Raw genomic sequence first — 57671 nt, forward strand, 5'->3', positions numbered from 1 at the left:
CGAGCTCGTGCGCCAGCAGCGTCGCGAGCGTGCCCGCCCCCTCCGCCGGACTGGCGGCCGCAGCGGCGAGGTCGAGCGCGCCGGCCTCGGCGGCGAGCCGGAGGGCGGCCGCTTCCGCCGCGGGGACCGGAGGTGTCACTGGGCTGGGCATCGACGTTTGCTCCCGCAGGTGAACCAGAGCAGATTATACGTAATAAACGGCCAAATATCAACGCATCATGCGTACATCACTTCAACGAGAATCCTTATCCTGGGTCTGTCCAAGGACGTCGCTCCCTGCTTTTGTCGGAGCACCGCCGGAACAGATCTCTCGCCGATCTGCGTCTTGTCGATCTGGCCTTGGGCTCAACAACAAGCGCGTTGCACTCCGGCAGCCAGAAAATTTTGCCGCTTCTTCATCTCCCCTTACTACCGCGATTCAACTCACTAGCGGACAGACCGTGCTGGCAGACGCTAGTACATGACTTGACCCGAAGTGGACTTTGAGCATGGCAACCTCTCGGCCCTTTTGAACGGCCGAGTGTGTCGGTAGCGGCTGTCCGCAGCGCAATGGATGCAGCGCCGGCCTTCACTGAAGCTCATAGCAAGTATTCTATTAGGCCAACACCGCTCTATTCACGAAACTCTAGAAAATACTATTGATTGCCGCCGCACTCTTACTTTGGTAAGCAGAAATCATAGGGACAAGAAGGGCGGGATGGGGATGTGCAAAATCAACACATGGTGCAGCGCTACCGACGAAAAGGTTAAAACTCATCAGCTCCGCATACTCGAAGGCGATCCCGCGAAAATCACCATCGGTGTTGAGGCAATCGCGAAGGTGGTACCTAATCATTATGCCTCGAAGGAGCGCGTCGCGCAGCTGATGCGAAAGCTCGGGAAGAAGAAGACGGCGAAATTCATCGAGCAGAAGCTTCCGACCAGCAAGAGTATCCGATCCGGCGATCTCGGAGAGATTTTGGGCGCCAGCTATGTCGCCGAGTTCACCGGCTATACGACCGGCATCAACCGTTTGCGGTGGAAGGACCATCGCGAGATGGCGATGCGCGGAGACGACATCATCGCCCTTCGGCCTGACCCTTCGGACAAAGTCAAGTTCCTCAAGGGCGAGGTGAAGAGCAACATGTCGCTATCGGGATCGACGGTGGCGAAGGCACACAAGGCGCTGCAGAGCAACAATGGCCGCCCTTCCGGCCATGCCCTCTCGTTTCTGGCCGACCGTCTGCACGAAAAGGGGGAACATGCTCTCGCCGACTTGATCGATGCCGCCCAACTTAGGGACGGCATCAAGCCGAGCCAGATTTCCCACCTCATGTTCACGTTCTCGGCCAACGATCCGCGGAAGCTACTGCGCAACAATCTCAATACCTACAAAGGAAAGATCCTGCAGCATGCCGTCGGCCTCCGGATCACCGGGCATCAAGCGTTCATTAAGGCCGTCTACGAAGAGGTGATCGCCAATGGCGGCAACTATTGAGGCGATTGAAGCAAGCATTCGTGACGCGGTAGCGCTGAACTTTCGCGGCAAGCTCCTCGCGAAGGGACAAGCGCGCTCGATGATCTGGCGAGATGGAGTTCTGCCTGAGGACGCCCCCCCCTTCTCGAACTTACTCAGTTATAACCTGATTTCATACGGATACGGCCTCCTCAGCCACGGCCTTCGTCTGCTCGAAGGCAATGGCGATCGGGAGGTCGCCCGAATCGCGTTTGAGCATGCCGCCGGCGCGATTGAGGCGGTGATCGCAAAGGGACGAAAAGATGAAGCGCGGGACTTCCACCGCCTTGTGGCGGCGGCGGCCTATCATCTCGGACGATACTCGGCCCGTGCCTACTCTCTGCTCCAAGCCGGTTTCGCCGATGCCAATCTATCGCCACCCGAACAATGCCTCGGGCGCCTCATGTTACGCGATCTCGACGGGCTAGACGCCCAGATTAAGACTTGGCGGCTCCATGGACGCGGGGCGGACGATACCCTGGTCGAACTCCTCGGCCAGTTCTTCCCGAAAGAGGACGAGAAGGCTTCTCCCCCCGCGGAGGATTTGATGAGTCCGATCGATCTCGCTCTCGCCGACAATTTCATGGGCGCGATGGGCACGACCATGCTTGCTTTCGAGCGAGGAGAGAGGGAGTTGCTCGAAACTGCGATGGACAGGCTAAGGCTCGGCCTCGAAGGTAGTGGCGAGTTCAATCTGGTGCCGCAATGGTGGTGTCATCGCCTGACGATCCATCTGCTCGACGATCTGTGGGATTCTAGCTTCCATAGGCGTCTTCCGTCCTCTCCGTCGGGATCGGAGCCGTCCGATTGGGCGGGGCTACGCAACCTATTTATCGCGTCGCTGTATCAGCGTTCGCGTGCCGAGATCGAGCTTTGGCCGTCACAACTTGATGCAGTCACGAGAGCGCTAAACCTCGCCGACAATATGGTCGTATCTCTGCCGACCAGTGCGGGGAAAACCCGTATTGCGGAACTATGCATCCTGGCCTGCCTCGCCGCCGGCAGGCGGGCCGTGTTCGTAACCCCGTTGCGCGCCTTGTCAGCCCAGACCGAGGTCGGTTTGCGGCGCACTTTCAAGCCGCTAGGTAAGACGGTTTCAAGCCTCTACGGCAGCATCGGCGTTAGCGACGTCGACGAGAACATCTTGCGTGACTGCGACATCGTCGTGGCCACGCCCGAGAAGCTCGATTTTGCCCTGCGCAATGAGCCGGACCTCCTCAATGACGTCGGTCTCGTCGTACTCGACGAGGGCCACATGATTGGCCTGGGCGACCGCGAGATTCGCTACGAGGTTCAGATCCAGCGGCTGCTTAAGCGGGCAGACGCTAGCAGCCGACGTATCGTCTGCCTTTCGGCCATCCTGCCGGATGGAACCGAACTCGAAGATTTCGTGGCGTGGCTCACTGGTGACAAGCCCGGTGGCCTCCTGCAGAAAAACTGGAGGCCGACCCGGCTGCGCTTCGGCGAGGTCGAATGGCGGGGGTCACACGCACGCCTGAACATTCAGGTCGGCGATGAGAAGCCATATGTGCGGAAATTCCTGACCGCGCACATCCCGCCGGTTGGCAGACGACCCACGCCGTTTCCGAGAAATCAGCGCGAGCTTTGCCTGGCAACGGCTTGGCGGCTCGTGGAGGATGGCCAATCGGTTCTGATTTTCTGCCCCTTGCGAAAATCAGTCGAGCCCTTCGCCAAGGCAATTATCGACTTGCATAAGCGCGGAGCACTCAGTTCGGTGCTCGAACATGACGAAGCTGTGCTCGCCACAGCGCTGGCGATCGGCGCCGAATGGTTCGGTCCGGGCCATGCACTGTTAAAATGCTTGAAGCTGGGTGTCGCCATTCACCACGGCGCCTTGCCGACACCGTATCGCAAGGAAGTTGAGCGGCTCCTGCGCGACGGCGTGCTGAAGATCACCATTTCGTCGCCAACCTTGGCGCAAGGGCTCAACCTATCGGCCACTACTCTCATTGTGCACGGGCTCGTCCGGAAAGGAAAAGTGATCGAAAGTTCCGAGTTCAGGAATGTCGCCGGCCGCGCCGGCCGAGCCTATGTTGATCTCGAAGGGCTCGTGCTCTATCCGATGTTCGACGACCACAGGAAGCGACGCGAGCATTGGAATCAGCTCGTTGCGAATGATGTCGGCCGCGAGATGGAGAGTGGCCTGCTGCGTCTGCTCGCCACGCTACTGCTACGGATGCAGAAAAAGCTCAGGACGAAAACGGCCGACAAGCTTGTCGACTATGTCGTTAACAATGCGAACGCCTGGACCTTTCCGAAGCTACCCACCGAGGGCACCAAGGAGGCGGCGGCCGAGAAAAGGAGTTGGGAACAATATCTCACGAACCTCGACACCGCGATCCTTAGCATGCTCGGAGAGCAAGAGGTCGCCGACGACGAGATTGAAGGGAAGATTGACGCCATCCTAGAATCCTCGCTGTTCGTGCGACGACTCGCCCGCCATAAGGAGATTAAGCGCATGGTGTTGCGGCGAGCCCTTGTCGAGCGCGCGCGCTATGTCTGGGTCAGGTCGACGCCGACACAGCGGCGAGGTTATTTCTTAGCTGGGGTCGGCCTTGACAGCGGGCAGCAACTTGACACTCATGCGGCGGTGCTTGGAAACCTGCTCGTCCAGGCGGATAGCGCAGTCCAGAATAACGAGTACCCGGAAGCGGTAGAAGCGATTACGGCCTTTGCCGAGATCATATTCCAGATCCCGCCGTTCCTGCCAGATGATCTCCCTCATAACTGGAAGGCGATCCTCGCCGCTTGGTTGAACGGCGAGGCCATCGTCTCGCTCACAGCGGGCAACCAGGACGAAGTACTCCACTTCATCGAGCAGGGGCTCGTCTATAGGCTGCCCTGGGGAATGGAAGCGGTGCGTGTTCGCGGCTTAGCTCATGACGACCCCATCGGTGAAGACTTCACGATGTCGGACTTTGAACTGGGAGCCGCCGTGGCTGCGGTGGAAACTGGTTCTCTCGACCGCTCGGCTGCACTGCTCATGAGATCAGGTTTCACTTCGCGATCTTCAGCGATCAAAGTGGTGAGGGACACTGGGGGAGCGTTTACGACGCCGCGCGAGTTGCGGCGCTGGCTGAAGTCCACAACGGTATCCGAGCTTGGTAAGGATGAGACATGGCCAACGCCTGAAAGCCGCAAGCTGTGGGAAGACTTCGTCCAGAGCTTCGATACCTCAGAGCGTACGGTATGGAGCGCGTCAAACCAGATTGCTGATGTCAGGTGGGCGGATGGCTTGACGCTGGCGCCCGGTACGGCCCTAAGGATCACCGATGGTGATGCCGGTAATTCGCTCGTCTTGACCGCAGATTATCGGCAGATCGGGATGCTAAAGGTGCCCGTCAATCCTGCTCGACGCGGATTGCTGTTGGCGACGTCGGGAGCTGGACCACAAGAAATTACGCTGGAGTATTTCGGCCCCAAAGATCTGTATCTCCACTGAACCCACACCTAAGGTCATCACCGAGCGAGAAGCCAGCCAGCGCGTTACCTTCGCCAGCATTCCCGTCCCGCCGATGACCAGAGCCGCGCCTAAACCGTTCGTCTTCATGTCGGAGACGCTAAGGCCAGGACAAACCGTCAGCCGATCCGCACCCCCTGCCGCCGCAGCTCGGCCTGGACCGCGGCGATGTCTACCGCGTCCGGATCATGGGCGGCGCCGTACCGAAAACCAAGGAGGGTTCCGATGTCATGGAAGCTCGATGAGACCGTGGAGACTTCTGCAGGCGCCGTGGCATCGGGTCGATCCGGTAGCGGCCCCGCCCTCGTGCTGGCTCACGGCTGGCCATGGTCGTCGTTCTCATGGCATCGGATCATTCCGGACCTTGCAAAGCGCTACCGTGTCCACTGGTACGATATGCCTGGATACGGGCAGTCGAACAAAAGCGCGGAGCAGCGCACCTCCCTCGATGTGCAGGGAAGGATATTCGCCGAGATGCTTGCGCATTGGAACGTCGCGCAACCTATGGTCGTCGCTCACGATTTCGGTGGAGCGACAACGCTAAGGGCGCATTTGCTGCATGGCTGCGACTTCGACCGATATGTCCTGATGAATGTCGTCGCGACGCGTCCATGGGGATCGGAATTCTTCAGTCACGTCGGTCGCCATGTCGATGCCTTTCTGGGCCTGCCGCCCCATATCCACCGAGCGGTCGTCGAGGCCTACATCAAGGGAGCGATCGTAACCGAGATCGATTCCGGAGATTTCCGGAAGCTGGTCGAGCCGTGGCTTTCCGAGGAAGGGCGCGGAAGCTTCTACCGGCAATTCGCGCAGGCCGATGAAAAATATACCGCCGAAGTCGAGCCGATGTTCGGGGACATTCGGTGTCCGGTAAAGATCATCTGGGGCGAGGACGATCCATGGATCCCGCTGGAGCGAGGCAAAGCGCTTCATGCGCTGATCCCGCAGGCATCGTTCGAAACACTGCCCGGCGTCGGCCACCTGCCTCAGCTGGAAGCCCCGGATCGCGTTCTGGAGCGGCTGAACGAATTTCTATCACGCGAAGGTGAAGGCTGACGAAGAGATCGGAGGCCGGGAAGGAAGTCCCGCGCCGCGCCTGCCGGAACTTCCATCCCTCCTTCTTTGTTTCGGTCCTCGCGCGCCATCCGTCCCTTGGCGGACCGGGCAGCATCCTGCGCATGACGCGCGGGCGCCGCGTCGGTCGATCGTGCTGCGCCACTGGCGCCGATGGGTGGCCTGAGGGCCGATCGCGACGAGCGGAATCGACTGGCAGCGAGATCCAGCGGCTATGATTCCCTCGGCTGGATGTCATCCTTGTCCTCGTCCTCGTCATCACGTCGGTGCCGCCAGCCCAGCGGGGTAAGATCGTAGCGATCCCGCCAGTGTCTCATGTCGTGAGTAAGGATAGACCAGGCGAGCAACAGGCCGACCGGCACACCGGTCGTGAGGAGAATGTCAAACAAGCGCGGGATCTCTCAGACGAACCGTCCACCATGAAAGAATAATCATCCTGCTGTCATCGCGACGGCGCAAGCAGCCTGTCCGCAACTTCATCGGGAACTTGAGGCGATGTTGAGTTTCGTTCCTCCGAGATCTACTCTCAAAGAATGTGCGGCCGTTACACCAACGCGCTGACCTGGCGGGAGATCGTCCGGCTCTATCGGATCACCGAACCCTCGGCCGCGAACGCGCCCAATCTCGAGCCCCGCTACAACCTCGCGCCGACGCAGAGCGCGCCGGTCGTGCGCCACAACCCGGAGACCGGCGGGCGCAGTCTCGACATGCTGCGCTGGGGCCTTGTCCCGCACTGGGCCAAGGACATGTCGATCGGCAACAAGCTGATCAACGCCCGCGCCGAGGGGATCGACACGAAGCCGTCCTTCCGCTCGGCCTTCGCCAAGCGGCGCTGCCTCGTGCCGGCCGGCGGCTTCTACGAGTGGAAGAAGGAAGGCACGAAGAAACAGCCCTATGCGATCGCCCTCAAGAGCGGCGAGCCCATGAGCTTCGCCGGGCTGTGGGAGAACTGGCAGGATCCGGACTCGGGCGAATGGATCCGTACGTTCACCATCGTCACGACGGAAGCCAACGAATTCCTGGCCCCACTTCATAACCGGATGCCGGTGATCCTCCATCCGACGGCGCACTCCCTCTGGCTCGGCGAGACGCCGGCCAAGCCGGACACTTTAAAGGCGTTGCTGAAACTTTATCCCGCGGACGAGATGCAGGCATGGCCGGTCTCGACGCGGGTCAACAATGTCCGCAACGAGCAGGCCGACCTGTGGGACCGGCTCGACCCGGTCAATCCGGCCTGATCCGCTTCGTCCGTCGCGAGAGGCGGGAAAAACCCTCAGCCGATCCGCACCCCCTGGCGCCGCAGCTCGGCCTGGACCGCGGCGATGTCGACCGCGTCCGGATCGCGGCCGGAGCGGAGCGCCAGGGCCGCGGCCACGCCGGCGCCCTGCCCAGCCACGGCGCAGCAGGCCATGTTGCGGGTGGCGGCGTGGGCGATGCGGTCGCCGCCGATGGCCCGGCCGGCGACCAGCAGGCCCTTCACGCGGCGCGGCAGCATCGCGCGATAGGGGATGTGCATGTAGCGCCCCGTGGTGGGGAGGATCAGGACGCCGTAGCCGTCGATGAACTCGGGATAGATGCCGATCGAGTCGTCGAACCGCGCCTCGTTGCGCACGTCCGCCTCGGTCATGTTGTAGGCGGCGTCGATCTTGCGCGTGTCGCGGATGCCGATGGTCATGCCGAAGTTGCGCAGCCGCACGCCGGCGCAGCCCGGCATGAAGCGGCGCAGGGCCTCGACGGCCAGCATCGCCTGCTTGCGTCCCTCGATCTCGCCCTGGGTCAGGCTGTCGGGATCGGTTCCGTCCACCCCGGCGAGATGGACGAGGTTCATGTAGGTGAGCTCGCCCGTGTCGTGCACCGCGCCCCAGGTGCCGGCGATGGTGCTGAGATGCGCGGGGATCAGCCCCTCCTCGATCGCCTTCTGGAACGGCTTCTTGAGGAAGGGCGAGTACATGTCGTCCTCCTTGCCCGCGGTCTCGACGGTCCATTCGCCGGTGGACCAGTCCTTGTAGGTCTGAGGGTCCGCCTTCACCGCGGCCATGAAGGCGGACTTGTCCACGCCGGCCAGGTGGAACATCACGCTGGCCGCCTGCATCTCCTCCGGCGGGGTCTTTCGGGTGGGCGCGCCGGCGCGATGGGCGACGTCGGCGTCGCCGGTGGCGTCGATCACGAGGCGGGCGAGGATCGCCTCGCGCCCGGCCTTGGATTCGGTGACGATGCCGGTGATGCGGTCGCCCTCCATGATGGGCGCGACGAACTGGCGGTGCAGCATCGGGCGGATGCCCGCCTCCTCGACCAGCCGGTCGGCGACGAGCTTGAACCCCTCGCTGTCGAGCTCATAGCTCAGCGACTGGCTTTCGGGCACCGCCGCGCCCATCGCCTTCGCGCGCTCCTCGAACTCGCGGCCGATGCCGTTCGCCTCGACCGTCGCTTCGTGCCGGTACCAGGCCAGGCCCTCGACGCCGACGGCGGTGATGTTGCCGCCGAAGCAGCCGAAGCGCTCGACCAGCGTCACCTCGGCCCCTGTCCGTGCCGCGGCCAGCGCCGCCGCCAGCCCGCCGGGGCCGGAGCCGACGACGAGGATCTCGGTGCGGCGGATCACCTCGATTTGGCGCGCGGGCTCGGTGATGTGGGACGGGGATTCGGGCATGGTTCTCTCGCAGGGTGGGCGGATCGGTCGGAGAGACTAGCGCATAGCCCTGGGGTGTAGGAACCGGCCATCGGATTCAGGTGGGCGGCCCCCGCGCCGGCATCGACAATCGGCGGCAGGCCCGACACTTTATCAGCAGGCGACAACGCAAAGAGGTTCGGAGGTTCAGATGAACGACTGGCCGGAGATCGACTATCGCCAGTGGCGCGAGACCTGCGCCGCGCTGCAGCTTTACCTGCAGATCGCGGGAAAGTACCGCCTCGCCCATACGCCCTGGCTCAATCATTCGTGGCACGCGACCTTCTATGTCGGCGCAAGAGGCTGGACGTCGTCGCTCGTGCCGGACGGCCCGGGCATCGAGATCGAATTCGACCTCATCGATCATCGGGTCGTCGGCCGCAATACGCGCGGACGCTCGGCCGCAGTCGCGCTCCGGCCGATGTCCGTCGCGGCGTTCCATGCGGAGTTCATCGCGATGATCGAGGAACTCGGCGGGACGCCCTCCTTCCACGGATCGCCGAACGAGGTTCCCGATCCGGTGCCTTTCGCCGAGGACGACCGGGAACGGCGCTATGACGCCGAGGCGGTCACGCGCTTCTTCCACGCGACGGTCGCCGTGGACCGGGTCTTCAAGCAGTTCCGCACCTCCTTCCTCGGAAAGAGCAGCCCGGTGCATCTCTTCTGGGGCAGCTTCGACCTCGCCGTGACGCGCTTTTCCGGACGCCCGGCCCCGCTCCATCCCGGCGGCATTCCGGCACTGCCGGACGCGGTGACGCAGGAGGCCTATGATCACGAGGTCGCCTCGGCCGGCTTCTGGCCGGGTGGCGGCGGGATCGACTACCCCGCCTTCTACGCCTATGCCTATCCGACGCCGCCCGGCTATGCGGCAGCCGCGATCGAGCCCGAGGCGGCATTCTGGAGCGCCGGCCTCGGCGAATTCATCCTGCCCTACGATGCGGTGCGCACGGCGGCGGATCCCGAAGCCGCCCTGCTCCGGTTCCTCACAAGCAGCTACGCCGCCGCAGCCGATCTCGGCGGCTGGGACCGGCAGGCGCTGGAATGCGAGCCGGGCGTTCCGCGCCGGCCGAGAGCCGTCCACGCCGGCAAGGCGCCCTCCCCGGCGGTCCGGCCCGATGGCGGCGCGGCGCCCGCTCCGCTGGACCGGGAGGCGGATCGCGAGGAAGGCTCCACGAAGGGGCGCTACAGGCTGAGCGTTGACGGCCATGAGGCGGTCATGACCTACAGCCTAGCCGGCGAGCATCTGATCATCATCGACCACACCGAAGTGCCGGATGCGCTGCGGGGACGCCGGATCGGCGAATCGCTCGTCCGGCAGGCGGTCGAAGATGCCCGCGCCGCGGGCAAGAAGATCCTGCCGCTCTGCCCCTTCGCCAAGGCCCAGATGGACCGCCATCCCGAGTGGAAGGACGTTCTGAGCGGCGGCGGCACCTGACCGGATCGCGAACATGGCCGCGCGCCCGCCGGCAGTCCGTGGAGAGCAAGTGGAACTCTGCGCGTTTTCCGAGTAAGAGAGGATGGGGCGCTTTGGTCGGCGCGCAGGCTCCGGGCGGCGCCGGCGCCGCGCTGGAAGGAGACGCGGGCAATGTGGCAGGAGTTCAAGGAGTTCATCAGCCGCGGGAACGTCATCGACCTGGCGGTCGGCATCATCATCGGCGCGGCCTTCACCGCCATCGTCAACAGCCTGGTGAGCGACGTAATCATGCCCCCGATCGGCTATATCATGGGCGGCCTCGATTTCTCTGATTACTTCATAAACCTGTCCGGCGGCGACTATCCGAGCCTGGCGGCGGCGAAGGAGGCCGGCGCGGCGGTGATCGCCTATGGTGCCTTCGTCAACGCCCTCATCAACTTCCTCATCGTGGCGGCGGCCGTATTCCTGATCGTCAAGGCGGTCAACCGCGTCCGCCGGCAGGAGGCCCAGAAGCCCGCCGAGCCGCCGGCGCCGACACGCGAAGAGCAGGTGCTGATGGAGATCCGCGATCTGCTCAAGCAGCGTCCGGCGTAAGGGCTGGGTGGCGGCCCTTCTCCCCGCTTGCGGAGAGAGGGAGATTGGGGAGCTGCGGGCTATGTCTCGCGAGCGTTGCCGTTATAATGCGCCCGGACCGTCGGCCTTGTGACCGGAACAAGGGAGGATCTGCTGCGTGGCGCGCCGGCCGTCCGCGCGGCCCGCGTTCGGGAGGGAATCGAACCATGGATAGAAGAAAGTTTCTGACGGCGGCGGGCACGGGGCTGGCCGCCACAACCGCCGCCTCCACCTTGGCCGCGCCGGCCATCGCCCAGTCTTCGCCCGCCATCAAATGGCGCCTCACCTCGAGCTTCCCGAAGTCGCTCGACACGATCTTCGGCGCGTCGGAGGTGTTCGCCAAGGCCGTGGGCGAGATGACGGATGGCCAGTTCCAGATCCAGCTCTTCGCCGCCGGCGAGCTGGTTCCCGGGTTGCAGGCGCTCGACGCCGCCTCGGACGCGACGGTCGAGCTGGCGCATACCTGCAGCTATTACTATGTCGGCAAGGACCCGGCCTTCGCGATCGGCACGGCGATCCCCTTCGGCCTCAATGCCCGCCAGCAGACGGCCTGGATGAACCAGGGCGGCGGCATGGACCTGCTCAACGCGTTCTACAGCCAGTACAACGTCCTCGCCTTTCCCTGCGGCAATACCGGCGCGCAGATGGGCGGCTGGTTCCGCAAGGAGATCAAGTCCGTCGAGGACTTCGAGGGCCTGAAGATGCGGATCGCCGGGATCGCCGGCCAGGTGGTGCAGGGCATCGGCGTGGTGCCGCAGCAGCTTGCCGGCGCCGACGTGTACCCTGCGCTGGAGAAGGGCACGATCGACGCGGCCGAATGGGTCGGCCCCTATGACGACGAGAAGCTCGGCTTCCAGCAGGTCGCGCAATATTACTATTACCCCGGCTGGTGGGAGGCCGGGCCGGCGCTGCATCTCTTCGCCAATCTCGACAAGTGGAACGCGCTGCCGAAATCCTATCAGGCGGTGATCCGCGCCGCGGCGGCCCAGGCCGACACCTATATGATCGCGCGCTATGACGCGGAGAACCCGGCGGCGCTGCGCCGGCTCGTCGCCAACGGGGCGCAGCTCCGCCCCTATCCGCGCGACATCATGGAGGCGGCCTATGAGGAGGCGCAGAAGCTCTATGCCGACCTCGCCGCCAGAAACGAGAACTGGCGGAAGATCTACGAGCCCTGGAACGCCTTCCGCAACGACGCCTATCTCTGGTTCCGGGTCGCGGAATATCCGAACGACAGCTTCGTCTTCAGCCAGCAGGCGAAGGCGCAGGGGCAATAGCACTGGGGGCCAGTAATTTTCCGGCACCGGGGGCGGGTTTGAAACCAAGGGGTTCTATTCGCGTGTTGCACATTTGAGCCCGTGTGAACGGCGCATCCTGGGCTTGGGCATTTCAGTCCGCCGCGGTGGCGCTGCGGCGCTTTGCCTCTGGGTCACTGCTGCTTTCGGTATGAAAGCCGAGCCGTGGCAAGCGCACTCAGCTGGTCACGCGTGACCCATAGCAGACAGTCACGCTGGCGAGGACCGGACTTTCGCTTCCGGCGCCCGGCTAGTTCTAGGCACATCCGCTTGCCCATGCCTGCAAAACACGTTAGGCCTCGCGCAGGCCCACACACTTCAGGAGAACTCATGTTTGACCACGTCAAATTCGGGGTCAGCGACTATGCAGCGAGCAAAGCGTTCTTCCTCAAGGCACTCCAACCGCTTGGCGTAGCTGTTGCCTCGGAGGGTCCGCCGACGTACGGTGTCGAGCTTAGCCCAAAGGGTAAGTCTTCATTGTGCATGTTCCAAACCGAGGAGAAGCCGGCGCATCTTCACTTGGCGTTCACGGCCGAGAATCGCCAGCAAGTCGAAGCTTTCTATCGCGCGGCTCTGGAGGCGGGTGGCAAAGACAATGGTGCGCCTGGTCTACGCCCGCACTACCACGCGAACTACTATGCAGCTTTCGTTATTGGTCCGGACGGGCACAACATCGAAGTGGTTTGCCACGAACCCGAGGCCTAACCCTTCCATCGAGCGAACGTCCACAAGCGCGCTTCGCCCACTTGCGGCGCCCCTCATCTCAAACGTTAGGCCGCATGATCTCCTTCTGCAGATTCCCGGACGTTCAATCTGCGGGCAGCGGTGATCGTTCTGAACGGGAACCAAGTCTTCTTGCGCCAGCTGGAAGGTGACGCCTTCTGGTCATTCCCTGGCGGGCGCGTCGAGTGGGGGAGAACTCGGGTCTTCGGCTGTGGTTCGCGAGACGGCAGAGGAACTCGCCGAGCCGGTCGAATGCGGTCAGTTGCTGTGGGTGGTAGAGAACTTCTTCACCTACTGGAGCGTGACTTCCGTCACATCGTGCACCGTGACGAGAATGCGGCCTAACCTTTCGCTCGGTGAACCGCCGGCGGGCGTGGATGCGACGAAGATGGACGACGGCCGAGCGACCGCTTTCCGGAGGAACCGACGAGCGCCCGCTCCTGGCACTTCTGCGACCTCACCAACGCTCCGCTCAGACGTCGTCATTCAGGCCTATTGCGGACGCTCCGCGATCATCGTGCAACACATTAATAGAACCCTTTCGGTTTGAAACCGGGCCGTTATCCTAATGTGTGGGAGCTGCGTGCGCGCAGGTTTCTAGCCCTCTCCACCTACTGCCTTTTCAGTCAATAGGTGGAGAGGGCGCCTTTAGCGAATTCATCAAGAAGAGCGCCGAGTCGGCATCAAAAAGGCCACATCCGCTCGCCGAGCTCGCCCGACCACCTCGCCCGCCAAGGCCCGGAGGCCTGCTGCTGGAGTGATAGTCGTTGCCCAGCCCCTTGCGGTTCTCCGACCGGCAGGGCTTGCGGCCGAGTGGACCCCCAGGCGATGATCATTAGCCGAATTGATGATCAGGGGGGACCGATGTCGGCCGAGCAGCGTTTCCGGCGAAACCTCGACTGGAACCTCATCAAAGTCTTCCACGAGATCGTTGAGGTCGGCGGCGTGTCCCACGCTGCGCGGAGTTTGTCGCGTCAGCAGCCGTCCGTCTCGCTGGCCCTGCAGCGCTTGGAAAGCCACCTCGGTGCGCGTCTTTGCCAAAGGGGCCCTGGCGGCTTCACGCTGACCGCCGAGGGCGAGGCCGTCGCGGAACTCTGTGACCGCGTGGCAAAGCTCGTCACTCTCCTTCCCCAGCGCGTAGCGGCGAGCGACGCTGAACTCCGGGGGCGCGTGCGCGTCCGCCTCATCAGCAGCCTCAGCACCCCGGCCCTCGATGAAGCCCTGCACCATTTCCATGCTCGTTTTCCGTGTGTGGAGATCGCGACCTCCATAGGGTCTTGGGAGGATCTCCCCGACCTCCTCCTGCGCGGCGAGCTCGACGTCGGCATCGGACCGGTACGCTTCCAGCACGCCAGCCTTTCACACGATCTCCTGTTCAAGGAAACTCAGCGGGTCTATTGCGGGCCCGATCATCCATTCTACGGCCGCACGTCGGTGAACCTTCGCGAACTCGCCACGCAAGGCTTCGCCCTCAAGGCGCCGGGCGAACCCGAAGAGGTCATGCGCTTTCGATTGCGACACGGCCTCGGCCAGGTGGTGGTGGCGACCGCAGATCATATCGACGAGATGCGCCGGCTTGTCCGCCTCGGCATCGGGCTGGGCTTCCTCCCGGTTGGAACGGTCGAAGACGATCTCGCCAACGGACGGCTGTGGTGTCTGACGCCGGATTGGCGCGATCCGTCCATTCCAATGTATGTGGTGAGCAATCCCAGCGCTCCGCCTTACCGCGCCCGCGACCTCCTGCTCTCAAGCCTGCGCGCAACCAGCGAAAAGCATTGATCGGATTAATGCGACGCATTGGGCGTTTCCGCCTTTACGCCTGCGCCTGCACCCGCAAGATCGTAGGCCATTTGGGGTGCGCGAAAACGCGCAGAGCCATCCAAGGGGAGCCGCATGTCCGTTTTTGATCTCGGCAAAGCCGCACAGAACTCAGTCGACGGGCACGGGCTTGCCCGCTTCCTTGTTCCGTCCGCAATCGGAATGCTCTTCTTCCTCGTACCGATTCCGCAAGACGACGGCATCACGCTCCTGCTCTCGATCATCGTCGGCAGCACGAAAGCCCTCCTGGATTCGGTGCTGGTGCCGATCGTTCTCGTAGTGCTGGCGATCTCAGCTGCCGCGAGTGCGGCGGGCGCGCTGAAACCGGATCTGTTTTCGGGGTTCCCGGCCAAGTTGTTCGCCGTTGGCTGGCCGGTCGTGCTCCTGCGCTTCGGCGCGGTCGTGCTGGCGGCCATGACCTACTGGCAAGTGGGCCCTGAGATGATCTGGTCGAAGTACACCGGCGGGCTGATGCTGGGTGATCTCATGACCAATCTCATCCCCTTCTTCTTCTGGGCCGGCATGCTGCTCCCCCTCCTAACGGATTACGGCTTCATGGAGCTCATCGGCACGCTGGTCCGCAAGATCATGCGACCCATCTTTCGAGTGCCGGGACGGGCTGCGGTCGACTGTACCGCTTCCTGGATCGGCAGCGGCACCATCGGCGTCGTGATCACAGACCTCCAGTACCGCCAGGGCTTCTACACGGCGCGCGAGGCGATCTCGATCGCGACCGGCTTTTCCGTCGTCTCGGTTCCCATCGTCGTGCTCTTCGCCGAATTCCTGAAGGCGCCTGAAATCCTGCCGCAGCTCTTGCTCGGGATGATCATCATCGGCGCTCTGCTGGCCATCATCATGCCGCGCATCCCGCCGATCAGCCTCAAACCCGATACCTATTGGCCCGACGCACCGCGCCAGGGCGTTCCGGAAAACTTCCCCGCCGGAATCTCGACGGGAACGGCCGCGATCCGGATCGCCGTGGCACGAGCGAGCATCCCGCGGGAAGAACATTTTCTGGTGACCGGCGCCAAAATCACGGCCGATATCTGGTTCGCCCTGATGCCGATCGTCATGACCCTCGGCGTCGCGGCCACGATCGTCGCCGAGTACACGCCCTTCTTTCAGTGGATCTCCTATCCCTTCATCCACCTGCTGAACCTGTTCGGTGTAGCCGAGGCGGCGGACGCCGCGCCGACCCTCGTGGTCGGCTTCGCCGATGTGTTCCTTCCGTTCATTCTCGGAGCCGGCATCGAGTCCATCGAAACCAAATTCGTGATCGGCACGGTGGCGCTCGTCCAGATCATCTTCATGACCGAGGTCGGCGCGCTGTTGCTCAAGTCGCCGATTCCGGTCAATTTCCTCGATCTCGTCATGATCTTTCTCATTCGAACGCTGATCGCCTTGCCGATGGCGGTTCTGCTTGCCAGGATCCTGCTGTGATGACCAGCCGCTCAAAAAAAGCGGTCGAGAGAACCGACCGCGATGTGATCGCGATCGTCCGCGATCGATGGGCGGACATTCGCCCCGAGATCGAGCGGCATTTCGGCCTGCTCTGGCAAGAGCCGGAGTTGCCGAATATGGAGATCGCCGCGGCGCGGCTGCTCTCGGACTGGCTCGCCGGACGGGGATTTTCGGTCGAGCGCAGGGCATACGGCCTGCCGACCGCCTTTTTCGCGCGCAAGGGAAATGGCCAGGGGCCACGGATCGCCCTGCTCGCCGAGTACGATGCCCTTCCCGGTACTGACAACGACGCGGTGCCCTACCGTAAGCGGCGGGGCCGCCGAGCGGGACACGCCTGCGGCCACAATCAGATCGGTCCGGCCAACGCCGGCGCCGCCATTGCCGCCGCCGCCGCGCTGGAGCAACTCGGCATCGCGGGTGAGATTATCGTGATCGGCTGCCCCTCCGAGGAGATTGTCTGGGGCAAGATCGCACTCCTGAAGCAGGGCGCCTTCGACGGCCTCGACGGAATCCTGACCTCACACGGCGACTACCAGAACGGTGCCATATCGCGGCCCTGCCAGTCGGTCGTCGGCGGCGAGATCGTCTTCTCCGGCGAGTCCGGCCATGGCGGCGGCGTCCGTCGGAAAAACGCGCTCGATGCGGCAGAACTGGCTGTGCAGTCCTTTGAGCGCCTGCGCGCTCATCACTTCCCGGACACATCGGTCGAGCATGTTCTTCGCGTCGGCGGCCACATTCCCAACGTGACCCCTGACCAGTCGCGCCTGTGGATCACGACCCGCCATGTCGACTATGCGCGGGCGCGCGAGATCTATGACTTCGTCATCGGCGTGGCTGAACAGGCGGCCCGGATGACCGACGTGGCCTTCCGTCATCAATTCATCGCCAGCACGCGCGGATACTTGCCGAACGACACCCTTGCGCAGGTGCTCTACAGCAGCCTCGAGTCCGTGGGTCCGCCGAAATGGACAGACGAAGGAAAGACATGGATGCGGCAACTGTCGGAGGCGTGCCGGCCGGGTGCGCCCTTCACCCTTGACGACAGACTTGGTCTCTATACCGAAGGCCATGACCCCTACGGACAGGACGACGGCGAGGTCAGCTGGCGCATCCCGCTCGGCCGCGTCAACTGGGCCTTTCCGGAAACGGTGCCGCTGCACAACTGGGCGCTGACGGCGCTTGCAGGGTTCGACGGTAGCTATCCGGGGCCGCTGATGGCGTCCGAAGCGCTGGCCCTTGCTGCTGTCGAGCTTGTGCGGTGCCCGGAGCATCTAGATGCGGCCAAGGCGGAACTCGCAAAGCGTACGCGCGGCCTGAAGCTCGACCCGCCGAACATCGGTGCTTGGCGCACGATGACCGAGAACCCCGAGAGCTTCTGGAATGCAAGCTGGGACGAATAGCGCCCTCCCGGATCCGGCGACACTCGACCTCAGGCGCGAGCCGGCCATTCCCGTGACGGTGCTGACCGGCTTTCTCGGCAGCGGCAAGACGACCCTCATCCGCCGCCTTATCGCCCATCCGGCGCTCGTAGACACGGCGATCATCGTTAATGAATTCGGCGAGGTCGGTCTCGACCACCGCCTGGTCGAAGCGGCCGACGAAGACACCATTCTGCTCGGTGGGGGCTGCCTTTGCTGCGCCACCCGCGGCGACCTCGCGCGCGCGCTGCGCAGCCTCCTCGATCGCCGCGAACGGCGCGAGCTCCCGCCCTACCGCCGAGTGATCGTTGAGACGAGCGGCCTTGCCGATCCGCTTCCAATCCTCCAGAGTTTCATGGCAGACCCGCTGCGCCTGTCGCGTTACCGGCTCAGCTCTCTTTGGGCGCTTGTCGACGGCATACTCGGTCCGTCGACCTTGGACCGCCATGCGCTCGCCCGGCGCCAGGTCGCGGTGGCGGACCGTGTGTTCGTGAGCAAGCTCGACCTGATGCCGCAAGAAAAACGCGCCTTGCGGCTGACCCGGATCGCCGCAGCAGCCGGTCGCCCCGCAGAATCGGCGGCGGAGCCAGGCCGCACAATCGAATTGCTCAAGACAGGGGTCGCCGGATCGCCGCTGCCTCACTCAATCTCCGCCGGAGAAGGCATCGCGGACGATCATGCGCGCGATCATGTCGCCATCAGCCGGCGCATCGACCGACCGGTGGCGCAGAACGTTCTCGGAGCTTGGATCGCGACGACGGCGGAGACACTCGGCGATCGGATCTTGCGGCTCAAGGGGCTCTTGCGCGACACGGGCGGCGGCATTCTTGTCATCGAGAGCGTTCAACATCTCTGGCAACCACCGCGCCGCTTTTTCCGACCGCCGCCACCCGAATGCGGAACGGTCGTTGCGATCGTCGGCCGCGGGGACCGCGACGCCGCCGAAGAATCGCTAGAGCAGCTGGCAAGCCTTTCATAGATATTCATCGGGTATTCGGGTCGGAAGGTCCGATGGCCAGAGAGCCAAATCTCGTCCGCCTTCAGATTCCACATTTTAAGCTAGGACGTGAACTCATAAACGGGATTCCCAAAGCAGTAGTGATCTGATTCAGGTGTGCGGCATGAGCCGCGCGGCCCTGCTTCTCGAAGACCTTCTACCGCGAGCGTAACCAGATCGAGCGCTTCTTCGGCAAGCTCAAACACTTCCGCCGCATCGCCACCCGCTACGGCAAGCTCGCCGAAAACTTCCTCGCCATGGTCAAACTCACTTCATTGCGCCTCTGGTTGCGCGCTTATGACTCGACAGCCTAATGAACCTACGGGCTAGGCCGTCCTAGTGCGCAGCCGGCCCTCGTAATCGCCCTTTCCGATCGGCACGCCTCGTGTGCGCAGGATGTTGTAGGCCGTAACGGCGTGGAAATAGAAGTTGGGAATCGAGTACGAGAGGAGGAAGGTCTCTGAGGTGAGAGCTAGGGTCCGAGCGGCCCAGGCCGAAGTGGAGGCGCTTTCCTCGTCAACCGGACGGAATACAGCAATGTCCAGATCCTTGCCGGACCAGCTATTGACCTCTTCGGGGGTGAATGCCTCCAGCGCCGTTACTGCCTCGCCGACAATGGCCCGTAGGTCAGTGAAAGGCATCGCTCCGACCAGAGGCGGTGGAGCGAACACGCCCGTTTTGACGGCCTCCAGCCCCCATACGGCATGATTCTTCAGAGCTTCGATCTGGAAATGGAAAGGCGCCATGTCGGGGTAGAGGCGGGCGCGGACGAAATCGTTCGAGTCAGCGCCGGTTTCGGCGCAATGCTTGGTCGCGCGGTCGAGGACGCCTGATACCGCGCGCATGGTTTGCAGAAACGTGAGCACACTAAGGTCGTAGAGGGATATCGTCATGACACGGTCTAGCCCGCTGGGAACTTCCCCGCCACAATTTATCTGATTATGAGTCTACAACCTAGTGGCCCAGGTTTGAAACCCGCCCCTACTGTTCTGGCGGCGGCGATCCGAAATCGGGGGGCGGCGGGGCACCGAAATCCGGCGGCGTGCCGAAATCCGGCGTTCCGAACTGGGGCGGCGCGAGGTCGCCCGGCTGCTCCATCGGGATCTCGATTCGGATGGAGGCCGGATCAACGGTCGAGGGTCCGTCCTTGTAGTGCAGCACCAGCCAGGGGAAGGCGATGACGATGCCGATCATGATCACCTGGATCACCAGATAGGGCACCGCGCCCATATAGATCTCCCAGGTCGAGACGCCCGGCATGCGCCGGCCGGTGACCTTATCGACATACTCCGCGGCGGGCGCGACGGAGCGCAGATAGAACAGCGCGAAGCCGAACGGCGGATGCATGAAGGAGGTCTGCATGTTGATCCCGAGCAGCACGCCGAACCAGATGAGGTCAATGCCGAGCGCCGCCGCGGCCGGCGCCAGCAGCGGCACGATGATGAAGGCGAGCTCGAAGAAGTCGAGGAAGAAGGCGAGCAGAAAGACGAGGATGTTGACGACGATGAGGAAGCCGACCTCGCCGCCGGGAAGGCCGGTCATCAGCTCCTCGACCCAGACATGGCCGTTGACGCCGTAGAAGGTCAGGCTGAAGACCCGCGCACCGACGAGGATGAAGATCACGAAACAGGTGAGCCGGGCCGTGCGGTCCATCGCCTGGGTCAGGACGCTCCAGCTCAGGCGCCGGTTGATGAGCGCCAGCGCCAGCGCGCCGGTGGCGCCCATGGCGCCTCCTTCAGTCGGCGTGGCGACGCCGATGAAGATCGTGCCGAGCACGAGGAAGATGAGCACGAGCGGCGGGATCAGCGCCAGGACCACGCGCCGGAGCAGCGCGAAACCGCGCAAGGTTCGCGCCTCGGGCGGCAGGGCCGGCACCATCTTCGGACGGGCGATCGATGTGATCAGGACGAAGGCGGCATAGAGCCCGGCGAGCAGCAGCGCGGGATAGAGCGCCCCCTTATACATGTCGCCGACCGAGCGGCCGAGCTGATCGGCCAGCACGATGAGGACGAGGCTCGGCGGGATGATCTGCGAGAGCGTGCCCGAGGCCGCGATGGTGCCGCTGGCGAGACGGCGGTCATAGCCGTAGCGCAGCATGATTGGCAGCGAGATCAGCCCCATCGAGATGACCGAGGCGGCGGTGACGCCCGTCGTCGCGGCGAGCAGCGCGCCGACGACGACCACGGCATAGCCGAGCCCGCCGCGGATCGGCCCGAAGAGCTGTCCGACCGTGTCGAGCAGGTCCTCGGCCATGCCGCTGCGCTCGAGGATGAGGCCCATGAAGGTGAAGAAGGGCACGGCGAGCAGCGTCTCGTTCGACATGATGCCGAAGGCGCGGTCGGGAAGCGCCTGGAACAGCTGCGGCGGCAGCAGCCCGAGCTCGATGCCGATGACGCCGAAGAGCAGGCCGTTGAAGGCGAGCGCGAAGGCGACCGGGTAGCCGATCAGGAGCAGCACCACCAGCGCCACGAACATGATCGGCGCCATGTTCTCGACGAGGAACGCCGTCACTGTCCGCGCCTCACGAGATTACGCTATCGGCGTTGGATGGTTCCCTCGGCACCGGGTCGGGCCCCCGCCCCGCGAGGAAGGCAATCCGCTTGATCAGCTCCGAGATGCCTTGGAGCGCGAGCAGCGCGAAGCCCACGGGAATGAGCAGCTTGGCCGGCCAACGGATCAAGCCGCCGGCATTGGGCGACATCTCGCCGCGCGCGAAAGACTCGGCGAACATCGGCCAGCCGAGCCAGCCGATCAGGATCGCCATCGGCAGCAGGAAGACGATCGTGCCGAAGATTTCGATCCAGACCTGCGTACGCCGCGACCAGAAGCCGTAGACGAGGTCGATCCGGATATGCTCGTTCTTCAGCAGCGTGTAGCCCGCGCCGAGCAGGAACACGGCCGCGAACAGATACCATTGCAGCTCGAGCCAGGCGTTCGAGCTCCGGTCGAGCGTGTAGCGGATCGTCGCATTGCCGGCGCTGACCAGAACGGCCGCGAGGATGAGCCAGCCGACGGTGCGGCCGATTCCCCTGTTCAGGGCGTCGATGGCGCGGGCGAGCGCGAGAAGTGCGGACATGGCGAAAACGGTACCGGAAGCAAACAAGCGGATTTGCCATCATACCAGCGGGCCGACGGATTGACTCGTTTTCCGGCACCGTAGGGGCGAATTTGACACCGGGCCATTAAGCCCTTTCCACACCGATCTGCGTCGAAGCGTTTGGACCCACACCGATCGCTCTGGCGGCCTGAGATTCTGGTCGCTACGCGCCGCAGCGTGCAACATCGGTGAAGTCCGTCGAAACCGCCTGCCCACTGTGAAAGTCAGGATACGGCCTATCAGCCGACATGGAGCGTTGACTGCCGCTACGTCGCGCTTTGACCCTTAGCGGATATGCGCCACGCCCGCTGATAGTGTCTTTATGCTCCCTAGTGATTCCTTTCGATGGCGGCTTCAATCATGCCATCACACCCTGGGGCCGACCACCTAATTGCCCGTTCGGCAAGCGGCGTGCCAGTTCGCCCGTCCAGCGGCTGCGGCAGATCGGTGCGGGCTACCGCGCAAGACCAGTACCTGCGCATCAATGCGTCGCCAAGGGCAAACGGACCCGGGGGTCAGCAACTAGTTCCCGTCAGTCCTCGAAGGTGGGCTGGACCGCACGTCGCGCAGCCGCACGATATTGGTGGTGGGAGGCTGTTTTGCCTGCGCTATCATGCGCGCAGCCGTCCGGCTCAGATCCGCAAGCTGAAAGGGCTTGCGCAAGATCGTGAACTCCGTGCCCGACTTTGCCGCGGGATGACTGTAGCCCGTCACCAATAGCACCGGGAGCTGCGGCTTGCGCTCGCGGATGGCGCGGGCAAGTGTCATCCCGTCCATGCTGCCGGGCATGACGATGTCGCTGATCACCAAGTCGAAATCTTGCCTACCAATGACGTCGAGCGCAGCGTCCGCGTCGACGACGGTATGCACGCCGTAGCCAAGCTGCTCCAGCAGGGATACGGTGGCTCCCGCCACCTCCGGATTGTCTTCCACCACCAGCACCGTCCCGTCGCCCGCGGTCTCGGCCTCCGGCTCGGCCTGCGCCTCGTCGGCGGCCTCATAGGTGCGCGGCAGGTAGAGCGTAACCGTGGTCCCCTTCCCAAGTTTGCTGTCGATGATCACCGTGCCCCCGGACTGATGGACGAAGCCGTGCACCTGCGACAGACCCAGGCCGCTGCCACTGGTCACCTGCTTTGTGGTGAAGAATGGGTCAAAGACCTTGGGCAGCACGTCGGGCGCGATTCCCACGCCTGTGTCGGCAACGTGCAGCGCGACGAACTCGCCTTCGACATTTGCATTAGTGTCTCCGCGCGACAAGGTGGCGTTCTCAGCCGTAATGGCGATGATGCCGCCGTTGGGCATGGCGTCCCGAGCGTTGAGCGCGACGTTGACAATTGCGAGTTCGAGCTCGTTTGCATCGACCTTCACCGGCCACACCTCGTGCCCGACGGTCGTCACCAGCTCCACCGATCGACCGATGGAGCCTGCCAACATGATTCGGAGGGCCTCAACGCGCTCGCCGATCTTGAGCACGGTCGGATTGAAGGTCTGACGGCGAGAGAAGGTCAGCAATTGCCTGGTGAGCGATTCGCCGCGCCGGGCGGCAAGCTCGATCGCTTCCGCGGCGCGCGCAGCCCTCGGATCGTCAGCGACTTTCGCTTTGAGGGTGTGGATATACCCGCTCACGACCATCAGGAGATTGTTGAAGTCGTGCGCCACTCCGCCGGTGAGCTGCCCCAGCGCATCCATCTTTTGCGCATGGGCGCGCTGGGTCTGTGCCTCCTGGAGCGCGATCTGAGCGTCGCGCCGTTCGGTGATGTCGCGGGTGATCTTGGCAAAGCCGACCAGTTCGCCCTGTTCATCACGGATCGCATCGATCACCACGTTAGCCCAGAACATGGACCCGTCCTTGCGGACGCGCCAGGCTTCGGCTTCGAAGCGTCCCTCCCGTAGCGCAGTGTAAAGCGCCCGCGCGGGTGCGCCGGCGGCCCGGTCGCGCTCGGTATAAAAACGCGAGAAGTGCTGGCCGACGATTTCCTCGGCCGCGTAGCCCTTGATGCGCTGCGCGCCGGCGTTCCAGTTCGTGACGATGCCGTTCGGATCGAGCATGAAGAGCGCATAGTCGGTCACGCCCGCCACCAGCAGCCGAAACTGCCGCTCGCTCTGGCGCAACGCCTCGTGGGCGGCGCGTCGCTCGGTAACGTCGCGCGTCACCTTGGCGAAGCCTTGGAGTTGGCCAGCCTTATTGCGGATTGCGTCGACGACCACCGACGCCCAGAAGCGGCTGCCGTCCTTGCGAATGCGCCAGCCTTCCGATTCATAGCGCCCTTCGCGGGCGGCGGTTTCGAGGACACGGGCCGGGAGGCCCGCCGCCCGGTCCTCTTTCGTGTAGAATTTGGAGAAATGCTGGCCCACGATCTCGTCGACGGTGTAGCCCTTGAGCCGCTCCGCCCCGGTGTTCCAGTTCGTCACCACGCCGCTTGGGTCGAGCATGTAGATGGCGTAGTCCAGCACCCCGTCCACCAGGATGCGGAAGCGACGCTCGCTTTCCAGCAATGCGGTGTGCGCGGCGACCCGCTCGGTCATGTCGCGCGTGATCTTGGCGAAGCCGATCAGAACTCCCTGCTCGTCTCGCACCGCCCGGAGGATGGCGTTCGCCCAGAAGCGGCTGCCGTCCTTGCGAACCCGCCAGCCTTCCGATTCATAGCGCCCGTCGGTGCGGGCTGCTGCCAAAATCGTCTCGGGAAGCTGGTTTACCTGGTCCTCAGGGATGAAGAAGCGCGAAAAGTGCTGTCCAATGATCTCGACCGAGTTGTAGCCCTTGATCTTTTGCGCTCCAGTATTCCAGCTCGTGATGAACCCCTCGGAATCGAGCATATAGATCGCGTAATCGGAGAGGGCCTCGATCAGAAGCTCAAACCGACGATTGTCCGAGACCTGTTGCACTCTGCCGACGTTCAATGGCATCCTCCAGGCTCGAACTACATCCCGCCATCCGCGGCGCGGCATAAGACACCCATCATGGAGCCGAGCCGTATCCGTTGCGAAGCCGGCTCATACCATACGATTACCGTCGTGGTATTTCAATCAAGGTCGATCAATGCACACAGATTCCAACGCTCTTCAATGTGGTCCCGCGACGGGTCTGGCGCAAATCTATCCCTATAGTCTGGTGTCGGGAAGCGATCCGGAGGACGAGCCGCACAAGCCGGACCCCTTCGACCGTCCAGCGGCCGGATCCGAGGATCTGCCCTACAAAGTCGAACTATGGGACGATAAGAAACAACGGGTGGAGCAGGTGCTCGCTGTGACTGCGAACGGCAGCATTGGGTATGCGGCGTTCTACGCCGCAACCCGGGAATACCCGGACCGATATGTCATGCTGCGGCACAGGAACACCACCGTCGCGAGGTGGAATGGCCCACAGCACTAGCCAGGCCTCGGACTCCTACCTTCCGTCGAGGCGCAGCAAGGAAGGCAGAGCCAAAATGTCACGGACTGGCACTCCGTCTCATCGCCGGGAAAAGCTCCCCTACTTCATCGAGCTGTGGCACGCCACTGGTTCCGCCGCCGTGGAGCGGGTGCTGGCCCGCGCCTTGAATGCGCAGCTCGCACGCGAGATCTTCAAGGCGGCGAAAGACGAACATCCGGAGCGACGGGTCACATTGCGGAAGGGCAGCCGCATCGTCGCCGATTCGTCGGACTGATCCATCACGTGGTACCGGAGGCGCACGGTTTACCCATATTTGCGCTTTGCCTTCACAAGCTCTTTCGCAAGCTTTCGCTGTCGAGAGAACTAGCCATCCAATTCGCAACATGTCCCCAATCTCGCGCGGGGTGCGATTTTCCGTGCGCAACTGTCCGGAAAGGGCGCAGTCACGTTGAGGGCTGAGCGGACGAGAGCGGCTCGGTAAGGTGGGGGCATGCAGCGTATCCCGCACGCCCGTCATCGCTCCCCACCTGAGATCATTCCTCCTCCTTAAGCAGATCCAGGATCCGACCGATCATCTGCTTTTCGGTGCCGCGGGAGGGAGCGGTATCCCCCAGCGCCGTCAAGATCGCTTCGGACACCTGTCGCTTGGTTCCAAGACGCAGGTGAAGCCGCCTTGCCGGTGAGGTCTGGCCGGTTACCGGGCCTCCCGGTGGTAAGCGGCGGCGTCCGGTTCTGGCACGAGGCGGAAGCGACGACGCGAGCGGCTTGGCGTCGGTTGTCAGCCGGAGAGAAGACATGGCGGCGCTGGTTCATGGGGAAGGCGCTGGAACGCGCGCGCATGGGCTTTGATTACCAATTGATACGGGCTCACCAACGGGCTCGGGGGAGCTATAGGCGCCGCGCTTTTCGCCACGGGATTGGTCACGCTCGCATCCAAGCGGCGTGGGCGGGGCGTCATTGTTCGGGTAGGCCGGATTGCGGCGGGAACTCGCTAACGAGGTCCGCGAGCCGGCGCGACATTCGTTGTGATGAAATCGACAAAGCCGCGCCCTTCGTCCATTGGTTAAAAACGACGGCGGGTGAAAGAGCTTAACAAGCTGTGCCCGGGTTGCCGCCGCACATTCGCTTAATGGCCCGGGCGCTTAATGGCCCGGGTTTCAAACCCGCCCCAGCAACGATGCAGCCCCATGGGCGGCCACACGGGACGTCACGCCGCCCCTTCCCGCATCACCTCCTTCACCTTGCCGGCGAGCTGCTTCAGGCTGAAGGGCTTCGGCAGGAAGTGGATGTCATCGTCTTCGTCGAGCCGCTTGCGGAAGGCATCCTCGGTGTAGCCCGAGATGAAGATCACCTTCATCTCGGGCCGACGCCCACGGACCTCGCGGATCAGGGTCGGCCCGTCCATGCGCGGCATCACCACGTCGGTGATCAGGAGGTCGATCGAATCGAGATGGACCTCGATGATCTCGAGCGCCGCCTCGCCGCTGCGCGCCTCGAGCACGGTGTAGCCCTTGTTGCGCAGCGCCCGGGCGCTGAACAGGCGCACCGCATCCTCGTCCTCGACCAGCAGCACGGTACCGATCCCGGTCAGGTCGCGCCCGCCCGCAGCCTCGCCCGCGCCTTCGCGGCGCGCCGCATCGCCGGCCTGGACGGCGCCATACCGCGGCAGGTAGATGCTGAACGCCGTGCCGTCGCCGATCTTGCTGTCGACGAAGACGAAGCCGCCCGTCTGCTTGACGATACCGTAGACCGTCGAGAGGCCGAGACCGGTGCCGGAGCCGACCTCCTTGGTCGAGAAGAACGGATCAAAGATGCGATTGATGATCTGCGGCGCGATGCCGGTGCCGGTGTCGATCACCTCGATCAGCGCGTAATCGCCGGCCGGCATAGTTTCGGGGCCGCGGCTGAACGGCGTCGCCACCGTCACGTTGCTGGTCCGGATCGTCAGCTTGCCGCCCTCCGGCATGGCGTCGCGGGCGTTGACGGCGAGATTGATGATCACCTGCTCGAGCTGGCCGTGATCGACCTTGACCGGGAAGAGGTCGCGGCCGTGGGTCATCTGCAGCTCGATGTTCTCGCCGATCAGCCGGCGCAGCAGATGCGACAGCTCGGCCAGCACGTCGGTGACGTTCAGCACGCGCGGCTGCAGCGTCTGCTGCCGCGAGAAGGCGAGCAGCTGACGTACCAGGTTCGCGGCGCGGTTCGCGTTCTGCTTGATCTGCATGATGTCGGCGAAGGACTGGTCGCCGGCGCGGTGGCGCAGCAGCAGCAGGTCGCAGAACCCGATCATCGCCGTCAGCAGGTTGTTGAAGTCGTGGGCGATGCCGCCGGCAAGCTGACCCACCGCCTGCATCTTCTGCGACTGGGTGAACTGGGCTTCCAGCTTCTTCTGCTCGGTGGTGTCGATGAAGTGTGCGATCAAGCCCGACGCCTGGCCGGTCCCGACCTCGCGGCGCGAGGCGTAGAGCGTCGCCGTCCGGCCATCGGCGCCACTGGACAGTCCTCCGGCCAACCGGACATCGATCGGCTGCCCAGGGGGCTGTCCGGCGGCGACGTCGGACAGGCGCTGCGAGACGCCGGCCCGATCCTCCTCGGCGATGAAATCGATCAGGGCGGCGCTGCGCAGCCGGGTGGAGGTCCCCTCGACCATGGCGCCGAACGCGTTGTTGCACTCTTCGATGCGGCCGTCGCCGTCGATCAGGGCGATGCCGACGGGGGCCTCCTCGAAGAACCGGCGGAAGCGCTGCTCCGAGATCTGCAGCGCCGCCTCGAGCTCGCGCTCGCGGCTCAGATCATGCACGATCGAGCGGGTGCGCAGGCCCTTTCCGGCTTCGCCCGGAACCACCTCCTGGCGGATATAGGCCTGGAAGCGCCGCCCTGAGGGGCCGCACAACACCACCTCGCCGCTCAGGACCGATTCGCCGCCGCCGAACGGGTTATAGGGCGCGGTGCCCTCGGGCACCGGCGCCGCGACGACCTCATGCAGCCGAAGCTGCCCCGCGTTCACCTGGTCATGGGCGAGGCCGAGCCAGGCGGAGAGCGTTTCATTGACGAACAGGAAGCGGCCCTCCTCGTCGACCGAGTAGAAGCCGATCGGCGCATGTTCGACCAGGTCGGCGAAGCGCTCCTGCTCCTTCTGGATGATCTGCTCGACCTGCCGGCGCGGAGTGATGTCGTCGACGCCCCAGAGTACGAAGCCGGGCCGGTTCGGCAACGGAAAGGCGATCACGTCGCGCCACTCGACGTCGCCCGTCGGGCTCTTCACCGTCAGCTCCGCATGGCCGGCAATGCCGGCGGCCGCGTGCTCCGCCAAGCGCGCCAGCCGTTCGCCGCCGTCCGAATCGCCGACGAGCTGCCGTTCAAGCGCCACCGCGGTCGGCGTCGACACCTCCCCCACCATCCGGCGAAAGGCTCCATTGGCGATCACGACCGAGCCGTCCGGCCCGACGAGCTGCCGCGCCGCCGGCACCGCGTCGAGGCTTTCGCGAAACAGCACGCGCTCGTTCCGGCAGCGCGCATGGGCGAAGAGGCAGATCAGGCCGCCGATCAGTACGCCGATCAGCCCGACACCGGTCAGCAGCGATACGGTCCCGCTGGTCATCCCGGTGAGCGCCCCGGTGATCGCCTCGGGCGCCGCCGTGACCGGCGCTGCCCAGAGGCAGACGAGGAGACCGAGAATGACCGCGCGGACGGCCCGCCAACAACCGGAAGCCCGCCAAAGTCCCCCTCTCCCACAGGGGGCGAGGCTATGTCGATCACCCGTTCGTGCCATACTTGTTTCACCCCAGGTCGCGCCGACTCGGCGATCAGGTCGCTGCCGGCAACCGCCGGCGCTTCAGCTTCATGATGTAGCCGATGATCTCGGCAACCGCCTTGTAATGTTCCGCCGGAATCTCTTCGTCAAGCTCGACGGTCGCGTAGAGGCCGCGCGCCAGCGGCGGATTCTCGACGACGGGCACCTCGTTCGCCTCGGCGACCGCGCGGATGCGCTGCGCCAGGCTGTCGGTGCCCTTGGCCGTGAGCCGGGGCGCCAGCATGTTCTCCGGGTCGTATTTCAGGGCGACGGCGAAGTGCGTCGGGTTGGTCACGACGACGTCGGCCTCCGGCACCGCCGCCATCATGCGCCGCCGCGACCGCTCCATCCGGATCTGGCGCAGGCGGGCCTTGATCAACGGATCGCCTTCCGACTGCCTGAACTCGTCCTTCAATTCCTGCCTGGACATCCGCAGCCGCTTCAAGTGCTCGAACTTCTGATAGAGAAAATCGAGGCCGGCGATAACGGTCATGACCGCGAGCACGCCGACCAGAAGGCGCACCGCCAGGGACCGCAGCAGGTCGAGCAGCTGAACCATCTCCAGCGTCGCGATATTGGCGACGTCCCGCTGCACCGGCCACAGCAGCATCGCGCATACCGCACCGACGATCGCCAGCTTCGCGATGCCTTTCACGAACTCCGCCAGCGAGCGCATCGAGAACAGGCGCTTGAACCCTTGCAGCGGCGAGATCTTCTCCAGCTTCGGCTTGATCTGCTCCGCCGAGAGCAGGAAGCCGTGCTGAAACAGGTTCGCGCCGATCGCCGCCGCGATCAGGAGGATGAGCGGAAAAAGGCAGGCGAGCGCCAATTCGCCCATCGTCCGCATCAGAGTCAGCCGCAAATGCTCGAAATCGGCCGGGACGGCATGAGGCATCTCGAGGAACGGCGTCAGGATCCGCTTGATATCCGTAAGCATCGTCGGCGCGAACAGCAGCACGATCAGCGTCCCCGCCAGGATCATGAACCAGTGGTTGACCTCGCGCGAGGTGGCGACCTGACCCTTGGCGCGCGTCTCGTCGAGGCGCTTTTGCGTCGGGTCTTCGGTTTTTTGGGAGTCGTCCTGCTCTTCGGCCATCCTTCAGTCCAAGGCTCATCCGGGTGCGAGAAAGCCGGTCAGCGTGCCCTCGAACCGCTGCAGGAACCACAGCATCGCGACGGACGTGCCGAGCATCATGACGAACATCCCGAGCAGGATCTGCAAGGGGATGGCGATGAAGAACACCTGCACCTGCGGCATCAGCCGGGCGAGGAGGCCGAGGCCGAGATAGAAGATCAGCCCGATCAGGATGAAGGGCGCCGCGATCTGCATCGACAGCACGAAACTGAGCGAGACGATGCGGGTGATCAACGCCGCCATGTCGCCGAGCTGGAGCGGCACCCCGGGAAGGAACAGGCTGTAGCTGTCGATCAGCGCCCGCAGCATCAGGTGATGGAGGTCGGTCGCGAAAATCAGGATCACGCCCAGCGCCATCAGGAAGTTGCCGATGATCGATCCCTGCTGGGCAGAGGCGGGATCGTTCGCGAGCGCGTTCGCAATACCGATCTGAAGCGCGATGATCATGCCGGCGGTCAGGAGGCCGACCAGCAGCAGCCGGGTTACCGTGCCGAGGAGGATGCCGATCACGATCTCACCGGCGAGCAGCAGGAAGAGCTGCAGCAACGCGTCGGGCAGCGGCGGCAGATCGGCGGCGGCCAGCGGCATGATGACGAAGGACAGGAGCAGCGCCAGAACCAGCCGAATGCGAGGGGAGACGTAGGCCTCGCCGAAGCCGGGTAGCAGCATCACGGCGCTGCCGATTCGGGCGAAGACGAGCAGGAACTCGAACACCCCCGCCGACAGAAGCTGATCCAGCATTAGAGTGGCTATCCGGGGTTGACGATCCGCTCCATCAGCCGTTCGGTGAAGCCGGTCAGCGTCGCCAGCATGAACGGCAGCAGCAGCAGCATCGAGACGAATATCACGATAATTTTAGGCACGAAGGCCAAAGTCATCTCTTGAATCTGGGTCAGGGCCTGCACCAGGGAAATGACGAGACCGACGATCAGCGCCATGATCATGACCGGCGCGCTGATCTTGATCATGACGATGATCGCCTCGCGCGCGACCTCGAGGACGTCAGCCTCGTTCACCGGTCCCGTCCCACTGGCCCCGTTCCCCTGGTCGGGTCGTCAGATCGGCATCCGCAGGATGTCCTGATAGGCCTGGATCACCCGGTCACGGATCGCGACCACGGTCTGCAGGGTGACCTCGGCATTGGTGACGGCGGTCACGACCTCGCTGAGTTCGGCCTTGCCGGCGACCGCCTTCAGACTCGTCTGCTCGCCGGTCTCCCCGGTCGCAATGGCAGTCTCGGTCTCGTTTTTCAGCATGGCGGCGAAGGGAGAGTTCTTCGCCTCCGACCGCGGCTCGAGGGCGGGGCCGCCGAGGGCCTTCGCGGCATCGTTGTAGGCGGCGACGGCATTTGCAAAGCTGGACTTCATTGTCTGCTCCTGCAGGGTGCGGCTACGGCGTTCAGGCTCAAGCTGGATCGGCCTAACGCAGGATGTCGATGGTTCGCTGCAACATGGTGCGCGACGACTCGATCACCTTCAGATTCGCCTCGTAGCTGCGCTGCGCCTCGCGCATGTCCGACATCTCGATCAGGCTGTTGACGTTCGGCAGTTCAACATAGCCGTCGGCGTCCGCCGCCGGATGGTTCGGGTCGAAGCGCTTCTGAAACTCGCTCTGATCATAGTTGATGCTGTCGACACCGACAGTCTCGACGCCAAGCTCCCGGTCGAGGTGATTGCGGAAGGTCACGACCTTGCGGCGATAAGGGTCGGCGCCAGGCGCCTGGGCCACGGAGTCCGCATTGGCCAGGTTCTCGGCGATGATACGCAGCCGAAAGCCCTGCACCTTCATTCCGGAGGCGGAGATATGAAGCGCGTCTACTAGATCCATGGGCCGTTTCCTTCCGTCGAACCGCGGCGATTACGCTCCGGTGCGGCCGAGCGCGGTTTTGATCATGCCGACATGCTTGCGATAGAGGTTGGTGACGAGCTGATACTGCATCTGCGTCTCGGTCACCTTGATGAGCTGCTCCTCGAGCACGACGGCGTTGCCGGCGGGCGCGGTCTCATAGCGTTCGCGCTGCGCCTCTTCGTGGAACGGCTTCGGCATCGGCCGGGTGCCGACAAGATGCACCGGATCGGTCCGCTCCGGCATCACCGGCTGGACCCGGTTCAGCGTCCGCCGGAAATCCATCGGCTCGAGGTCCTGCGGCACGAACTCCGGCGTATCGGAATTAGCGATGTTGTGCGCCAGCACCTCCTGGCGCTGATTCAGCCAAGACATCCGCCGCGTCATCATTTCGAAAAGCGGAAGTTTGTTAAGATTCATCACAATTCCGGATGGTAAACGGCCGATTCCCGGCCGAAATACGGCTGATTCTCTGCACCCAGTATCAGTTCGCCTTGTTAAAGAAGGGTAAACCCGCTAGAAATACGGGATTGGGGGGCCGCCAAGGGACATCGTGATCTTTGGCAAGGCCATAGGCGGGACCTGACGATGCTCTATCTCACACGCAAGGTTGGTGAATCTATCGTCATCAACGAATCCATCGAGGTCACGGTGGTCGAGGTTCGGGGCAAGTCGATCAAGCTGGGGTTCACCTTCCCGCCCGAAGCCAGCGTCTTGCGGCGTGAGATCTTCGATCGCATTCAGGCCGAGAATCAGGCCGCGACCGAGGCCGGCGCCCGCCTCGTCGAGGCGTTCAAGCAGGATTAACTATGGCTTGAGCCGTTCGAGGGCCACGGCGAGGCAGAGCAGGCCGAGGACGCTGCGGGCCGGACGGGAGCACAACTACACCCCTGCCCCCTTGGCACATCCCGGGCATACCCCTGGACTCCAGCCGTGACCGGAGGCGATAAAGGGCTCAGGTCAAAGCAGGGCAACAGGACTTTCTCATGCCAAGCTATCGTTCCCGCACCACCACCCATGGCCGCAACATGGCCGGTGCCCGTGGCCTTTGGCGCGCCACAGGCATGAAAGACAGCGATTTCGGCAAGCCGATCATCGCGGTCGTGAATTCTTTCACGCAGTTCGTGCCAGGCCATGTGCATTTGAAGGATCTCGGTCAGCTTGTGGCACGCGAGATCGAGGCGGCGGGCGGCGTCGCCAAGGAGTTCAACACGATCGCGGTGGATGACGGCATCGCCATGGGGCATGACGGCATGCTCTATTCCCTTCCTTCGCGCGAGCTGATCGCGGACTCGGTCGAGTACATGGTCAACGCGCACTGCGCCGACGCCATGGTCTGCATCTCCAATTGCGACAAGATCACGCCTGGAATGCTGATGGCGGCGCTCAGGCTCAACATTCCCACCGTCTTTGTGTCCGGCGGGCCGATGGAGGCCGGCAAGGTTCTGCTGAAAGGCAAGGAGGTCGCGCTCGATCTCGTCGACGCGATGGTGGCGGCCGCCGACGAGAAGGTTTCCGATCAAGAGATCAAGGCCATCGAGCGTTCGGCCTGTCCGACCTGCGGTTCCTGCTCGGGCATGTTCACGGCCAATTCGATGAACTGCCTCACCGAGGCGCTCGGCCTGTCGCTTCCCGGCAACGGCTCGATGCTGGCCACGCATGCCGACCGGCGAGGGCTCTTTATCGAGGCTGGGCATCTGATCGTCGATCTGGCCCGCCGCTACTACGAGCAGGACGACGGGAGCGTGCTGCCGCGCGCGATCGCGAGCTTTGCCGCCTTCGAGAACGCAATGACGCTGGATATCGCCATGGGCGGCTCGACCAACACGGTGTTGCACCTGCTGGCCGCCGCGCATGAAGCCGAGCTCGATTTCACCATGGCCGACATCGACCGCCTGTCGCGCCGCGTGCCGGTGCTCTGCAAGGTCGCCCCGTCGAAGTCCGACGTGCATATGGAGGACGTGCACCGCGCCGGCGGCATCATGGCCATCCTCGGCGAACTCGACCGGGCCGGGCTGATCGACACGTCGGTCGGCTCCGTGCATTCACAAACGCTCGGTCATGCGCTCGAGCAATGGGACATCATGCGCAACGAAAGCGCCGGCGTCCGCGAATTCTTCCGCGCCGCTCCCGGCGGCGTGCCCACGCAGGTGGCCTTCAGCCAGGAGCGCCGTTACGAGGCTATCGACCTGGATCGGGAAGCGGGCGTGATTCGCTCGGCCGAACACGCCTTCTCCAAGGACGGCGGGCTGGCGGTGCTCTACGGCAATCTCGCGGAAAACGGCTCGATCGTGAAGACGACGGGCGTGGACGAGTCGATTCTGGTCTTCTCGGGCCCCGCCGTCATCTTCGAAAGCCAGGACTCCGCGGTGAGCGGCATCTTGTCCGGCAAGGTCAAGGCGGGCGACGTGGTCATCATCCGCTATGAGGGGCCGCGCGGCGGACCGGGCATGCAGGAGATGCTTTATCCCACGAGCTATCTCAAGTCGAAGGGACTCGGGAAGGCCTGCGCGCTCATCACGGACGGCCGCTTTTCAGGCGGCACGTCCGGGCTTTCCATCGGCCATGCCTCGCCGGAGGCGGCAGAGGGCGGACTGATCGGTCTGGTCGAAAACGGCGATCTGGTCGAGATCGACATACCGAACCGGAAGATCCATCTGGCCGTCGAGGACACCGAGATCGCCCGCCGGCGCGCAGCCATGGAAGCGCGCGGCGGCACTGCCTGGAAGCCGGTGGAGCGACGCACCCGCAAGGTCAGCACGGCATTGCGCGCCTACGCGGCGATGGCGACGAGCGCCGCCAAAGGGGCGGTCCGTCATGTTCCCGACTAGGGCCTGATCCGATCACATCGAAGCGATGTGATCGGTGAATCAGTCTCTATCATTACAGTTGCGCCTTACTCGGCGGGGTCTTGGCAAGGGGTTTTGACCCGTGAAGTTTCGGCGACCACTGTGGATTTCGAGGCAATGTCAAAAACAAGCGTTCTTGCACGTCAGTTAGCTTGCGCGTACGCCCTGAGGGTGCAGACAAGCGGGTAGAGTTATGTTGCCTTCGCGCCCGAAGCTGCCTTTGCTTTTCGCGGCAGATTGGATCACATGGACTCTCTGGGCGGCATTGGAGTTCTCCGCACGTGCTGAAGCTTGACCATATCACCGTTATAGCCCCAACGCTGATCGAAGGGGTGTCGCATGTCCAAAATTGCCTCGACCTCGAAGCACCTTTCGGGACACGCCACGATTACATGGGCACCCACAATCACCGGCTTCAGCTCGGAAACAACGTCTATCTGGAGATTGTAGCGCTCGACCCGGACGGTACCAAGCCCAGCCGGCCACGTTGGTTCGGTCTCGACAATCAAGAAAAAGTTAGATCGGACTGGAACGAAGGTCGGCGCCTGCGAGGGTGGGTTGCCAGCACGGGTGCTATAGATTCCGTTGTTTCAACCCGCCGCGCGATCTTCGGCGATAAGGTTCCCCTTCCGGCCGCCAACCCGACTTTCGACTTTGCCATCCCCGAGGATGGCTCGCTCTCCCTCGACGGCGCGGCCCCCTCGATCATCGACCACCGAGGCGAACCCACATCGATGGCCTCAATTCCTGATCTAGGTGCGCGCCTCCGTTCGCTCACTCTCGAACATCCGAATCCTGCTGCCATCGAGACGCTGTATCGTGAACTCTCCATCGATCATCCGCCTGCGATCGCCCCGGGCCCCAACGTCTGCTACCGGGCACAAATCGAGACACCGACCGGATTGAAAGAGCTGACCTGACCCAGTCACGGGTTCCGCATTGATCCCGCTGAGCTGATCGTGGATGGTTGTCTGGCCTGCTATTGTGAGGCGGCGTTGGCTCTCGCACCGGTTGTGGGCGCGAACTGACCCGCAGACGACCGTGCCTGATGCACCGTTGACACCTACACCGGACATCCGAGCAATTTGTCAGATGTCCGGACTGTCCGCATAGCAGGCTGAAACGTCCGCTTCCGGCGCATCGCGACACGTGGCACGTGAATATAGGGCGAGGCGCGGTTCGCTGCGTGGCACAGCGCGAAATTAGTGAACCTCGAGCGGTCTGGCGATCTGCGAGATACGCTGGAACTTCTTCCTGTAAGCAGATGGTGACAATCCTACGCCACGCTTGAAGACCCTCCGAAAAGAGGCCGAGTCATCATATCCGACCGAAGAGCCGACCTCGTCGACCGACAGAGTGTCAGTCTCCAGCATTTGCTTCGCTTCTTCGATTCGCAATGCCTGCACGTACTCTATCGGCGCAAAGCCCGTGGCCGCCTTGAAACGGCGCGAAAAGGTGCGCGCATTCAGACCGGATCGCTCGACCATTCGCTCCACCGGTTTGGCCATTGCGTAGTTGTCGGCGATCCAGGCTTGGCAATCCGAGATCGGCCCGTCTTCCGACGCCATTGGACGGGTCATGACCGCATAAGGGGATTGGCCTTCGGAATGCCCGCTGATCAGGAATACTTTCGCAGTCTCGATCGCTTGCCGATATCCGCAGTATCTGGCGATCAGATAGACCGCCAGATCATGCCAGGCGCTGACCCCGCCTGCGGTCACGATGCGGTCGCCTTCCGCCTCAAGGCAAAGGACGGACTCGTTGCGAAATACGATTTTGGGATAGTTGCGCTGGAACATGTTTCGATAGGCCCAATGGGCCGTCGCCCTATGCCCATTCAAGAGGCCGGTTTCGGCGATCAGGAGAGCCCCGGAACAAACCGAGCAGACGAGCGCCCCGTCTCGATGGAGTCTCTTCAGCCAGGCCGCCTCTCGTGGGTAGCGGCCCGTGGGCACATCATAGATCGACGTATACATGTCGCAGACGATCACGGCGTCCGCCTTGTCCAAATCGTCGATGGCTGCGTGCGGCTCGACCGGGATATTGCCCAAACAGTGAAACGCCTTGCCGTCCGCCGAGGCGATCTTGACCTCCAGCAATTCCTGCCCCGGCATGCCGGCGACCATATCGGTGTATACCGCCCCGGCTGATAGCAATACGTCATAGAGGCCGTAGAGGACCGAGGCCGAGGTTTCCGGCTCCGCCAGCAACACGATCAATGGCTTTTTCGAACTGTTCACAGCGGTCTTCTGACCATTTTGGCACGGTATTGGCGCGTATGCCCTAGTCGCCTGTCCAGTATGACCCGTTCATGACCAGATCGCCACTGCCCCGACCGCTGAGGCCGCCATAGCCTCATCGCAACGCTGCAAGGGAGTTTTGAAATGGACGATCTGAGAACGGCTCTCAACCCAATCACTGAAGATTTTGGCGGAGAGATGTTTCTACCCGGCGACCCGGGGTTCGACGAGGCAAGAATGGTCTGGAACGCCATGATCGACCGGCGCCCGGCGCTTATCGCGCGCTGCAAGGGCGTGGATGACGTGATAGCGGCCGTATCGCTGGCTGTGGCGCAGGATCTGCCCATAGCAATCCGTGGCGGCGGCCACAATGTGGCGGGTCACGCAGTCTGCGACGAAGGCGTAATGATCGACTTGTCGCTTATGCGCGGCGTCACAGTGGATGCCGAGGCGCGCGTCGCTGTCGTTGAAGGTGGCGCCCTGTGGAGCGATGTCGACAAGGCCAGCCAGGCGCATGGCCTTGCGACGCCCGGCGGTCTCATCTCGGAGACTGGCGTGGCCGGGTTGACCCTGTCCGGCGGGATCGGATGGCTGCGCGCCAAGCACGGACTTTCGGTCGACAATCTGATCGCGGCAGATGTGGTCACGGCAGATGGCGTGCTTGTCCGTGCCAGTGACGATGAAAACCCCGACCTACTCTGGGCGCTCAAGGGCGGGGGCGGTAATTTTGGGGTCGTCGTTCGGTTCGAATTCGCGCTTCACCCCATCGGCCCTGAAGTGATGTTCGCGGCCCCGATATATGCCCTCGACGACGGCCCCGGCCCGATCCGCGCGTGGCGCGAATTTCTGGCCAAGCATGGTGATCGTGTCGGATCGCTCTGCGAGTTCTCCACTGCCGGCGGCGAGGATTTCCCCAAAAAGTATCGGGGAAAGCGCGTCTATACGCTGGCTTGCGTCTATAACGGCGATGCCGCGGAAGGCGAGACGTTGCTTCAGCCCTTGCGCGAACTCGGAACCATGGTCACCGATTTTTCCAGTCGGATGGACTACTGCGATGTTCAGCAGCTCTTCGACAGGTTGATGCCATCAGGCGATTTCCGTTGCTACTGGAAAGCGCGGTATCTGACCGGCCTGACCGACGAGATGATTGACCTCGCAATGCAGAATGCCAAGGCCGCACCCTCGGACAATACGCTGTCGTCTCTGTGGAATTTCGGTGGGGCGACGGCGCAGGTCCCGGCCGAGGCAACGGCCTTCGGCGACCGGACCATGGGGTGGATGTATTCTCTGGACGGTGTTTGGTCCGATCCTGGCGAAGACGCCGCGAACATTGCCTGGGCCCGCGATGGTTGGACGGCGTCGGAGCGCTTCGGCCATCACGGCCGCGTCTATCTCAACTTCCCCGGCCACGGCGAAGACGGTGCCGCGCTGACCCGTACCAGTTTTGGATCGAATTACCGGCGTCTTGTGGAAATCAAGACGAAGTACGACCCTGAAAACCGGTTCCGCTTCAACCAGAACATCGCACCGAGGGCTTGACATGCGCGCGCCGTCACCACTTCCCGTAGCCGGGTCGGGCACAGTCTTCTTGACCGAAGGCGGGTCCGAAACCGAAATCATGTATCGTCATGGGTTCGAACTGCCCGAATTCGCCATGTTCCCATTGCTTGACATCCCAAGCGCTGTCACCGCCATGCGCGACATGTTCCGCGCACAACTGGATGTGGCAGCTGAGTTGGGCCTCGGTTTCCTGCTATCCGGGCTCGACTATCGAGCGAGCCCGGACTGGGGCGCCAAACTGGGCTATTCGGCGGCGGCGCTGGCAGATGCCAACATCGCGGCCATCGCCTTTCTGCAGGAGATCGCAGACGACTATCGCGACCAGATCCCAAGCCTTTTGATCGGGGGAATCCTGGGCCCGCGTGGCGACGCCTACAGGCTGAACCGCGATATAACCGCCGAAAGCGCCGAGGAGTATCACGCGGTTCAGCTTGACACGCTGAAACGGGCGCAGGTGGATTTTGCCTGCGCGATGACCTTCAACAACATCCCGGAGGCCGTCGGCGCCGCGCGCGCCGCTGCGCGGATCGGCGTTCCGCTCTCAGTTGCGCTAACGCTCGATAGAACCCATCGCCTCAAGTCCGGCCCAACTCTTGGCGAAGCAATCACCGAGATCGATGCGCAAGCCGGGCTTGATGCGCCCGACTACTACCTGGTGAACTGTTCTCATCCGTTGGAATATGAGCCTGCGCTCGACGATGGCGCGTGGACCAGGCGGCTGCGCGGCGTCCGACCAAACGCGTCGAAGATGGAAAAAGTCGCACTGTGCAAACTGGTCCATCTCGAAGACGGAAATCCGGTCGAGCTTGCAACGCAGCTAAGCGACTTGCATGCCCGGTACCCGCATATGGACATTTTCGGAGGCTGCTGCGGCACGGGCGACGAGCATCTGCGCGAGATCGCAAAAGCTTTGAGGCCAAGTCTACTCGAGCAAATAGCCTGATGCTCGGCAGAGTCCAGAATTCCCGTTTGAGGCGAAATACCAGATGCCTCATGCCCGCTTCCAGCCGACATTGCAACTGTCGTGCTGCCTCTCTCGTGTTACGGCCGGCTTTGGGCTCGAAGCCGTCATCCGAGTCTTTCGCTCAGTTTATGGGGCCTGACCCTAATTATTTGAATAAGAGGACGATTCACCGATCAGGTAGTTTCAATCTGATCGGATCGTGCTCTAAGAGCGTCCGAGGCAGAGTTCGAGGCGCTTCGTCGCCGCTTGCCTTTTCGTGTCATTGCCGGACTTGATCCGGCAGTCCATGAGGCCACGGCACGATGGACGCCCGGATCAAGTCCGGGCATGACAATGAAAGGTTGCTCGCGAGCTCGGAGTGAGGATAGGCACTCTAAACTCAAAATTAATCATATCCTGAAAGGATCCGCGGCGACGGTTACCTGAAGCGCCGGATCCCGCTCTTGCCCGACTCGAAACGACCAAGCGCCGGGCCCTCTGCCCGGAGTCACGACCCGGCCCCCGGTAGTCCTGCGGGCTGCGGGCGGCGATCGATCGCCGTTGCGGTTCATCAAGGCGCGGACGGCGGAGCAGCCCCGCGAATCGTTGCCTCGGGCCGCGGCCCGGTTGCCGAGCAGATCCTCGGCATCGCGTTCGAGAGAGGCGTGCGGGTCCGCGCCGATGCCGATCTGGCCGAGATCCTCGCCGCGGTCGAGGTGGATTCCGAGATCCCGCTGCAGGCCCTCGCGGCCGTCGCCGAAATCCTCTCCTACGTCTATCGCGCCAACTCCCAAGGTCCAGCCGGGACAGCATCGGCGTTGGCGCCCGAGCAAGAGGCGCCGCAATGACCGAGACAGGAACCACGCCCCAGGTCACGCCAGGGGCCACAATTGCCGAGCTGAAGGACGAGATCCGCCGGCTGTCGACGCTGGTGGACGCGGTTCATCGCCTCTTTGTCGAGGGCCAGCATATCGAGCTCGGACAGCTCGAAGCCAGAATCAGCGCATGCTGCAGCGCGGCCAGCGCCCTCCCGCAGGCGAGCGGGGCCGAGCTCCAGCCGGCCCTGGTGGCACTGCTCGACGACCTTGGCCGGCTCGATCAGAAGATGCGGTCGCGGCAGTCGGAGATCGTCGAGCGGCTCGGTCAGACGAGCATGCGGCGACGTGCCGTCGCCGCCTACGGCGGCGAGCGGTAGGCCGGCGGCATCGCGATCGGACGAAGCACCGCCATGGAGTTCGACCTCTACCTTCGCTTTCTGCTCGCCCTGATCTTCGTTCTGGGACTCATCGGGCTGCTGACCTGGCTCGTCCGGCGATTCGGCCTCGCCGGACGGCTGACGCCCTCTGGCGGCCGGCAGCGACGCCTGGAAGTGGTGGAGGTGCTGGCGCTGGACGGCAAGCACCGGCTGGTGCTCCTGCGCCGCGATTCGGTCGAGCATCTGGTCTTGATCGGCGCGACCGCCGATCTCGTTATCGAGGGGGGAATCAGCCGGCCCGCGCCACCCGCGTCAATGGAATCAGCCCGGCACGAGCCCGACGGAACGCCGCCATGACCAGGACCCGCGGGCGGGGACTGCCCCGTCGCGCCCTTCCCTGGCTGCCGCTGCTGTTTATCGCGCTGATCGCACTGATCGCGCTCTTGGGGTCGGCCTCGGCGCAATCCCTGACGCTGGATTTCGACAGCGAGGGATCGGCCACGGCGCGGCTCGTCCAGATCATCGCGCTTCTCACGGTGCTGAGCCTCGCGCCAGGCATCCTGGTCATGGTGACGTCCTTCACCCGCATCATCGTCGTTCTGTCGTTTCTGCGCAGCGCGCTGGGCATTCAGCAGACGCCGCCGAATATCGTGATGGTGAGCCTCGCGCTGTTCCTCACCGGCTTCATCATGGCGCCGGTGCTCGAGCAGTCCTACCAGAACGGCATCGCGCCGCTGATCGCCGAGGAGATCGACCAGGTCGAGGCCTTCGACCGAACGGTGGCCCCGCTCCACCACTTCATGCTGACCCACGTGCGCGAGCAGGATCTCGGCCTGTTCATCGATGTCGGCAACATCGGTGAACTGGAAAGCCCGGAGGCGACGCCGCTGCGGATCCTGGTGCCCGCCTTCATGATCAGCGAACTGCGCCGCGCCTTCGAAATCGGATTTCTGCTGTTCGTTCCCTTCCTGATCATCGACATGGTGGTCGCTTCCATCCTCATGTCGATGGGCATGATGATGCTGCCGCCGGTAATGATTTCCCTCCCCTTCAAGCTGATCTTCTTCGTACTGGTCGACGGCTGGTATCTCGTTTCAGGCAGCCTGATCCGCAGCTTCGGCGGCGGCTGAAAGGCAAGGCTTCGGCCATAGCCGGTGCCGCCCTCCGAACGCAACCCATCGCTGACGCAACGCCCCACTGGGCGACTTCCCCCGATGATCGATCGCCGCCGCCTCCGAGCAGGCCTCGGCCAATGTGCAGACGGTCGCTTCCGCAGCGGAGGAGTTGTCCGGTTCGATCGTGGAGATCGGCCGCCAGATCGCCGAATCCACCCGAATTGCCGAACAGGCGGTCGAGGAAGCCGACCGCACCAATGTCGCGGTGACCGGCCTCGCCGAGGCGGCACAGAAGATCGGCGCGGTGGTGAGCCTGATCAACGACATCGCCGAGCAGATCAACCTGCTCGCGCTGAACGCGACGATCGAGTGGGCGTTCCGCCCGGTGATGACCAGTTTGCTTCCCCGCGCCATCAGGGCTTCGGCGAGCCCGCGGCCGATGACAGAGTTGCCGCCGGTGAGAAGGATCGTTGCTTTTCCGAAGTCCAAAGTCAGTCTCCAACTGAGGTGAGAAACACAATCCGGCGCGGTCTGGCCGGCTGACCGTGTCCGAGTACCTTGGGGAACGGTCGTATCTGCGCGGCTTTGAAGCGCAGGCGCCGCGCAAGCCGCCGCCTAACCGTGATCCGACAGCGGAAGGCTCCGGACCCGTTGCCGACTGGTGGCGAACAGCGCATTGGCAAGTGCGGGCGCGAGGGGCGGAATGCCGGGCTCTCCCACGCCGCCCAGTGGAGAGCCGATCTCGACGATGCTTACCGCAACCGAGGGCGCTTCCTCGATGCGCAGGAGCGGGTAGTCGTAGAAGTTGGACTGTTCGGCGCGGCCGTCGCGGATCGTGACTTTCTGTCTCAGCGCCGCCCCAAGCGCGTCAATCACGGCGCCCTGAATCTGCGTCTCCACCTGCCCGGGGTTAATGGCGTGCCCGCAGTCGATGGCCGCGTGAACCTGATCCACCTTTATGCCACCGTCTCCGACACGCGCCTCGACGACCTGGGCGACGTAGGAGCCGTAGCTCTCAACCACCGCCAGTCCACGGGCAATTCCATCGGGAGCCGGCTCGTTCCATCGCGACATCTCGGTGACCCGGTCGAGAACGGCGAGCATCCTCGTCTGGCCGGTGCAATGGCTTCTGCGGAACGCGAGCGGATCCCGACCTGCCGCGACGGCACATTCATCCATGAAGCTTTCGAAGAAGAAGCCGTTGAAGGAATGGGCGATCGAGCGCCAGGGACACAGCGGAATCGGGAGGTCGACTACGGCGTGCTCCACGACGAAGTTCGGAATGACATAGCGCATGTCCGACAAACCGCTGAGCGAGAACGGATCGAAGTTCGCGAGGTTGCCGGTCACTTGCGCAAGCCGCTCCGGATCGAAACCGTACGCGCGCCCCATCTGCGGTCCCGCGAGCCGGATCCGCATGGCGGTGATGCTGCCGGTATCGTCCAGGACCGCCCTGAAACGGCACATCATCGTCTGACGGTACTGGCCCTGTTGAACGTCGTCCTCGCGCGCCCAGAGCACCTTGACTGGCCGCCCGCCAACAGCGCGGCTTGCCAGGGCCGCCTGATGGGCAATCTCACCGTGAGTCTTCCTGCCGAAGCCACCGCCGAGATAGGTCGTGTTGATGAAGAGCCGTTCCGCCGGGACCTGCAGACCGCGCTCGAGCGTCATCCGGAGGACGTCGTGTCCCTGCGTGCCGATCCATAACTCCGTCCGTTCCTCGGTGGACTCGGCGGTACAGTTGATCGGCTCCATGCTTACATGGGTAAGAAGCGGCACCGAATACTCGGCCTCGACGATCCGTCCTTGACTTGACAGCGTCGCTGCGGCGTTGCCGCGCAAGGTCGTGATGGGAACATCGGTTCGGTCCAGCGCTTCGCGGAGCATCGAATTGATCTCGTCGGTAGAAAGCGTGTCCGCGGCGGTCTGCGTGAATGTGACGTTCAGCGCGTCGGCAGCTTGCTTGGCCTGCCACCAGGAGTTCGCGACAACCACCGCGCCTCGCGGTACGCGAACCACGGCGACCACGCCGGGCATGTCGGAAACGCTGCTCTCATCAATCGAATCCACATCAGCCGAGAAGACTGGGGCGAGCCTCACGGCGCCATACAGCATGCCGTCGCGCTGCACGTCGATCGAGTAGACGGCGCGGCCGGTAATTTTCGCCGGCGTGTCGAGGCGCGGCACCGCCCGCCCGGTCAGCGTTCGCTCGCTGTCCGGGCGAAATGTCGGATTCTCCGGCACGGGCAGCGCCATCGCGTCTTCAACCAGATCACCGAAGGGAATCCTTTGCCCAGCGCCGGCGTGGACGATGAAGCCGTTCTCGGACCGCAGCGTCGCGGAATCCACCCCCAGTCGCGCCGCCGCCGCTTGCGTCAGCATCTCTCGCGCCTGAGCGGCCGCACGGCGCAGGGGGGCATGCCAGTACCGAATGCCGAAAGAGCCCACGGAGCGCATCTGGCCGATGAATGGAATCCTGTAATCGGGAAGCGGCTGCTTCGGCATCTCCACGACGATGCTGGACCACTCAGCTCCGAGCTCCTCGGCGAGAATCTGGGTCTGACCGGTGTGGGTGCCCTGGCCCATTTCACAGGTGGGCAGCAGGAAGGTCACCCGGCCGTTCGTGTCGATACGGATGAAGGATTGCGGCATGCGCTGTGCGTCCGTCTGTTGGGCCAGCGCCTTCTCGAAGCGGAGCGGGATGACAAGAGCCGCGCCAACCACGGCTGAAGCGCCTGCCAGGAACGACCTGCGGGTAAACGCCAAATTGTGTTGCTTCATTTGTCTGCTTCCGCCTTGCGTCAATCTGATGGGATGTTGAGGGCGTCAGGTCATTTCCGAGGCGCGGTGTATGGCCGCCCTGATCCGCAGATAGGTCCCGCAGCGGCACAAATTGCCGCTCATGGCCTCGTCAATGTCCGTATCGGAGGGCTTCGGGTTTTGCGCGAGAAGGGCGGCCGCGCTCATGATCTGCCCGGATTGGCAATAGCCACATTGGGGCACGTCCAGTTCAACCCAGGCCTGCTGAACGGGATGAGAGCCGTCCTGCGACAGCCCCTCTATAGTGGTGACGGATCTGCCTTCGGCCTCAGAAAGTGGAACGACGCAGGAACGCACCGGCTCGCCGTCGATGTGCAGCGTACACGCACCGCACTGTGCGACACCGCAGCCGAACTTCGTGCCCGTCATCCCCAAGGTGTCCCGGACGACCCACAGCAATGGCGTAGACGGATCGTCGTCTATGGTGACTTCGCGGCCGTTCAGATTGAAATTCGTCATGCTAGCGCTCCCTTGTTTACCGCTACGCTGACGAAGTATTGTTGGCTTGGTATCCATTGGGAAGTAGGCACCGGATCGTTCGGTACTTACTGGCTGGAAAGTTATGGCGAACGAAGAGAACGGTCCGTTCACGGAAGATGAAATCGCCCGAGCTCAGTCCTACAAGGTGCGGGACTATCCCGAGGGCGTCGATCCGCAGATCGACGAGCTGGTAAAGGACCTCATCTCCGGCTTTGCGGACAAATGGACGATGATAATACTCGACGTGTTGTGGGAAGAAGGCACGTTGCGCTTCTCCGAGTTGGCCCGACACGTCACGGGGATCAGCCAGAAGATGCTGACACAGACGCTTCGACGCATGGAACGCGACGGCCTTGTTATTCGAACTCTTTACCCCTCGGTCCCGCCAAAGGTTGAGTATCGGCTGTCAAGCCTCGGGTTGAGCCTTGGAGCTGCCTTCTGCAATATTTGGGTTTGGGCAATCGAGAATCTCGAAAGCGTCAGGAACGCTAGGGAAGATTTCGACTCTAGAAAGTAGCCAGGGACTGATTCGCTGATCGTTTGAATTAGAGGACGATTCACCGATCAGGTTGATCCAACCTGATCGGATCGCGCTCTAGGCAGAAGCGGCGCGATCACTCCTGCCCGCTCAGGCTCGCCGTCTGCAGGCGGTCGCGATAGGCGGCCATGAAGCTTTCGAGCGCGCCGACGCCGGCGAGCTGCTCGGCAATCGGCATGGTGACGCTCGGCGCGCCGGCTTCCGCCGTCAGGATCCGGAAGGATTCGCCCAGCGGATCATCGGCCATCAGCGCTCCATAGCGAGCGGCGAGACCCTCCAGGCGCGCGCGGTCGCCGGCCAGCGACAGCGCCACGGCCCGGTTCAGGACAAGCTGGGCAACCGATCGGTCCCGCGCACCGGCCGTCCCCTGCCCCCCTTCGGCCATGTTCTCGCTTTTGGACAGAAGCTGCGCAAAGGCGTCGGCGGCCTCGGCCCATTCACGGAGGCGCCACAGCATGTCGGCCCGCAGCAGGGCGGCATCGTGACTCTCGTCGCCTTCCAGCTTGGCCAAGGCCTCGACGCCGCGGCCGGTCTCGAACAGGGCCTGCGCCTCGAGCCGTTGCCGTTCGCGAGTCAAGGACTCCGGCATCGCATTCACCGCGCTGGCGTCAAGCGCTGTCAGCGCGGCAGCCGGCTGGCGATGCAGCAGATGGATCGCGGCGAGCCGCGTGCCGGTGCGGGCCTTCTCCAGCCCTGACAGGCGAAACTTCACCTGCTCTTCGAGCAGCGCCGCCGCACGGCCGAGCAGATCGACGGCAACCAGGCGGTCCGCCAGGGCCGCGATCATCGCATCGCCCTCGGCTCCGCTCGGCGTCAGCTCGCGAAATTCCTGGAACAGCGCGACGGCCGACAAGGGCGACAGCCGGTCCGCGCCGCCGCCGAGGTAAAGCTGACGGAACGCCTCCGCCATCTCTTGCGTCACGGCGTCGACCCGCGGATGGTCGGGGAAGTTCGAGGCGGCCTGGCGCAGAATCGAAAGCCCGTCGCGCGGCTTGTCCTCGGTCAGGTAAAGCTGCCCGAGCCGACGCAGCACGGTGAACTCGAACGGGCCGCCCCGCCACATGAACCGCACCTGCTCGAGCCGGTCGATCGCCTCCGCCCGGGTGATCTCCCCGTGCTCCAGCATCATCTCCGTCAATTCCAGGACCGCGCGGGCGCGCGACGGCTGATGCGGGTTGTTGGCGAGGGCCTGCCAGACCTCGCGCGCCTCGACCGGGCGGCCCTCGACGGCGGCACGCCGGCCGTCGAGGAAGGCGATCTGGGCGAGTTGGTCGGCGTCCGGCGAATCCTCCCGCATCGCGTCGAGCGGCGCCAGGGCGCCGATCGGATCGCCGGCCTCGATCAGCGCCTCCGCGGCCAGGAGACGCAGCCGGAACCGGACTACCTTCGGGTAATCGTCGATGAGGCCCGCGGTCTTCTCGAAGGCCTGCGCAGCGGCACCCCAATTCCCGAGCGCGCCGGCCAGGGCGGCACGCCACAGCATCGCCTCCGGCTCGCCGTCGAGGGACTTGTTCGCGAGAATCCGATCGGCCTCCCGAGTGTCACCCATCAGCACGGCGCTGGCGCCGCTCAGCAGAAGCAGTTCCGGATCGCGCATGCGTCCAGGCGATTCCCGCCGGATCAGGTCCAGGACTCCGGCGGCTTCGGCGGCGAGTCCATGCGCGAAGAAGAACCGCGCCAGGTTCCGCCGCGCCAGATCCTGCCGGACGGCAGGGACCTCGATGACCGCGCGTTGCAATTCCTGCCGGGCAAGCGTGAAGGTCTCGGGTCCGTTGCGGCGCCAGGCCGGCAGATCGAACAGGCGCGGCCTGCGTAGCGCCCAGTAGTTTTGCTCCCGCGAGCGCTCAGCGACACTCTCCGGGACGCCCTCCGGGGCGCTTTCGGGGAGGCGGACCTGAAACCGCTCCGGGACCGGCCGGTGCGCCACCTCCTCCGGCCCACGGTCGGCGGCCGCATGGCGCGTCATCGCATTCGAGGCAAGAAGTCCCGTGGCACTGCCGATCGAGACACCTTCGGCGACCGACCGCACGATAAGGTCGTCGGCGCGCGGAACCACGGCAACGCCCTGAATAGTCGGCAGCAACTGAAACTCGGGCCAGTCCCGTCCCTCTGCCAGGCCGAGACCGGCGTCGGGCACAGGCACGACGGCGATCCGGTCGCCAACCTCCGGATCTTCGAGCCAGACCGCCTCGCCCGCCCCGCGAACCGGCAGCAGCAGCCGCACGCCTTCGGACGGCCGACTCTCGACCCGCTGCGCGATCAGCCGGTCGGGACCTCGGACCCGCGAACGGAAATCCACGATCCAGTGCGTCCCGTCGCGGCTCAGGCGCGGCGCCGCATCCGCACCGGTCGTGAACAGCAGCACCGCGGCAGAGCCGCTGGCCCGCTGCACGACTCGGCCAAGGAAAGGATGGTTCGCCGCCGTCACCTCGCGAAGATCGAATCGCGTCGGCTGATCGAACACCAGCCAGTACGAGCCGGCGCGGCGGAACGCGGCGGCAGACACCGGCGTCGGCCAGGCGAAGCGGAGAATCACGCCGTCCGCATCGGTCGTCACCCGGACCGAGACCTTGTCTGTGGCCTCCCCCATATCTACGGCCGCGGGTGGAGAGGTCGCGGCGCTGGTTGCCGCAGCGGGTGTCGGCCGGGGAGTCGGCTGGGGTGCCGGCTGGGGAGTCACCGGGATCAACGGCGTGGGCGCTCCGGTGGGTGTCAGCGGCGTGGATGCCGGTGATGTGGGCGTCGGTGGCGTTGGTGCCGGCGGAGTTGCCGGCGGCGGGGAGATCGTCGCCGGCGGCTCGCCGGCGGGGTCGAGAAGATCGAGGACGATCTTCATGCCGTGCCGGAAGTTGCGCAGGCGGACGCCCGGCGCAACGGTAAGCCGCACCGCGGTCACGTCGCCCTCGGGCAGGATCTCGATGGCGCGCAGACGGGTGGGCTGATCCTTATGGACCTTCCGCAGATCGAGGCTGCGCGGCCGCTGAAACCGCAGAACGGCCGTGTCGCCGCTGTGGGTCAGGTTATAGGCGACGGGCGCCGTCCAGTCGAAGACGAGCCGGCTGAATCCCGGATGCTCGCCCACTCGAACGGGAATAGCCGGGCCGGCCGCGAACGGCGGGTCGGTAGCGACAGTCCGTCCTTCGGCCGTCGTTTCTCCGGTCTTGGGGGCGATGAGACCTTCGGTCTTGGGGGCGATGAGACCTTCGGTCTTGGGGGCGATGAGATCGAGAGCGATTCTGATGCCATCGGTGAAATGGTCGAGCCCGTAGTCTCCAGCCAGCCGAAGCGTTACGCGGCGCCCGTTCTCCGCCACGTCCGCCGCGCGGATATAATCGCGAAGCTCCGCCAGCGCCGGGTCGAGCGTCAGCACGGCCGGTCGAGCGAAAACGAGGATCACCGAGTCACCCTCGAGGCGGACGGAATAGCGTATCGGCGCAGGCCATTCGAACACCAGCCGACCGATTCCGTCGTGGGACCGGCCCCACACCGTCACGGTCTCGGGCGCCGGTTCGGCAACGGCCGGATCCGCGAGAACCGTGGCCGTCCAGATCGAGGCCGCCGCAGCCGCCGTGGCGACGGCGAGGAGGAATGCCGCGGGCCAACCGGTGCGCCGCGTCATGAGCCCGCCTCCGCCGCCTCATGAATGACGATATCGACACGGCGCGCGAGCACATTCCGCCGCAATTCCTCCAGCCGCGGCGACAACAACTCGAAGCGCGACGCGCCATAGCCGCGAACGGTCATGGGCCGTGAATAGCCGGCGCGCTGCAGCGCGGCCGACACGGCTTGCGCGCGCAGCAGCGACAGTTCCCAGTTTGACGCATAGCGCCGACGGTCGGGCGGGTTCGGATCGGTATGACCTTCGATTTCGATCCGGTTCGGCAGGTTGCGGAGAATGCCGCCGAGCGCGAAGAGGGGGGCGTCGGCCTGGTCGATCGGCGTCGCGCCGTTCGGCTTGAACAGCAGGCCATCGGGCAGAGAGATGACGATGCGATCGTCATGGCGACGCAGAATCGCATCCGCGAGCCGTGGCTCCGCCGCCAGCTGGCCGGTCAGAAGCGTCGCCAGATAATCGAGATCGCGGCCATGATCGATCTCGGCCAGGGCGATGTTTCGCGCGGCCGCCGCGCGCGGCGGTCCATGCTCCGCCTCGATCCGATCCGGCGAGGGGATTCCTGCGAACTGTCGCCACTTCGCCTCGTCCAGCGTCGACATCGAGAACAGCATGACAAAGAAAGCGAGCATCAGCGCCACAAGGTCGGTGAAGGTAATCAGCCACACGCCCGAGCGCCGGCGCGGCGCCGGCGAAAAGGCAAGCCATGGGGCGGCCTCCAGCAGGCTCATGGCCCACCGACCAGCGCGTCGAAGAGGGTGGCCGCCCCGTCACGCTCGCGCAGATGAATCATGATCTCGATGCGGTCGATCTCGCCGTGCCGGCTGCCGACGGACAGGCTGCTCGCCGGCACGCCGGCCATGGTCATGGCCTCGGCAAGGGCGTCGGCACGCGCCAGGAGGAGTTCGGGCGGCAGGCCGTCGGGCTGGAGAACGTCGATCTCGTAACGATAGGCGGCCGGCCGGTGATCGAGTGCCGCGACGAGCCGCTCGAACAGCGATCTCTGCATCGGGTTCAACCGCGCCTCGCCCGCCCCGAAGAAGGCCTCCGCCGGCAGGTCGAGGCGCATCGCGCGCCCCGGCTCGGTCCGCGCGACCCGGGTCAGGGGAATCTCCGTCCGGACGAGATCGCCGACCGCCTCCTGCAGCCTCTGCAGGACAAGAAACTCAGAGCGTTCGACCGCGGTCCGCGCGGCGGGTTCGGCGAGCGGGCTGGCAAAGGCCGATTGCAGGCTGTCGATGACCAGACGGCTGCGATCGCCTTCGAAGCTGGACAGCGCGGTCAGCAGGGCGAAGAAGGCCAGCAGCAGGAGCTGCAGGCTCAGCAGTGTCGCGTGCGTGACGTTCCCGTGGCGGCGGGCGCTCTGCCCGTTGAAGTGCTGCCCGGTGAAATCATGTTTCGCAAGGTCGCCCATAGCGGCGCCCAAGGCATCAATCGAAGCTCGCAAGCAGGGCGTCGATATCCTCCTGCTTCGTCGCCTCGTCGGGAAGTTGTGGGCCGTTCAGCAGGTTGCCGTCTTTCGAAGGCTTCTCGGCGGCCTTCGCGACCTGCCTCGCCTTGCGCTGCTCCTCAAGCTCCTCGCCGAAGGCGCTCAGAAGTGCGTCGACCTTGGTTTCGATATGCTGGAGCGCCTTGACGATCTTGGTGATGCGCTGTCCGGTGATATCCTGGAAATTGCAGGCCTCATAGACGCGCGTCACGGCATCGGTGACCGGTGCTGCCACCTCCGGCGTCATGCTGCCGGTTGCGCCCTCGATCGTCTCGACGGCCTCGAGAATCGCATTGGTCGCCTGCTCCGTCGCGCCGACAATCGCCTCGAGCTCGTCGGTCGCGGTCGGCAGGTGCTCGTCGCGGATGTCGTCGGGCCGCAGCGCCGCGATCTCCTCCTTCGCATCGGCGATGTAACGCGCCAGCGATTCGAGTTCCGCATAGAGCTTGAGGTTGACTGTGGAGAGGTCTCCCTCCATCGACGCCATGACGGATTCCACGACCTCGACGATCGCGGCCATCTCCACGCTGTTGCCTTTCCGCTTCTGCAGGCTTTCCAGGCGCTTCGCCAGATCGGAACTCGTGACAGGCAGGCTCACGGTCACACCCTTAGAAGTTGCCGATGATCGAGCTGAGCTTCTGCTTCAAGGTCGCGGCATTGAACGGCTTCACGATGTAGTTGCTGACCCCCGCCTCCTTCGCCGCAATCACGTTCTCGGTCTTGCTCTCGGCCGTGATCATAATGAAGGGCAGCTCCTTGAGCCGGGTATCGGCCCGCACCTCGCGCAGCAGCTGCAGGCCGGTCATCGGCTCCATGTTCCAGTCGGAAATGACGAGCCCATAGCCCTTGTCGCGCAGCTTGTGCAGAGCGGTGCTGCCGTCGGTCGCCTCGTCGACATTATTGAATCCCAGCTGCTTCAGCAGGTTGCGAATAATGCGAAGCATCGTCTTGTAATCATCGACGATCAGGATGGGCATGTTCATGTCGACGGACATTAATTCCTTCCTCCAGGCAGAGCGCGAAACCACCGGCCAGCCGCCAGATGCCGGCCAGACTATTCGGCCAGTGGTTAAGCTGCCGTTAAGTAGCTGAAATACCGAGAAGCTTAGGGACTTATCTCGAGAACGGCTATTACAGCGCCTCAGCTAGGCTCTGTTAGCTCTTGAGTGCTCTATCCATCCGGGGCCTAAGCGGTCCGCTGTGCGCGGCACCAGCTGCGCGACTGCGCTCACCCATCCGCGACCCTGCCATCGGCAAGCGGTGAGCGGTTACTGCAGAGAGATCAGGCCGATGGCCGCGCCAGCACAGATGAGGTCCGCCACTTGTGATCGGGTGAGGCGTCCGCGGAGCACGGTCCCACCGAGCAGGACGGGAATGGCCGGGTACAGGGCGGTGAGCACGATGACGATGGAGAGCACCTGGTGGCGGATCGCCAGGGTGAACAGCACGGACCGGATACCGAGTTGTGCCACAACCGGAAATCCAAGCACCCCAGTTCAAGTCGCCGGCCAACTCCGCTAAACTTCTGTGGCGAACGGGTGTGAACACCACAACACAAACCCGCGGTTCCAGCCCGGAGGTTCGGAGTCGACACTCATTAGCTTGCAGCGCTCCGGCGAACGGGAGTTGAGTATCATGGCTTTCGGGAGGCACGGTGAAATGGCTGATCAATGGCTATTCAAGAGCGAGACCTATGATAACTGCAATTGCGCCATGAATTGTGGATGCCAGTTCAACTTACCGAGTACCCACGGCTATTGTCAGTCGGCCTTCGTCGGCAACATTGTTGAAGGCTACTTCAACGATACGCCGATCGCAGGCCTGAACTGGGCGGCGCTGTACAAGTGGCCCGGCGAAATCAAGGACGGAAACGGCCAGCGCCAGATCGTTATCGACGAGCGTGCGGATGAAGCTCAACGGATCGGGCTTAAAACGATCATCTCAGGCGGGGCATGCGAACCATTGAGCAATCTTTTCTCCGTATTCGCGTCCACATGCTCGGAATCTTGCGAGACATTGTTCTTGCCGATTCATCTTGAAGCGGACTTGGAACTCAGAACCGCAAGAGTAGAGATACCCGGCGTCATGCGGAGCAGCGGCAGGCCGATGATCAACGAGTTCAATGGTGAACCGTTCCACATTGCGCTGGCACGCCGCCGTGGCAGTTTCGAGTTTACCTACGCGGAAATCGGACTAGGTACGACCTCGGTGACGGGTGCCATTGAGATGGCATACGAAGATTCATGGGCGCATTATTGTGTTCACCACTTCAATCAGGATGGCTTGGTCCGAGAAGGATCAAGGCTCACGGCATGGCTTGGGAGCATGAGTCCGCGTTCCAGTGAATGACGGCGACGGGTCATTCGCGTCGGTTTCGTTATATCCGCTGCGTGTCCAGTTAGCGGGCGGTTCCCGAAATGCTGGTTCGTTGTTGCTGGCGTCCTCTTAGTCATGACTCAAGCTTGCAAACTGGAGCCTCGAACATGCGGTATGAACTCAGCGACCGTGAGTGGGGCGTCATCAAGCCAGTGCTCTCGAACAAGCCGCGCGGCATTCCCCCTGTGCCGACAGGCGCGTTCTCAACGGCATCTTCTGGGTACTGCGGTCAGGCGCCGTGGCGCGATCTACCAGAGAGCCGTGGACTTCCGACCACTTGCTACAATCGCTTCGTTCGATAGCGGCGGGCTGGCGTTTGGGACCGGATCATGGAGGCGCTGACCGCTGCTCATGATGCGGCAGTGCAGATGATCGATACGTCTGTCGTGCGCGTGCACCAGCACGGGGCCTGCATGGCGGGGAATAGGAAGCAACACATGGGCCGTTCGCGAGGCGGACTGACCAGCAAAGTTCACGCCATAGTTGACGCCAACGGACTACCCGTGCGCCTCGGCCTCACTCCCGGCAAGACTCATGACAATCGGCTCTGTCCGGCCAACCCAACACGATCAGCTACGCTCCATGGGAAAGCTCAGCACAAGCCGGGCTCCAGGAGCGTCGGACCACTCTGTCTCGGCATGAATTTGCCGAGCCAGCATGCCAATCAGCCGCATCCCCATGCCGTCCCCCTGCGCTCCGGAGGTCGTGTTGAGGCCTATACCGTTGTCCGCCAGTTCCAGCCGCGCGCGACCGGGCGGCTGTGCCTCCAAAACGATCCGGATGATGCCTGATCCCATTGGGAAGGCATATTTGAGGCTGTTGGTGAGGAACTCGTTCGCGATCAATCCGATCGAAATGGCGCGGTCATGGTCAACCGCCACGTCCGCCAGAGCGAACTCCAGCCCAATACCGTCGTCTGCTCCGACGTCATGCATTCGAAGGCGTGCGCGGCACAGCTCGCGCAGATAGTTCGCCAGGTCGACCCGCCCGACTTGCCCGCGCTTGAACAGCTGCTCATGAACCAGGCGCAGGGCATTCACCCGCTCGCGTGCGCGCTCCAGCCGCGCCCGAGTTTCCAAGCCTTCGCTTTGCCGCGCTTCCAGTGTCAGGAAGCCCATGATGACCTGCAGGTCGTTCTTGACCCGGTGCTGCAGTTCGCGCAGCAAGATTTCTCGCTCGTGGGCAAGCGTTTCCAAAAGAGCGCTGGCGCGCTGGCGTTCGACCGCGGCGGCGAGCAGGTTGGCGTAGGTCTGTAGGAAATTAATGTCATCAGCCGTGAAGCGCCGATCCTCCGGGCTGTCCACCTCGAGAGCGCCGAATGCTTTGCCCTCGCCAGGGATCAGAACATTGACAGAGCTCTGCATGCCCGATCGGCGCACGATCGCCGAGATCTCGAACCGCGTTTCCGTCGGAATGTGGGAGATAACCGGTTCGCCCGCCTTCAAGGCGTAACCCGCCGCGGATTTCACGTCGGCTGGAACCCTGGTCATGCCTGCGACGCCTAACTCCGGTGGCAGCCCTACAGCGGCTCGTAGGAGTAACTCCTGCCCACCGGGGAGCGCCTCGAGGACCTTGGAGATCGAGGCATCGAGTCCCCGCGCCACCAGTACGCAGGCTTGCTGCAATATCGCATCCAAGTCTGTGCTGCGTAGCGCATAGCCGCCAAACTCGGCGAGCGCTGCCTGGCGTGCCTCCCAGGCGTTGCGAACGGCACTCTCGGGATGTGTGTCCGGGCACATGAACAGAGAACGGCTGAGATGCCAGTTTGCTCCATCGACGTCCCAGAACCACTCAAGGTGCTGCGGCCGATCAGAGCTTCCCGATTGCCTTTTTCTCTGTGTGTCTGTCTGCAACGCGCCCGCTGCACGGGGCGGCAGCGACCAGCCAGCAGCGCCTGACCACGCTTCAGCTTTGGCTCTTCGGCGACCTCGCTGACGAGCTGCTCATTCGCCGGCAGTCGAGCCTACGGTGGACGCTTTGCGGCTGAAGGTTTCTGCGCCCCGCTCGGGCCGACGCAGGCTGTGGGCAAGCTTTGCCAGGCACTCTTAACGCCGATGGTTATTTCGGTATCGGAAGCTGCTGTTCCTGGGCCATTTGGAAGGTCACTTCCTTCGCCTTGCCGGGATCCATCTCGGCGAGGATCGGCGCCACCTTCCGCTCGCTCATGCGTCCGACCACCTCGAGCAGCACGTCCATCTCGAGCTGTTCGAAGATCTGGGCCGCATCCCTGGGCTTCATGTTCTCGTAGATCTTTACGAGACTCTTGAACTTCTTTTCTTCCTCGGCGTCGTGCCGTTCAACCAGGCCCTCGATCGTCGCTTGAAGAACCTTCAGCTCCTCGAGCTTCCGATCCATCCGCTGCTCCGTGGCGGCCAGCAGCGCCGCCCGCTGCTGCAGCTCCCGGTCGCGCACCTCCAACTCTTCGCGCCGCTGGGAGAGCGCTTGAAGAACCTCGATCTCCTCGTCGGTGTAGGAGAACGGGTCGAAGCGCTCGTCCACCGCGGCCGACTGGTTCGAACCGGGTTCGCCGGCCTGGACCGCGCCGGCTTCAGGGACGTTCGCCGGGGCCGACGGAGTCTGGGACGCTGTCTGGGCGGCCGTGCTGCTGCCGGCCACGACCGAGAGCTCGTACCACAGGTCGCCGACCCGAACGGTGAGAAGCAGCGCACCAACGAACAGCACCGCTGGCAGCAGGCGGGGACGAAACGGCATGATCGAGCCTCTCTCCTACATCAATGGGCAGCACGCCGCCTCAGCGAATCGAGGCGAGGGCCTCCAGCAGCTCCCGCTCCTCGTTGGACATCGGTCCGCCTTCGGCCTTCTCGGCAGGCCGCTGCGGAGCGCGCCTCGCGGAAGCCTCCGGCGGCCGATCCTTGGACAGCCTGTCCTTGGGTGAGGCAGGCGGGGCTGCCGCAGGCCGCTGGCCACCGTTGCGCGCCCGCGAGATCGACGCCTCGAGCTGATCGGCAAGGCCGGTCGCCTTGTCGACCATGAAGGCCAGATCCTCGCGCAGGCCGCGGCTGCGGTCGACCGTCGCCTGCAGCTCCTGCCCCTCCGCCGCGGCGGCGGCCTTGACGTTCGCAAGGCTCCGATCCGCCTGCTCGGTCGCCTGGGTGAAGCGGGCGATCAGCGTCTCGAACTCCTGACGGGAGTCGCGCAGCTGCCCGAGCCGCTTATGGAGACGCGCGACATAGATAAGCGTCACCAGCAACAGGACGGCGAGAAGACCGTCGACGACAAGGCTCCACTCCATACCACCCTCCCCTTCAGTGGTGGTTCCAACGCTGGGTTCCCAAGCGTTGCGATCAGACTACTAGCGCATCAGCCGGTCGGAGACGCGAACCGCGATCAAGCCGCTCTTCCGGCCCATCTGCCCCTTCAACATCTCGATGTCGCCGCAGCGGAGGGCAATCGGAGAGGTCGGCTTGCAATTCAGCTCGATGTGGGTGCCGACCTTCCAGTCCAGTACGTCCCCCAGCGACAGGTCGAACTCGTCGAGCACCGCGTCGATCTTCACTTCCGTCTGCCAGAGCTCGCCCGTCAGATGGGTCTCCCAGATCGAGTCGCGGCCGAACTTCTCGCCCATGAACATCTGCAGCAGCAGCTCGCGCACCGGTTCCAGCGTCGCATAGGGCAGCAGCAGCTCGAGCCGGCCGCCGCGGTCCTCCATATCGACCCGAAGGCGCGCGAGGACCGCCGCATTGGCGTGGCGCGCGATGGTCGCGAAGCGCGGGTTGGTCTCCAGCCGCTCGAAGTGGAAGGTCACCGGCGAGAGCGGATCGAACGTCGCCGACAGGTCGTTGAGCACGACGCTGATCATGCGCTCGACCAAGTTCCGCTCGATGGTCGTGTAGGGCCGTCCCTCGATCCGCATCGCCGCGGTGCCGCGGCGGCCGCCGAGGAGAACATCGACGATCGAGTAGGTCAGCGCGCTGTCGACCGTGAGCAGCCCGAAATTGTCCCATTCATCGGCCTTGAAGACCCCGAGCATCGCCGGCAGCGGAATCGAGTTCAGATAATCGCCGAAGCGGATCGAGGTGATGCTGTCGAGCGACACCTCGACATTGTCGGAAGTGAAGTTGCGCAGGCTCGTCGACATCATGCGGACCAAGCGGTCGAAGACCACCTCGAGCATCGGCAGGCGCTCGTAGGAAACGAGGGCGCTGTTGATGATGGCCTGGATGCCGGACCGATCGTCGTCGCCGTCCGCGCCGTCCTTGAGGCCGAGCAGGCTGTCGATCTCGTCTTGGTCGAGAATGCGCGTGGAGCCGGCGGAGGGGCCGGCGGAAAGGCCGCCGGTTTCGCCATCGGAACCCGGCCCATCGGAACCCGGCTCGTCGGCCGCCATTGCCTCCCATTCGGCGGCGGCCCGCTCCTCTTCGCTCAGATCCTGGTTGTCGGAAGACTCCGTCATTGCCGTACCGCTATTGAACGAGCATTTCCTTGAACAGCACGTCCCGGATCACGACCGGTTCCGCCGCCGCGTTGACCCGGAGCAGCAGCTCCTCCCGCAGCCGATAGAGGCCGGCGGAGCCCCGCAGGTCTTCGATGCGCAACTCGCGAAGATAGACCTGAAAGCTGTCGACGATCCGCGGCAGCACTCTCTCGATATGATGGACGGACTGGGCGTCCGTGAGCTCCAGGCTGACCCTGAGCTTCAGGTAGTTCGGCCTTTTCCCGCCCGAATTCAGATTCACCAGCAGTTCCGGGAGCTCATAAAAGACGCTCGGGCCGGACCGCACCTCCTCGCTCGACGC

At 63.8% G+C, this 57671-nt stretch carries 51 protein-coding genes and 3 pseudogenes (1 of these 54 running past the window's edge); 28 read left to right on the top strand and 26 right to left on the bottom strand.

All coding sequences use genetic code 11. The features are described 5' to 3' along the window. The first annotated feature begins 553 nt into the window (after positions 1–553). The 4 genes from DT069_RS07730 to DT069_RS07745 all read left to right on the top strand — a co-directional run bounded on the left by DT069_RS07730 (position 554) and on the right by DT069_RS07745 (position 7288). Positions 554–1477 carry a Hachiman antiphage defense system protein HamA gene (locus DT069_RS07730; protein WP_425450092.1) on the top strand — a complete coding sequence of 308 codons (924 nt, stop codon included), beginning with the start codon at positions 554–556 and terminating at the stop codon, positions 1475–1477. After that, positions 1461–4958 (top strand): DEAD/DEAH box helicase, encoded by a 3498-nt coding sequence (locus DT069_RS07735; RefSeq protein ID WP_119459736.1) that lies wholly within the window; start codon positions 1461–1463, stop codon positions 4956–4958. The genes DT069_RS07730 and DT069_RS07735 overlap by 17 nt, the downstream gene beginning before the upstream one ends. 243 nt (positions 4959–5201) lie before the next feature. Beyond that, a complete protein-coding gene (locus DT069_RS07740; protein WP_119459737.1) occupies positions 5202–6032 on the top strand; it encodes an alpha/beta fold hydrolase in 831 nt (276 codons plus the stop codon). Positions 6033–6583: 551 nt separating this feature from the next. Next, a complete protein-coding gene (locus DT069_RS07745; RefSeq protein ID WP_119459738.1) occupies positions 6584–7288 on the top strand; it encodes an SOS response-associated peptidase in 705 nt (234 codons plus the stop codon). A 35-nt stretch (positions 7289–7323) separates the two neighbouring features. Here DT069_RS07745 and DT069_RS07750 read toward each other — a convergent pair whose 3' ends face one another. Further along, positions 7324–8697 carry an FAD-dependent oxidoreductase gene (locus DT069_RS07750; protein ID WP_119459739.1) on the bottom strand — a complete coding sequence of 458 codons (1374 nt, stop codon included), beginning with the start codon at positions 8695–8697 and terminating at the stop codon, positions 7324–7326. A gap of 169 nt (positions 8698–8866) precedes the next feature. Between DT069_RS07750 and DT069_RS07755 the strand changes: the two genes are divergently transcribed. From DT069_RS07755 to DT069_RS07795, 9 genes and pseudogenes are all read left to right on the top strand, one after another. Continuing rightward, entirely contained in the window at positions 8867–10150 is a 1284-nt protein-coding gene (locus DT069_RS07755; RefSeq protein WP_119459740.1) for a DUF5996 family protein, read from the top strand. Between the two features lie 150 nt (positions 10151–10300). After that, the gene (gene mscL, locus DT069_RS07760) at positions 10301–10723 is read left to right on the top strand and encodes a large conductance mechanosensitive channel protein MscL (protein ID WP_119459741.1); all 423 of its coding nucleotides are present in this window, start codon (positions 10301–10303) and stop codon (positions 10721–10723) included. Positions 10724–10908: 185 nt separating this feature from the next. Next, positions 10909–12018, top strand: a complete 1110-nt coding sequence (locus DT069_RS07765) for a TRAP transporter substrate-binding protein (protein WP_119459742.1) — start codon at positions 10909–10911, stop codon at positions 12016–12018. 348 nt (positions 12019–12366) lie between these two features. Then, positions 12367–12741 carry a VOC family protein gene (locus tag DT069_RS07770; RefSeq protein WP_119459743.1) on the top strand — a complete coding sequence of 125 codons (375 nt, stop codon included), beginning with the start codon at positions 12367–12369 and terminating at the stop codon, positions 12739–12741. A gap of 882 nt (positions 12742–13623) precedes the next feature. Continuing rightward, the gene (locus DT069_RS07775) at positions 13624–14538 is read left to right on the top strand and encodes a LysR family transcriptional regulator (protein WP_162913048.1); all 915 of its coding nucleotides are present in this window, start codon (positions 13624–13626) and stop codon (positions 14536–14538) included. Positions 14539–14652: 114 nt separating this feature from the next. Then, positions 14653–16017, top strand: a complete 1365-nt coding sequence (locus tag DT069_RS07780) for a YjiH family protein (protein ID WP_119459745.1) — start codon at positions 14653–14655, stop codon at positions 16015–16017. Next, a complete protein-coding gene (locus tag DT069_RS07785; RefSeq protein ID WP_119459746.1) occupies positions 16017–17438 on the top strand; it encodes an amidohydrolase in 1422 nt (473 codons plus the stop codon). Before DT069_RS07780 ends, DT069_RS07785 begins: the two co-directional genes overlap by 1 nt. Then, positions 17419–18435: a CobW family GTP-binding protein gene (locus DT069_RS07790; RefSeq protein WP_119459747.1), complete on the top strand. Its 1017-nt coding sequence runs from the start codon at positions 17419–17421 to the stop codon at positions 18433–18435. The genes DT069_RS07785 and DT069_RS07790 overlap by 20 nt, the downstream gene beginning before the upstream one ends. Positions 18436–18587: 152 nt before the next feature. Next, a pseudogene (locus DT069_RS07795) lies at positions 18588–18767 on the top strand (transposase); the annotation flags it as partial. A gap of 12 nt (positions 18768–18779) precedes the next feature. On the opposite strand, the gene DT069_RS07800 reads toward DT069_RS07795, so the two are convergent. From DT069_RS07800 to DT069_RS07815, 4 genes are all read right to left on the bottom strand, one after another. Next, positions 18780–19346 carry a DUF1993 domain-containing protein gene (locus tag DT069_RS07800; protein ID WP_119459748.1) on the bottom strand — a complete coding sequence of 189 codons (567 nt, stop codon included), beginning with the start codon at positions 19344–19346 and terminating at the stop codon, positions 18780–18782. Between the two features lie 88 nt (positions 19347–19434). Next, positions 19435–20964 (bottom strand): TRAP transporter large permease, encoded by a 1530-nt coding sequence (locus DT069_RS07805; RefSeq protein WP_119459749.1) that lies wholly within the window; start codon positions 20962–20964, stop codon positions 19435–19437. A 10-nt stretch (positions 20965–20974) separates the two neighbouring features. Then, positions 20975–21529 (bottom strand): TRAP transporter small permease subunit, encoded by a 555-nt coding sequence (locus DT069_RS07810; RefSeq protein WP_119459750.1) that lies wholly within the window; start codon positions 21527–21529, stop codon positions 20975–20977. 543 nt (positions 21530–22072) lie between these two features. Continuing rightward, positions 22073–24451 (bottom strand): PAS domain S-box protein, encoded by a 2379-nt coding sequence (locus tag DT069_RS07815; RefSeq protein ID WP_162913049.1) that lies wholly within the window; start codon positions 24449–24451, stop codon positions 22073–22075. Positions 24452–24590: 139 nt separating this feature from the next. Between DT069_RS07815 and DT069_RS24920 the strand changes: the two genes are divergently transcribed. Together DT069_RS24920 and DT069_RS07825 are read left to right on the top strand one after the other, a co-directional pair. Continuing rightward, positions 24591–24923 carry a hypothetical protein gene (locus DT069_RS24920; protein WP_425450093.1) on the top strand — a complete coding sequence of 111 codons (333 nt, stop codon included), beginning with the start codon at positions 24591–24593 and terminating at the stop codon, positions 24921–24923. A gap of 55 nt (positions 24924–24978) precedes the next feature. Continuing rightward, complete coding sequence (locus tag DT069_RS07825) at positions 24979–25197, top strand: hypothetical protein (RefSeq protein WP_119459752.1); 219 nt, start codon at positions 24979–24981, stop codon at positions 25195–25197. 933 nt (positions 25198–26130) lie between these two features. Here the strand turns inward: DT069_RS07825 and DT069_RS07830 are convergent. Genes DT069_RS07830 through DT069_RS07860 form a run of 7 tightly spaced genes read right to left on the bottom strand, consistent with a single transcriptional unit; the run spans position 26131 to position 32071 of the window. Beyond that, complete coding sequence (locus tag DT069_RS07830) at positions 26131–28695, bottom strand: PAS domain S-box protein (protein WP_425450094.1); 2565 nt, start codon at positions 28693–28695, stop codon at positions 26131–26133. A gap of 34 nt (positions 28696–28729) precedes the next feature. Beyond that, positions 28730–29812 (bottom strand): flagellar biosynthesis protein FlhB, encoded by a 1083-nt coding sequence (gene flhB / locus DT069_RS07835; RefSeq protein ID WP_119459754.1) that lies wholly within the window; start codon positions 29810–29812, stop codon positions 28730–28732. A gap of 15 nt (positions 29813–29827) precedes the next feature. Beyond that, complete coding sequence (gene fliR / locus DT069_RS07840) at positions 29828–30592, bottom strand: flagellar biosynthetic protein FliR (protein ID WP_119459755.1); 765 nt, start codon at positions 30590–30592, stop codon at positions 29828–29830. Positions 30593–30600: 8 nt separating this feature from the next. Beyond that, positions 30601–30867 (bottom strand): flagellar biosynthesis protein FliQ, encoded by a 267-nt coding sequence (gene fliQ, locus DT069_RS07845; RefSeq protein WP_119459756.1) that lies wholly within the window; start codon positions 30865–30867, stop codon positions 30601–30603. Positions 30868–30906: 39 nt separating this feature from the next. Continuing rightward, positions 30907–31218, bottom strand: coding sequence for a flagellar hook-basal body complex protein FliE (gene fliE / locus DT069_RS07850; protein WP_119459757.1), 312 nt, complete (start codon positions 31216–31218; stop codon positions 30907–30909). Positions 31219–31270: 52 nt separating this feature from the next. After that, positions 31271–31678, bottom strand: coding sequence for a flagellar basal body rod protein FlgC (gene flgC, locus DT069_RS07855; RefSeq protein ID WP_119459758.1), 408 nt, complete (start codon positions 31676–31678; stop codon positions 31271–31273). A 30-nt stretch (positions 31679–31708) separates the two neighbouring features. Beyond that, complete coding sequence (locus DT069_RS07860; RefSeq protein ID WP_425450095.1) at positions 31709–32071, bottom strand: flagellar basal body rod protein FlgB; 363 nt, start codon at positions 32069–32071, stop codon at positions 31709–31711. Positions 32072–32284: 213 nt separating this feature from the next. Between DT069_RS07860 and csrA the strand changes: the two genes are divergently transcribed. The 3 genes from csrA to DT069_RS07875 all read left to right on the top strand — a co-directional run bounded on the left by csrA (position 32285) and on the right by DT069_RS07875 (position 35465). Beyond that, a complete protein-coding gene (gene csrA, locus DT069_RS07865) occupies positions 32285–32503 on the top strand; it encodes a carbon storage regulator CsrA (protein ID WP_119459760.1) in 219 nt (72 codons plus the stop codon). Between the two features lie 179 nt (positions 32504–32682). Next, positions 32683–34527, top strand: a complete 1845-nt coding sequence (ilvD, locus tag DT069_RS07870) for a dihydroxy-acid dehydratase (RefSeq protein WP_119459761.1) — start codon at positions 32683–32685, stop codon at positions 34525–34527. Positions 34528–34826: 299 nt separating this feature from the next. Next, positions 34827–35465, top strand: coding sequence for a VOC family protein (locus DT069_RS07875; RefSeq protein ID WP_119459762.1), 639 nt, complete (start codon positions 34827–34829; stop codon positions 35463–35465). A 282-nt stretch (positions 35466–35747) separates the two neighbouring features. Here DT069_RS07875 and DT069_RS07880 read toward each other — a convergent pair whose 3' ends face one another. Then, complete coding sequence (locus DT069_RS07880; protein WP_162913050.1) at positions 35748–36785, bottom strand: GlxA family transcriptional regulator; 1038 nt, start codon at positions 36783–36785, stop codon at positions 35748–35750. Positions 36786–36929: 144 nt separating this feature from the next. Between DT069_RS07880 and DT069_RS07885 the strand changes: the two genes are divergently transcribed. From DT069_RS07885 to DT069_RS07915, 7 genes and pseudogenes are all read left to right on the top strand, one after another. After that, positions 36930–38324 (top strand): FAD-binding oxidoreductase, encoded by a 1395-nt coding sequence (locus tag DT069_RS07885; protein ID WP_119459764.1) that lies wholly within the window; start codon positions 36930–36932, stop codon positions 38322–38324. 1 nt (position 38325) lies between these two features. Further along, on the top strand, positions 38326–39288 hold the full coding sequence (locus tag DT069_RS07890) for a homocysteine S-methyltransferase family protein (protein ID WP_119459765.1): 963 nt from the start codon (positions 38326–38328) through the stop codon (positions 39286–39288). A 464-nt stretch (positions 39289–39752) separates the two neighbouring features. After that, positions 39753–40136, top strand: coding sequence for an EscU/YscU/HrcU family type III secretion system export apparatus switch protein (locus tag DT069_RS07895; RefSeq protein WP_425450096.1), 384 nt, complete (start codon positions 39753–39755; stop codon positions 40134–40136). Beyond that, positions 40133–40483, top strand: coding sequence for a hypothetical protein (locus DT069_RS07900; protein ID WP_119459766.1), 351 nt, complete (start codon positions 40133–40135; stop codon positions 40481–40483). Before DT069_RS07895 ends, DT069_RS07900 begins: the two co-directional genes overlap by 4 nt. 33 nt (positions 40484–40516) lie before the next feature. Then, a complete protein-coding gene (locus tag DT069_RS07905) occupies positions 40517–40840 on the top strand; it encodes a FliO/MopB family protein (protein WP_119459767.1) in 324 nt (107 codons plus the stop codon). Next, entirely contained in the window at positions 40837–41613 is a 777-nt protein-coding gene (gene fliP, locus DT069_RS07910; protein WP_119459768.1) for a flagellar type III secretion system pore protein FliP, read from the top strand. Before DT069_RS07905 ends, fliP begins: the two co-directional genes overlap by 4 nt. A gap of 88 nt (positions 41614–41701) precedes the next feature. Then, positions 41702–41974, top strand: a pseudogene (locus DT069_RS07915) (methyl-accepting chemotaxis protein); the annotation flags it as partial. A 239-nt stretch (positions 41975–42213) separates the two neighbouring features. Here DT069_RS07915 and DT069_RS07925 read toward each other — a convergent pair. Both DT069_RS07925 and DT069_RS07930 read right to left on the bottom strand, forming a co-directional pair. Continuing rightward, positions 42214–44379 (bottom strand): xanthine dehydrogenase family protein molybdopterin-binding subunit, encoded by a 2166-nt coding sequence (locus tag DT069_RS07925; protein WP_119459769.1) that lies wholly within the window; start codon positions 44377–44379, stop codon positions 42214–42216. Between the two features lie 45 nt (positions 44380–44424). Continuing rightward, positions 44425–44877, bottom strand: coding sequence for a (2Fe-2S)-binding protein (locus tag DT069_RS07930; protein ID WP_119459770.1), 453 nt, complete (start codon positions 44875–44877; stop codon positions 44425–44427). Positions 44878–44980: 103 nt separating this feature from the next. Here DT069_RS07930 and DT069_RS07935 point away from each other — a divergent pair, with 103 nt between their 5' ends. After that, the gene (locus DT069_RS07935; protein WP_119459771.1) at positions 44981–45415 is read left to right on the top strand and encodes a winged helix-turn-helix transcriptional regulator; all 435 of its coding nucleotides are present in this window, start codon (positions 44981–44983) and stop codon (positions 45413–45415) included. Between the two features lie 97 nt (positions 45416–45512). Here the strand turns inward: DT069_RS07935 and DT069_RS07940 are convergent, their stop codons facing one another. The 6 genes from DT069_RS07940 to DT069_RS07965 all read right to left on the bottom strand — a co-directional run bounded on the left by DT069_RS07940 (position 45513) and on the right by DT069_RS07965 (position 52010). Then, a complete protein-coding gene (locus tag DT069_RS07940) occupies positions 45513–49055 on the bottom strand; it encodes a hypothetical protein (protein ID WP_119459772.1) in 3543 nt (1180 codons plus the stop codon). Beyond that, positions 49052–49780 carry an OmpA/MotB family protein gene (locus tag DT069_RS07945; protein WP_119459773.1) on the bottom strand — a complete coding sequence of 243 codons (729 nt, stop codon included), beginning with the start codon at positions 49778–49780 and terminating at the stop codon, positions 49052–49054. The genes DT069_RS07940 and DT069_RS07945 overlap by 4 nt, the downstream gene beginning before the upstream one ends. Next, positions 49777–50463 (bottom strand): hypothetical protein, encoded by a 687-nt coding sequence (locus DT069_RS07950; RefSeq protein ID WP_119459774.1) that lies wholly within the window; start codon positions 50461–50463, stop codon positions 49777–49779. Before DT069_RS07950 ends, DT069_RS07945 begins: the two co-directional genes overlap by 4 nt. 16 nt (positions 50464–50479) lie before the next feature. Continuing rightward, positions 50480–51136 (bottom strand): protein phosphatase CheZ, encoded by a 657-nt coding sequence (locus DT069_RS07955; protein WP_425450097.1) that lies wholly within the window; start codon positions 51134–51136, stop codon positions 50480–50482. Between the two features lie 10 nt (positions 51137–51146). Then, positions 51147–51533 (bottom strand): response regulator, encoded by a 387-nt coding sequence (locus DT069_RS07960; RefSeq protein ID WP_119459775.1) that lies wholly within the window; start codon positions 51531–51533, stop codon positions 51147–51149. A gap of 273 nt (positions 51534–51806) precedes the next feature. After that, complete coding sequence (locus DT069_RS07965; RefSeq protein ID WP_119459776.1) at positions 51807–52010, bottom strand: hypothetical protein; 204 nt, start codon at positions 52008–52010, stop codon at positions 51807–51809. A 187-nt stretch (positions 52011–52197) separates the two neighbouring features. On the opposite strand from DT069_RS07965, the gene DT069_RS07970 reads away from it, so the two are divergent. Together DT069_RS07970 and DT069_RS07975 are read left to right on the top strand one after the other, a co-directional pair. Continuing rightward, a complete protein-coding gene (locus tag DT069_RS07970) occupies positions 52198–52887 on the top strand; it encodes a DUF1326 domain-containing protein (RefSeq protein WP_119460118.1) in 690 nt (229 codons plus the stop codon). Between the two features lie 134 nt (positions 52888–53021). Further along, positions 53022–53453: pseudogene (locus DT069_RS07975) on the top strand (IS5 family transposase); the annotation flags it as partial. Between the two features lie 30 nt (positions 53454–53483). Here DT069_RS07975 and DT069_RS07980 read toward each other — a convergent pair. The 5 genes from DT069_RS07980 to DT069_RS08000 form a co-directional block, all read right to left on the bottom strand. Next, entirely contained in the window at positions 53484–54767 is a 1284-nt protein-coding gene (locus tag DT069_RS07980) for a sensor histidine kinase (RefSeq protein WP_162913051.1), read from the bottom strand. Between the two features lie 205 nt (positions 54768–54972). Beyond that, positions 54973–55626, bottom strand: coding sequence for a MotE family protein (locus tag DT069_RS07985; protein ID WP_119459778.1), 654 nt, complete (start codon positions 55624–55626; stop codon positions 54973–54975). A 40-nt stretch (positions 55627–55666) separates the two neighbouring features. Then, a complete protein-coding gene (locus DT069_RS07990; RefSeq protein WP_119459779.1) occupies positions 55667–56167 on the bottom strand; it encodes a DUF6468 domain-containing protein in 501 nt (166 codons plus the stop codon). Positions 56168–56227: 60 nt separating this feature from the next. Beyond that, entirely contained in the window at positions 56228–57328 is a 1101-nt protein-coding gene (fliM, locus tag DT069_RS07995) for a flagellar motor switch protein FliM (RefSeq protein ID WP_119459780.1), read from the bottom strand. Between the two features lie 10 nt (positions 57329–57338). Then, positions 57339–57671: the 3' portion of a flagellar basal body-associated FliL family protein gene (locus DT069_RS08000; protein WP_119459781.1), read on the bottom strand. The gene runs 183 nt beyond the window's last position; the window shows 333 of its 516 coding nt (coding positions 184–516); the start codon falls outside the window, past its right edge — the gene reads right to left on this strand; it ends in the stop codon at positions 57339–57341.

It is taken from the genome of Virgifigura deserti, assembly GCA_003576685.1.
Classification (GTDB): Bacteria; Pseudomonadota; Alphaproteobacteria; order Dongiales; family Dongiaceae; genus Virgifigura; species Virgifigura deserti.

What these genes read in the sequence shown, in the direction of transcription:
- DT069_RS07925 (WP_119459769.1), bottom strand. Translation starts at nt 44,379, where the DNA reads ATGAAGCAACACAATTTGGCGTTTACCCGCAGGTCGTTCCTGGCAGGC.
- csrA (WP_119459760.1), top strand. Translation starts at nt 32,285, where the DNA reads ATGCTCTATCTCACACGCAAGGTTGGTGAATCTATCGTCATCAACGAA.
- DT069_RS07735 (WP_119459736.1), top strand. Translation starts at nt 1,461, where the DNA reads ATGGCGGCAACTATTGAGGCGATTGAAGCAAGCATTCGTGACGCGGTA.
- DT069_RS07825 (WP_119459752.1), top strand. Translation starts at nt 24,979, where the DNA reads ATGTCACGGACTGGCACTCCGTCTCATCGCCGGGAAAAGCTCCCCTAC.
- fliE (WP_119459757.1), bottom strand. Translation starts at nt 31,218, where the DNA reads ATGAAGTCCAGCTTTGCAAATGCCGTCGCCGCCTACAACGATGCCGCG.
- DT069_RS07790 (WP_119459747.1), top strand. Translation starts at nt 17,419, where the DNA reads ATGCAAGCTGGGACGAATAGCGCCCTCCCGGATCCGGCGACACTCGAC.
- DT069_RS07800 (WP_119459748.1), bottom strand. Translation starts at nt 19,346, where the DNA reads ATGACGATATCCCTCTACGACCTTAGTGTGCTCACGTTTCTGCAAACC.
- DT069_RS07765 (WP_119459742.1), top strand. Translation starts at nt 10,909, where the DNA reads ATGGATAGAAGAAAGTTTCTGACGGCGGCGGGCACGGGGCTGGCCGCC.
- DT069_RS07750 (WP_119459739.1), bottom strand. Translation starts at nt 8,697, where the DNA reads ATGCCCGAATCCCCGTCCCACATCACCGAGCCCGCGCGCCAAATCGAG.
- fliR (WP_119459755.1), bottom strand. Translation starts at nt 30,592, where the DNA reads ATGCTGGATCAGCTTCTGTCGGCGGGGGTGTTCGAGTTCCTGCTCGTC.
- DT069_RS07900 (WP_119459766.1), top strand. Translation starts at nt 40,133, where the DNA reads ATGACCGAGACAGGAACCACGCCCCAGGTCACGCCAGGGGCCACAATT.
- flgC (WP_119459758.1), bottom strand. Translation starts at nt 31,678, where the DNA reads ATGGATCTAGTAGACGCGCTTCATATCTCCGCCTCCGGAATGAAGGTG.
- DT069_RS07935 (WP_119459771.1), top strand. Translation starts at nt 44,981, where the DNA reads ATGGCGAACGAAGAGAACGGTCCGTTCACGGAAGATGAAATCGCCCGA.
- DT069_RS07940 (WP_119459772.1), bottom strand. Translation starts at nt 49,055, where the DNA reads ATGACGCGGCGCACCGGTTGGCCCGCGGCATTCCTCCTCGCCGTCGCC.
- DT069_RS07885 (WP_119459764.1), top strand. Translation starts at nt 36,930, where the DNA reads ATGGACGATCTGAGAACGGCTCTCAACCCAATCACTGAAGATTTTGGC.
- DT069_RS07930 (WP_119459770.1), bottom strand. Translation starts at nt 44,877, where the DNA reads ATGACGAATTTCAATCTGAACGGCCGCGAAGTCACCATAGACGACGAT.
- DT069_RS07890 (WP_119459765.1), top strand. Translation starts at nt 38,326, where the DNA reads ATGCGCGCGCCGTCACCACTTCCCGTAGCCGGGTCGGGCACAGTCTTC.
- DT069_RS07755 (WP_119459740.1), top strand. Translation starts at nt 8,867, where the DNA reads ATGAACGACTGGCCGGAGATCGACTATCGCCAGTGGCGCGAGACCTGC.
- DT069_RS07780 (WP_119459745.1), top strand. Translation starts at nt 14,653, where the DNA reads ATGTCCGTTTTTGATCTCGGCAAAGCCGCACAGAACTCAGTCGACGGG.
- DT069_RS07990 (WP_119459779.1), bottom strand. Translation starts at nt 56,167, where the DNA reads ATGGAGTGGAGCCTTGTCGTCGACGGTCTTCTCGCCGTCCTGTTGCTG.
- DT069_RS07830 (WP_425450094.1), bottom strand. Translation starts at nt 28,695, where the DNA reads ATGGCACGAACGGGTGATCGACATAGCCTCGCCCCCTGTGGGAGAGGG.
- fliP (WP_119459768.1), top strand. Translation starts at nt 40,837, where the DNA reads ATGACCAGGACCCGCGGGCGGGGACTGCCCCGTCGCGCCCTTCCCTGG.
- DT069_RS07970 (WP_119460118.1), top strand. Translation starts at nt 52,198, where the DNA reads ATGGCTGATCAATGGCTATTCAAGAGCGAGACCTATGATAACTGCAAT.
- DT069_RS07770 (WP_119459743.1), top strand. Translation starts at nt 12,367, where the DNA reads ATGTTTGACCACGTCAAATTCGGGGTCAGCGACTATGCAGCGAGCAAA.
- DT069_RS07775 (WP_162913048.1), top strand. Translation starts at nt 13,624, where the DNA reads ATGTCGGCCGAGCAGCGTTTCCGGCGAAACCTCGACTGGAACCTCATC.
- DT069_RS07810 (WP_119459750.1), bottom strand. Translation starts at nt 21,529, where the DNA reads ATGTCCGCACTTCTCGCGCTCGCCCGCGCCATCGACGCCCTGAACAGG.
- DT069_RS07905 (WP_119459767.1), top strand. Translation starts at nt 40,517, where the DNA reads ATGGAGTTCGACCTCTACCTTCGCTTTCTGCTCGCCCTGATCTTCGTT.
- DT069_RS07730 (WP_425450092.1), top strand. Translation starts at nt 554, where the DNA reads ATGCAGCGCCGGCCTTCACTGAAGCTCATAGCAAGTATTCTATTAGGC.
- DT069_RS07745 (WP_119459738.1), top strand. Translation starts at nt 6,584, where the DNA reads ATGTGCGGCCGTTACACCAACGCGCTGACCTGGCGGGAGATCGTCCGG.
- DT069_RS07985 (WP_119459778.1), bottom strand. Translation starts at nt 55,626, where the DNA reads ATGCCGTTTCGTCCCCGCCTGCTGCCAGCGGTGCTGTTCGTTGGTGCG.
- DT069_RS07860 (WP_425450095.1), bottom strand. Translation starts at nt 32,071, where the DNA reads ATGTCTTGGCTGAATCAGCGCCAGGAGGTGCTGGCGCACAACATCGCT.
- DT069_RS07960 (WP_119459775.1), bottom strand. Translation starts at nt 51,533, where the DNA reads ATGTCCGTCGACATGAACATGCCCATCCTGATCGTCGATGATTACAAG.
- mscL (WP_119459741.1), top strand. Translation starts at nt 10,301, where the DNA reads ATGTGGCAGGAGTTCAAGGAGTTCATCAGCCGCGGGAACGTCATCGAC.
- DT069_RS07945 (WP_119459773.1), bottom strand. Translation starts at nt 49,780, where the DNA reads ATGAGCCTGCTGGAGGCCGCCCCATGGCTTGCCTTTTCGCCGGCGCCG.
- DT069_RS07740 (WP_119459737.1), top strand. Translation starts at nt 5,202, where the DNA reads ATGTCATGGAAGCTCGATGAGACCGTGGAGACTTCTGCAGGCGCCGTG.
- DT069_RS07785 (WP_119459746.1), top strand. Translation starts at nt 16,017, where the DNA reads ATGACCAGCCGCTCAAAAAAAGCGGTCGAGAGAACCGACCGCGATGTG.
- DT069_RS24920 (WP_425450093.1), top strand. Translation starts at nt 24,591, where the DNA reads ATGCACACAGATTCCAACGCTCTTCAATGTGGTCCCGCGACGGGTCTG.
- ilvD (WP_119459761.1), top strand. Translation starts at nt 32,683, where the DNA reads ATGCCAAGCTATCGTTCCCGCACCACCACCCATGGCCGCAACATGGCC.
- DT069_RS07950 (WP_119459774.1), bottom strand. Translation starts at nt 50,463, where the DNA reads ATGGGCGACCTTGCGAAACATGATTTCACCGGGCAGCACTTCAACGGG.
- fliM (WP_119459780.1), bottom strand. Translation starts at nt 57,328, where the DNA reads ATGACGGAGTCTTCCGACAACCAGGATCTGAGCGAAGAGGAGCGGGCC.
- flhB (WP_119459754.1), bottom strand. Translation starts at nt 29,812, where the DNA reads ATGGCCGAAGAGCAGGACGACTCCCAAAAAACCGAAGACCCGACGCAA.